58 protein-coding genes and 1 pseudogene (1 of these 59 only partly in view) are annotated in these 56,109 nt (G+C 69.1%); 22 read left to right on the top strand and 37 right to left on the bottom strand.

Annotated elements, in window-relative coordinates; all coding sequences use genetic code 11:
* On the bottom strand, positions 1-339 hold the 5' portion of the coding sequence (locus tag QOZ89_RS25290; RefSeq protein WP_312625716.1) for a C40 family peptidase. The gene continues 738 nt to the left of window position 1, outside the view; only the first 339 of its 1,077 coding nucleotides appear in the window; its start codon is at positions 337-339; its stop codon lies off the left edge, out of view.
* Positions 340-676: 337 nt separating this feature from the next.
* On the opposite strand from QOZ89_RS25290, the gene QOZ89_RS25285 reads away from it, so the two are divergent.
* Positions 677-1,108 carry a BlaI/MecI/CopY family transcriptional regulator gene (locus tag QOZ89_RS25285; RefSeq protein WP_083418001.1) on the top strand — a complete coding sequence of 144 codons (432 nt, stop codon included), beginning with the start codon at positions 677-679 and terminating at the stop codon, positions 1,106-1,108.
* Positions 1,105-2,073 (top strand): M56 family metallopeptidase, encoded by a 969-nt coding sequence (locus QOZ89_RS25280; protein ID WP_131803697.1) that lies wholly within the window; start codon positions 1,105-1,107, stop codon positions 2,071-2,073. Before QOZ89_RS25285 ends, QOZ89_RS25280 begins: the two co-directional genes overlap by 4 nt.
* Positions 2,074-2,114: 41 nt before the next feature.
* Here QOZ89_RS25280 and QOZ89_RS25275 read toward each other — a convergent pair whose 3' ends face one another.
* The 4 genes from QOZ89_RS25275 to QOZ89_RS48355 form a co-directional block, all read right to left on the bottom strand.
* Positions 2,115-4,655: a heavy metal translocating P-type ATPase gene (locus tag QOZ89_RS25275; protein WP_071046324.1), complete on the bottom strand. Its 2,541-nt coding sequence runs from the start codon at positions 4,653-4,655 to the stop codon at positions 2,115-2,117.
* Between the two features lie 105 nt (positions 4,656-4,760).
* Positions 4,761-5,477: a hypothetical protein gene (locus QOZ89_RS48365; RefSeq protein WP_312625710.1), complete on the bottom strand. Its 717-nt coding sequence runs from the start codon at positions 5,475-5,477 to the stop codon at positions 4,761-4,763.
* Complete coding sequence (locus QOZ89_RS48360; protein WP_312625708.1) at positions 5,474-6,421, bottom strand: ABC transporter permease; 948 nt, start codon at positions 6,419-6,421, stop codon at positions 5,474-5,476. The genes QOZ89_RS48365 and QOZ89_RS48360 overlap by 4 nt, the downstream gene beginning before the upstream one ends.
* Positions 6,418-7,956, bottom strand: a complete 1,539-nt coding sequence (locus QOZ89_RS48355) for an MFS transporter (protein WP_312625706.1) — start codon at positions 7,954-7,956, stop codon at positions 6,418-6,420. Before QOZ89_RS48355 ends, QOZ89_RS48360 begins: the two co-directional genes overlap by 4 nt.
* 72 nt (positions 7,957-8,028) lie before the next feature.
* On the opposite strand from QOZ89_RS48355, the pseudogene QOZ89_RS25255 reads away from it, so the two are divergent.
* A pseudogene (locus QOZ89_RS25255) lies at positions 8,029-8,304 on the top strand (C40 family peptidase); the annotation flags it as partial.
* A 100-nt stretch (positions 8,305-8,404) separates the two neighbouring features.
* On the opposite strand, the gene QOZ89_RS48350 reads toward QOZ89_RS25255, so the two are convergent.
* A complete protein-coding gene (locus QOZ89_RS48350) occupies positions 8,405-8,962 on the bottom strand; it encodes an isoprenylcysteine carboxylmethyltransferase family protein (RefSeq protein WP_312625704.1) in 558 nt (185 codons plus the stop codon).
* Positions 8,963-9,304: 342 nt separating this feature from the next.
* Between QOZ89_RS48350 and QOZ89_RS25245 the strand changes: the two genes are divergently transcribed.
* On the top strand, positions 9,305-9,610 hold the full coding sequence (locus tag QOZ89_RS25245) for an SHOCT domain-containing protein (RefSeq protein ID WP_312625703.1): 306 nt from the start codon (positions 9,305-9,307) through the stop codon (positions 9,608-9,610).
* A gap of 58 nt (positions 9,611-9,668) precedes the next feature.
* Here QOZ89_RS25245 and QOZ89_RS25240 read toward each other — a convergent pair whose 3' ends face one another.
* The 3 genes from QOZ89_RS25240 to QOZ89_RS25230 form a co-directional block, all read right to left on the bottom strand.
* Positions 9,669-9,983 (bottom strand): hypothetical protein, encoded by a 315-nt coding sequence (locus QOZ89_RS25240; protein WP_312625702.1) that lies wholly within the window; start codon positions 9,981-9,983, stop codon positions 9,669-9,671.
* A 160-nt stretch (positions 9,984-10,143) separates the two neighbouring features.
* Positions 10,144-11,751: a multicopper oxidase family protein gene (locus QOZ89_RS25235; protein WP_312625700.1), complete on the bottom strand. Its 1,608-nt coding sequence runs from the start codon at positions 11,749-11,751 to the stop codon at positions 10,144-10,146.
* Positions 11,752-11,855: 104 nt separating this feature from the next.
* Complete coding sequence (locus QOZ89_RS25230) at positions 11,856-12,470, bottom strand: hypothetical protein (RefSeq protein WP_312625699.1); 615 nt, start codon at positions 12,468-12,470, stop codon at positions 11,856-11,858.
* A 237-nt stretch (positions 12,471-12,707) separates the two neighbouring features.
* On the opposite strand from QOZ89_RS25230, the gene QOZ89_RS25225 reads away from it, so the two are divergent.
* Entirely contained in the window at positions 12,708-13,526 is an 819-nt protein-coding gene (locus QOZ89_RS25225) for a DUF4118 domain-containing protein (protein ID WP_083418005.1), read from the top strand.
* A gap of 243 nt (positions 13,527-13,769) precedes the next feature.
* Here QOZ89_RS25225 and QOZ89_RS25220 read toward each other — a convergent pair whose 3' ends face one another.
* A complete protein-coding gene (locus QOZ89_RS25220; protein WP_071046330.1) occupies positions 13,770-14,150 on the bottom strand; it encodes an excisionase in 381 nt (126 codons plus the stop codon).
* Positions 14,151-14,221: 71 nt separating this feature from the next.
* On the opposite strand from QOZ89_RS25220, the gene QOZ89_RS25215 reads away from it, so the two are divergent.
* The gene (locus QOZ89_RS25215; RefSeq protein WP_312625696.1) at positions 14,222-15,349 is read left to right on the top strand and encodes a Clp protease N-terminal domain-containing protein; all 1,128 of its coding nucleotides are present in this window, start codon (positions 14,222-14,224) and stop codon (positions 15,347-15,349) included.
* Here the strand turns inward: QOZ89_RS25215 and QOZ89_RS48345 are convergent.
* Genes QOZ89_RS48345 through QOZ89_RS25185 form a run of 6 tightly spaced genes read right to left on the bottom strand, consistent with a single transcriptional unit; the run spans position 15,281 to position 19,248 of the window.
* Positions 15,281-15,547 carry a hypothetical protein gene (locus QOZ89_RS48345; RefSeq protein WP_083418006.1) on the bottom strand — a complete coding sequence of 89 codons (267 nt, stop codon included), beginning with the start codon at positions 15,545-15,547 and terminating at the stop codon, positions 15,281-15,283. The genes QOZ89_RS25215 and QOZ89_RS48345 overlap by 69 nt on opposite strands.
* Positions 15,548-15,577: 30 nt before the next feature.
* Positions 15,578-16,690, bottom strand: a complete 1,113-nt coding sequence (locus QOZ89_RS25205; RefSeq protein ID WP_083418007.1) for an epoxide hydrolase family protein — start codon at positions 16,688-16,690, stop codon at positions 15,578-15,580.
* A gap of 29 nt (positions 16,691-16,719) precedes the next feature.
* On the bottom strand, positions 16,720-17,124 hold the full coding sequence (locus tag QOZ89_RS25200) for a hypothetical protein (RefSeq protein ID WP_083418008.1): 405 nt from the start codon (positions 17,122-17,124) through the stop codon (positions 16,720-16,722).
* A complete protein-coding gene (locus tag QOZ89_RS25195) occupies positions 17,121-18,023 on the bottom strand; it encodes a haloalkane dehalogenase (RefSeq protein WP_274536481.1) in 903 nt (300 codons plus the stop codon). The genes QOZ89_RS25200 and QOZ89_RS25195 overlap by 4 nt, the downstream gene beginning before the upstream one ends.
* Positions 18,020-18,454, bottom strand: a complete 435-nt coding sequence (locus QOZ89_RS25190) for a pyridoxamine 5'-phosphate oxidase family protein (protein WP_071046333.1) — start codon at positions 18,452-18,454, stop codon at positions 18,020-18,022. The genes QOZ89_RS25195 and QOZ89_RS25190 overlap by 4 nt, the downstream gene beginning before the upstream one ends.
* Positions 18,421-19,248, bottom strand: a complete 828-nt coding sequence (locus tag QOZ89_RS25185; protein WP_071046334.1) for an NAD(P)H-binding protein — start codon at positions 19,246-19,248, stop codon at positions 18,421-18,423. Before QOZ89_RS25185 ends, QOZ89_RS25190 begins: the two co-directional genes overlap by 34 nt.
* Positions 19,249-19,346: 98 nt before the next feature.
* On the opposite strand from QOZ89_RS25185, the gene QOZ89_RS48340 reads away from it, so the two are divergent.
* The gene (locus QOZ89_RS48340) at positions 19,347-20,294 is read left to right on the top strand and encodes a helix-turn-helix domain-containing protein (RefSeq protein WP_312625692.1); all 948 of its coding nucleotides are present in this window, start codon (positions 19,347-19,349) and stop codon (positions 20,292-20,294) included.
* A 325-nt stretch (positions 20,295-20,619) separates the two neighbouring features.
* Here QOZ89_RS48340 and QOZ89_RS25175 read toward each other — a convergent pair whose 3' ends face one another.
* A complete protein-coding gene (locus tag QOZ89_RS25175) occupies positions 20,620-21,369 on the bottom strand; it encodes a hypothetical protein (protein ID WP_071046335.1) in 750 nt (249 codons plus the stop codon).
* Between the two features lie 295 nt (positions 21,370-21,664).
* Between QOZ89_RS25175 and QOZ89_RS25170 the strand changes: the two genes are divergently transcribed.
* Positions 21,665-22,405 (top strand): hypothetical protein, encoded by a 741-nt coding sequence (locus QOZ89_RS25170; protein ID WP_071046336.1) that lies wholly within the window; start codon positions 21,665-21,667, stop codon positions 22,403-22,405.
* 19 nt (positions 22,406-22,424) lie between these two features.
* Positions 22,425-23,381, top strand: a complete 957-nt coding sequence (locus QOZ89_RS25165) for a TIGR03564 family F420-dependent LLM class oxidoreductase (protein ID WP_312625689.1) — start codon at positions 22,425-22,427, stop codon at positions 23,379-23,381.
* A gap of 61 nt (positions 23,382-23,442) precedes the next feature.
* On the opposite strand, the gene QOZ89_RS25160 is transcribed toward QOZ89_RS25165, so the two are convergent.
* The 6 genes from QOZ89_RS25160 to QOZ89_RS25135 form a co-directional block, all read right to left on the bottom strand.
* The gene (locus tag QOZ89_RS25160; protein WP_241841426.1) at positions 23,443-23,991 is read right to left on the bottom strand and encodes a MarR family winged helix-turn-helix transcriptional regulator; all 549 of its coding nucleotides are present in this window, start codon (positions 23,989-23,991) and stop codon (positions 23,443-23,445) included.
* Between the two features lie 394 nt (positions 23,992-24,385).
* Complete coding sequence (locus tag QOZ89_RS25155; RefSeq protein WP_071046338.1) at positions 24,386-24,976, bottom strand: carboxymuconolactone decarboxylase family protein; 591 nt, start codon at positions 24,974-24,976, stop codon at positions 24,386-24,388.
* On the bottom strand, positions 24,973-25,731 hold the full coding sequence (locus QOZ89_RS25150; RefSeq protein ID WP_312625684.1) for an SDR family NAD(P)-dependent oxidoreductase: 759 nt from the start codon (positions 25,729-25,731) through the stop codon (positions 24,973-24,975). Before QOZ89_RS25150 ends, QOZ89_RS25155 begins: the two co-directional genes overlap by 4 nt.
* On the bottom strand, positions 25,724-26,968 hold the full coding sequence (locus QOZ89_RS25145) for a metal-dependent hydrolase family protein (protein ID WP_071046340.1): 1,245 nt from the start codon (positions 26,966-26,968) through the stop codon (positions 25,724-25,726). The genes QOZ89_RS25150 and QOZ89_RS25145 overlap by 8 nt, the downstream gene beginning before the upstream one ends.
* Entirely contained in the window at positions 26,965-27,297 is a 333-nt protein-coding gene (locus tag QOZ89_RS25140) for a hypothetical protein (RefSeq protein ID WP_071046383.1), read from the bottom strand. Before QOZ89_RS25140 ends, QOZ89_RS25145 begins: the two co-directional genes overlap by 4 nt.
* A gap of 5 nt (positions 27,298-27,302) precedes the next feature.
* Positions 27,303-28,574: an aromatic ring-hydroxylating oxygenase subunit alpha gene (locus tag QOZ89_RS25135; RefSeq protein WP_071046341.1), complete on the bottom strand. Its 1,272-nt coding sequence runs from the start codon at positions 28,572-28,574 to the stop codon at positions 27,303-27,305.
* Between the two features lie 397 nt (positions 28,575-28,971).
* Between QOZ89_RS25135 and QOZ89_RS25130 the strand changes: the two genes are divergently transcribed.
* Positions 28,972-29,880, top strand: a complete 909-nt coding sequence (locus QOZ89_RS25130; protein ID WP_071046342.1) for an NAD-dependent epimerase/dehydratase family protein — start codon at positions 28,972-28,974, stop codon at positions 29,878-29,880.
* Positions 29,881-29,992: 112 nt separating this feature from the next.
* On the opposite strand, the gene QOZ89_RS25125 is transcribed toward QOZ89_RS25130, so the two are convergent.
* The 8 genes from QOZ89_RS25125 to QOZ89_RS25090 form a co-directional block, all read right to left on the bottom strand.
* On the bottom strand, positions 29,993-32,176 hold the full coding sequence (locus QOZ89_RS25125) for a malate synthase G (RefSeq protein ID WP_312625679.1): 2,184 nt from the start codon (positions 32,174-32,176) through the stop codon (positions 29,993-29,995).
* 72 nt (positions 32,177-32,248) lie between these two features.
* A complete protein-coding gene (locus QOZ89_RS25120; protein WP_083418023.1) occupies positions 32,249-33,031 on the bottom strand; it encodes an SDR family NAD(P)-dependent oxidoreductase in 783 nt (260 codons plus the stop codon).
* An 87-nt stretch (positions 33,032-33,118) separates the two neighbouring features.
* Positions 33,119-34,576 carry an aldehyde dehydrogenase family protein gene (locus tag QOZ89_RS25115; RefSeq protein WP_071046384.1) on the bottom strand — a complete coding sequence of 486 codons (1,458 nt, stop codon included), beginning with the start codon at positions 34,574-34,576 and terminating at the stop codon, positions 33,119-33,121.
* A gap of 75 nt (positions 34,577-34,651) precedes the next feature.
* Positions 34,652-35,086: a nitroreductase family deazaflavin-dependent oxidoreductase gene (locus QOZ89_RS25110; RefSeq protein WP_071046345.1), complete on the bottom strand. Its 435-nt coding sequence runs from the start codon at positions 35,084-35,086 to the stop codon at positions 34,652-34,654.
* Positions 35,087-35,116: 30 nt separating this feature from the next.
* The gene (locus QOZ89_RS25105; RefSeq protein WP_312625676.1) at positions 35,117-36,373 is read right to left on the bottom strand and encodes a cytochrome P450; all 1,257 of its coding nucleotides are present in this window, start codon (positions 36,371-36,373) and stop codon (positions 35,117-35,119) included.
* 102 nt (positions 36,374-36,475) lie between these two features.
* Complete coding sequence (locus QOZ89_RS25100; RefSeq protein ID WP_083418009.1) at positions 36,476-37,696, bottom strand: CaiB/BaiF CoA transferase family protein; 1,221 nt, start codon at positions 37,694-37,696, stop codon at positions 36,476-36,478.
* Positions 37,693-38,979 (bottom strand): amidohydrolase family protein, encoded by a 1,287-nt coding sequence (locus QOZ89_RS25095; RefSeq protein WP_071046347.1) that lies wholly within the window; start codon positions 38,977-38,979, stop codon positions 37,693-37,695. The genes QOZ89_RS25100 and QOZ89_RS25095 overlap by 4 nt, the downstream gene beginning before the upstream one ends.
* Before the next feature lie 299 nt (positions 38,980-39,278).
* Positions 39,279-40,109 carry an AraC family transcriptional regulator gene (locus QOZ89_RS25090; protein WP_083418010.1) on the bottom strand — a complete coding sequence of 277 codons (831 nt, stop codon included), beginning with the start codon at positions 40,107-40,109 and terminating at the stop codon, positions 39,279-39,281.
* 99 nt (positions 40,110-40,208) lie between these two features.
* Here QOZ89_RS25090 and QOZ89_RS25085 point away from each other — a divergent pair, with 99 nt between their 5' ends.
* From QOZ89_RS25085 to QOZ89_RS25040, 10 genes are all read left to right on the top strand, one after another.
* Complete coding sequence (locus tag QOZ89_RS25085; RefSeq protein ID WP_312625673.1) at positions 40,209-40,817, top strand: nuclear transport factor 2 family protein; 609 nt, start codon at positions 40,209-40,211, stop codon at positions 40,815-40,817.
* A gap of 430 nt (positions 40,818-41,247) precedes the next feature.
* Positions 41,248-42,015 (top strand): fumarylacetoacetate hydrolase family protein, encoded by a 768-nt coding sequence (locus QOZ89_RS25080; protein ID WP_312625671.1) that lies wholly within the window; start codon positions 41,248-41,250, stop codon positions 42,013-42,015.
* A gap of 28 nt (positions 42,016-42,043) precedes the next feature.
* Positions 42,044-43,042 carry a thiamine pyrophosphate-dependent dehydrogenase E1 component subunit alpha gene (locus QOZ89_RS25075; RefSeq protein ID WP_071046350.1) on the top strand — a complete coding sequence of 333 codons (999 nt, stop codon included), beginning with the start codon at positions 42,044-42,046 and terminating at the stop codon, positions 43,040-43,042.
* A 121-nt stretch (positions 43,043-43,163) separates the two neighbouring features.
* The gene (locus QOZ89_RS25070; RefSeq protein ID WP_312625778.1) at positions 43,164-44,159 is read left to right on the top strand and encodes an alpha-ketoacid dehydrogenase subunit beta; all 996 of its coding nucleotides are present in this window, start codon (positions 43,164-43,166) and stop codon (positions 44,157-44,159) included.
* Entirely contained in the window at positions 44,152-44,394 is a 243-nt protein-coding gene (locus tag QOZ89_RS25065; protein WP_071046352.1) for a lipoyl domain-containing protein, read from the top strand. The genes QOZ89_RS25070 and QOZ89_RS25065 overlap by 8 nt, the downstream gene beginning before the upstream one ends.
* 55 nt (positions 44,395-44,449) lie before the next feature.
* Positions 44,450-45,790: an aromatic ring-hydroxylating oxygenase subunit alpha gene (locus tag QOZ89_RS25060; RefSeq protein WP_312625664.1), complete on the top strand. Its 1,341-nt coding sequence runs from the start codon at positions 44,450-44,452 to the stop codon at positions 45,788-45,790.
* Positions 45,791-45,845: 55 nt separating this feature from the next.
* Entirely contained in the window at positions 45,846-47,555 is a 1,710-nt protein-coding gene (locus tag QOZ89_RS25055) for an FAD-binding protein (protein ID WP_312625662.1), read from the top strand.
* Positions 47,552-47,947 carry a 2Fe-2S iron-sulfur cluster-binding protein gene (locus tag QOZ89_RS25050; RefSeq protein ID WP_312625660.1) on the top strand — a complete coding sequence of 132 codons (396 nt, stop codon included), beginning with the start codon at positions 47,552-47,554 and terminating at the stop codon, positions 47,945-47,947. Before QOZ89_RS25055 ends, QOZ89_RS25050 begins: the two co-directional genes overlap by 4 nt.
* Positions 47,948-48,477: 530 nt before the next feature.
* Positions 48,478-49,665, top strand: a complete 1,188-nt coding sequence (locus QOZ89_RS25045; protein WP_071046354.1) for an amidohydrolase family protein — start codon at positions 48,478-48,480, stop codon at positions 49,663-49,665.
* Positions 49,562-50,470, top strand: coding sequence for an alpha/beta fold hydrolase (locus tag QOZ89_RS25040; protein WP_312625656.1), 909 nt, complete (start codon positions 49,562-49,564; stop codon positions 50,468-50,470). The genes QOZ89_RS25045 and QOZ89_RS25040 overlap by 104 nt, the downstream gene beginning before the upstream one ends.
* Before the next feature lie 258 nt (positions 50,471-50,728).
* On the opposite strand, the gene QOZ89_RS25035 is transcribed toward QOZ89_RS25040, so the two are convergent.
* The 6 genes from QOZ89_RS25035 to QOZ89_RS25010 are packed head-to-tail and all read right to left on the bottom strand — an operon-like array spanning position 50,729 to position 53,690.
* On the bottom strand, positions 50,729-51,802 hold the full coding sequence (locus QOZ89_RS25035; protein WP_312625654.1) for a methionine synthase: 1,074 nt from the start codon (positions 51,800-51,802) through the stop codon (positions 50,729-50,731).
* A complete protein-coding gene (locus QOZ89_RS25030; protein ID WP_241841428.1) occupies positions 51,795-52,112 on the bottom strand; it encodes a GlcG/HbpS family heme-binding protein in 318 nt (105 codons plus the stop codon). Before QOZ89_RS25030 ends, QOZ89_RS25035 begins: the two co-directional genes overlap by 8 nt.
* Positions 52,109-52,249, bottom strand: coding sequence for a hypothetical protein (locus QOZ89_RS25025; RefSeq protein ID WP_312625651.1), 141 nt, complete (start codon positions 52,247-52,249; stop codon positions 52,109-52,111). The genes QOZ89_RS25030 and QOZ89_RS25025 overlap by 4 nt, the downstream gene beginning before the upstream one ends.
* Positions 52,246-53,049 (bottom strand): alpha/beta fold hydrolase, encoded by an 804-nt coding sequence (locus tag QOZ89_RS25020; protein WP_312625649.1) that lies wholly within the window; start codon positions 53,047-53,049, stop codon positions 52,246-52,248. Before QOZ89_RS25020 ends, QOZ89_RS25025 begins: the two co-directional genes overlap by 4 nt.
* 3 nt (positions 53,050-53,052) lie before the next feature.
* Positions 53,053-53,481, bottom strand: a complete 429-nt coding sequence (locus QOZ89_RS25015; protein WP_312625647.1) for a VOC family protein — start codon at positions 53,479-53,481, stop codon at positions 53,053-53,055.
* Entirely contained in the window at positions 53,478-53,690 is a 213-nt protein-coding gene (locus QOZ89_RS25010; protein WP_491723671.1) for a fumarylacetoacetate hydrolase family protein, read from the bottom strand. Before QOZ89_RS25010 ends, QOZ89_RS25015 begins: the two co-directional genes overlap by 4 nt.
* 272 nt (positions 53,691-53,962) lie before the next feature.
* Here QOZ89_RS25010 and QOZ89_RS25005 point away from each other — a divergent pair, with 272 nt between their 5' ends.
* Both QOZ89_RS25005 and QOZ89_RS25000 read left to right on the top strand, forming a co-directional pair.
* Entirely contained in the window at positions 53,963-54,124 is a 162-nt protein-coding gene (locus QOZ89_RS25005) for a putative quinol monooxygenase (protein WP_312625643.1), read from the top strand.
* A gap of 236 nt (positions 54,125-54,360) precedes the next feature.
* A complete protein-coding gene (locus tag QOZ89_RS25000) occupies positions 54,361-55,740 on the top strand; it encodes a hypothetical protein (RefSeq protein WP_312625641.1) in 1,380 nt (459 codons plus the stop codon).
* Positions 55,741-56,109 lie beyond the last annotated feature (369 nt).

Raw genomic sequence — 56,109 nt, 5'->3', positions numbered from 1 at the left:
CACGCCGGCGGGCGCGTCCGTCGGAGCCGGCTGGTTGCCAAGCATGGAGGCGCCGAGCATGGAGGCCTGCATGATCGGGTCAGCGGCGGGCTGGCTGTCGCCGGAGGTGTCGGAGGTGGCCGCGGCAAAGCCCGTCATCGACGTCGCCAACGTTCCGCCGGCCAGGAGGACGACGGTGGCTGCCCGACGCCGAGGCTCGGTCGCCCGGCGGCGCAGGGACTCCTTGGGCGCCTCGTCCGGCCCCGATTCGGTGCCCGGGTCGCGCCTGGGCCACCTTTCGTCAAGGGACCGCCGACCGCCGACCGCCGACCCGAGCAGGCACCGTTTCTCCTCCCTCACCACGTCCTCAGACGCATCATCCGTAACAACTACGCCGGATAGTAGTAGTACTAGCCCCTCTAGTAGAAAAAGGGGTCAAGGGTGTCGGCGCGTCGGCCGGCTGCCTCGACCCCGGCCGAGACTCGGGGCCGAGGCGAGTGAGACGAGGCTCGCGCTCCCGGCGCCGATCTGGCGCAGGGCGGCTCGCCGCCCAGCGCATGTCCCAGCCCGACGACACGTGTTCGAAGGCGGGACTCTGTGACGCTGCCGGGCGCGACCGGCCGTCGAGCCGGCGGGGCGAGAGTCTCCTGCTACTAGGATGTTTCGTATTCGGCTGGCTAGAGGCGGTGAGGCGGTCATGCGTGGGCTAGGCGCGCTGGAGGCCGCAGTGATGGATCTGCTGTGGTCCGCGGGCGAGCCTCGGACCGTGCGGGCGGTCTTCGAGGAGCTCCAACAGCGGCGACGGATCGCCTACACGACGGTGATGACCGTGATGGACAACCTGCACCGCAAGGGTTGGCTGCGCCGAGAACTGGTCGGCCGCGCGTATCTCTACGAGCCCGTGCGTTCCCAGGAGGAGCACAACGCGGAGCTGATGGGCGAGGCGCTCGCCGACAGCCTGGATCCCGCAACCACGCTGATCCATTTCGTCGAACGGATGTCGCCCGAGGAGGCCCGGCTGCTGAGCGACGCCCTTGCCAGGGCAACGCACGGGGCCGGTACCCAGGGCTCCCGGAACGACGCGAACCGGCCGGGCCAGCGGCAATTGCCGTCGGATGGACAGACGTGATAGTTGCCGCGGTGCTGGTCACCTATGCGGTTGTGCTCGCCGTGGTGACCCCCCGGCTGCTACGTGGGGCAGCCTGGGCCGAGCGAGCCCCGCGGCTGGCGGTCTGCCTGTGGCAGGCACTGTCGCTGTCAGTGCTGGCCGCCGCCGGGCTGGCCGGGCTGGCGCTGGCAGTTCCGTCGGTACCTCTCAGCACCGATCTCGCTGAGATGCTGCAGGCCTGTGTGGTGTCGCTGCGGGACTCGTACGCCACCCCCAGCAGCGCGAGCGTCGCGGGAAGCGGACTGGCGGTGGTCGCGGCCCTGCTCATCCGGGTCGCCTTCTGCGCGACGGCCGGGCTGATACGGAGCGCGCGTGCCCGTCGAGAGCACGCGCTGAAACTCGCGATTCTCGCGCGGCCGGCGCCCACGCTCGGAGCGGTCGTCCTCGCCCACGAGACCGCCGCCGCTTACTGCCTACCCGGCCGCAACCAGCGAATCGTGCTCACGACCGCGGCGCTGGACGCGCTTGGCGAACGGGAGCTGGCGGCGGTGCTCGCGCATGAGCGCGCGCATCTGGTGGGCCGCCATCACCTGGCCTTGGCCGGCGCCGACGTCCTGGTCAGGGCGTTCCCCGCTGCGCCGCTGTTCACCGTCGCCCGGCGCGAGATCGGCCGGTTGCTGGAGCTGGCTGCCGACGACGCCGCGTCCCGCCGGCACACCCGCCTGTCGATCGCTACCGCGCTCGCCGTCTTGGCCGCTGGCGGCGGCGAGGGGGTAGGCCTGGCCGCGGGCGGACCGACGGCGCTGGGACGCGTCCATCGCCTGCTGGCACCGGCCAACCCACTCGGCCTCGTCCGGACAATGGCCGGCGGAACCCTCGCGGTGGTGCTGCTCCTCGTCCCGATCGCGATCGCCGCGGGACCACTGCTGGGCCTCGGCCACACCCTCTACTGCCCCCTACCGGCCGTCCCACCGCCCGCTAGCTGATCTTCACCGGTCATCCTCTGACGGCCGGCCGCGGCCCGTCGTCACGGCACGGGGGTCGCGGTGGGCCGCGCTTCGGCGACGGGCTGCGTGTCCGCCGCCTTGGTCAACGAGCGGGGGAGGCGTAGCCGCTTGAGGAGGAGGGCGTTGACGGCGACGAGGAAGCTGGATCCGGACATGGACAGCGCGGCAATCTCGGGACGGAGAACCAGCCCGATGCCAGGCTCGAAGACGCCGGCGGCGATCGGCAGGGCGATGGCGTTGTAGCCGACGGCCCAGCCGAGGTTCTGGCGCATCTTGCGCAGGGTGCCGCGGCCGATCAGCAACGCGGCGGGGACGTCGATCGGGTCTGAGCGCATGAGGACGACGTCGGCGGTCTCGATCGCGACGTCGGTGCCGGCGCCGATCGCGATGCCGAGGTCGGCCTGGGCGAGGGCGGGGGCGTCGTTGACCCCGTCGCCGACCATGGCGACCCGCCGGCCGGCGCGCTGTAGCTCGGTGACCTTGGCGGCCTTGTCACCGGGGAGTACCTCGGCGATGACGGTGTCGATGCCAAGCCCGTCCGCGATCCGCCGGGCGGTGGCCTGGTTGTCGCCGGTGAGCATGACGACCTCGACTCCCGCCGCGCGCAGGGCAGCGACCGCCGCCGCCGAGGTCGGGCGTGGAGCGTCCGCGAGGCCGATCACCGCTGCCGGTTGTGCATCGACCGCGACGAGCACGGCCGTCTGTCCGTCAGCGGCGAGCGCGGCGCGCCGCTCGGCGAGGGCGCCCAGCTCGACTCCTTCGGCCTCCATCAGCCGTGGGGTGCCGACGGCGACCCGGTGTCCATCGACGGTAGCCACCGCGCCCTGCCCAGGAACGTTGATAAATTCGGCCGCCCTGGCCGGCCGCAGGCTGAAAGCGTCCGCATGCCGGACGACGGCCGCGGCGAGCGGATGCTCGGACTCCCGCTCCACCGCCGCGACCAGCTGCAACAGCTCGGCTTCGTCGACACCGTCGGCGACGAGCACGTCGGTGACGGCCGGCTCGCCCTTGGTCAGCGTGCCGGTCTTGTCCACCACGACCGTGGTGATCCGAGCAGCCATCTCCAGCGCGCCCGCGTTCTTGAACAGGATCCCGCGCCGGGCGCCGAGGCCCGTCCCGACCATGATCGCGGTCGGAGTGGCCAGGCCGAGTGCGTCCGGGCAAGTGATCACAACGACGGTGATGGCGAACAGTACCGCCTCCTGCGCTGGCCGATGGGTGGCGAACAGCCACACCAGCAGCGTGGCGAGCCCGCCGGCCAACGCCACCAGAACCAGCCAGAACGCAGCCCGGTCTGCGAGACGTTGGCCCGGCGCCTTGCTGTTCTGGGCCTCCTGCACGAGCGCGACGATCTGCGCGAGCGCCGTGTCCGCGCCGACCTTCGTCGCCTGGATCCGCAGGGCGCCGGTGGTGTTGAGCGTCGCGCCGATCACGGGTGAGCCCGGCTGCTTGTGGACGGGCAGGCTCTCGCCGGTGACCATCGACTCGTCGACGTCGGACTCACCGGCCTCGACCACCCCGTCCACGGCGATCTTCCCACCTGGGCGGACGAGCAGCAGATCGCCGACGACGACCTCGCTGGTCGGGATCTCGACCGTCGCTCCGTCCCGCACGACCAGGGCCTTCTCGGGCGCCAGTTCGAGCAGGGTACGGATCGCGTCGTTCGCGCCGCCGCGGGCGCGCATCTCGAACCAGTGGCCCAGCAGCACGAACGCCGCCAGCACACTGGCCGCCTCGTAGAACACGTCACCGCCGCCGGTCAGCGTGACCACGGCCGAGTAGATCCAGCCGGTGCCGATCGCGACGGCGACCAGCACCATCATGTCCAGCGTGCGGGCGCGCAGCGCCCTGACCGCGCCGTCGAAGAAGATCCACGACGCCCAGAAGACGACCGGCAGACTCAGTACCAGCTGGAACACGTCGTCGCGCATCCCGAACGGCGCCGGTACGTGGAACCCGAGCACGTCGCGCCCGATCGCCGACCACAGCAGGATCGGCACCGAGAACACCGCCGCGACCAGGAATCGGTCGCGCATGTCGGCGACCATCGCCGACATCGACATCCCGCCGTGCCCGCCGTGACCCATCGCCTCGTGCGGCGACGCGACCCGTTCCCCCGGTCCCGTATGCCCGCCGTGCGCCACGGGTGTCACGGGTGTCACAGGCATCACCTGGGCGCCGACGTGCGCGGCGTGCACCCCATGGTCGTCATGCGTTGCTGGATGCGCCTCCCGGGGCACGGGCTCGGCCAGCGGGTCGCAGACGTGGCGCGGCACCGACTGCCCAGCGCAGTGATATCCGCAGTCACGGACCCAGCCGGCGAGCTCGGCCGCCGACGTCAGCCCCGGGTCGAACCGCACGAGCGCGGTCTGCGCGGTCGGGTTCGCCGCGACCTCGATGACACCGGGCCGCCGGCTGAGTACGGCCTCCACCCGGGCCTGCTCGGTCGCGCAGCGCATCCCGGAGACCTCAAGAACCGCCGTCGCGAGGGCCGGCGGCGATCCCTCTGAGCGCGGATTCTGAGCGGTACGCGGGTGTGGGTGGCGGTCCTGCCCGTCCATGCTCGGCTCCTTATCCCCTCGCGGTGGAGGCTCGGCCTCGCTGCTGCCCGCCGCGGACCGGCCGCGCCGCCCCCAGCAAGGACGGGCCATGCCGCCACAATCCGACTATACCCCCATGGGGTATTTGCCCGGCGTCGTCGCGTGCCCGATCGGTGCCACCCCGCCGTGTGTGGGCCCAGGGTCGCCCGTCCGGGGAACGCGGGCGCGCGGGCGGCCGGGCGCGACGGCATGGTGGAACACCGCGCCTGCCAGGACGGCCAGTGCCACGAGCCAGGCCAGGGAGATCAGCAACGGGATGGTCTCGTCGAACGTCGGGGTGAGCGCACCGTCGAGCATGATCCGGTCCGGACCGTAGCCGGGTAGGGCGTGGGCCCAGAGAGGTGGCTCGTCGCGCAACATCGGGCTCTGGCTGATACCGAGGTCGAGGAACGGCATCAGGAAGGCGATGAAGACGCCGGCGACCCGGCCGAACAGGGGCCCGATGATGACGCCGAGCAGTGCGTAGGTGACCGCGACGAGCAGGTTCGCGACGATGTAGACGTCCCACTGGCGCGGGCTGGTCACGGTGGCGGTGATGGCGCGGGAGACGGCCGTGGCGACTAGGGCGGCGACGCCGACGGTGGTGAGGCGGCTGGCGAGCAGCGCGGGGACACGGTAGCCCGCCAGCGCGAGCCGCCGGTCGGCGACGCGGGAGTCGAGGACCAGGAACAGGCCGGCCAGCGCGGCCAGGGACGCGACCGCGATCGGCGCCATGGTCGCGCCGTGGACCTCGGGCATCGAGAACGTCCGCACTGTGCTCCGGCCGGCCTCGACGACGGTCATGGAGATCGGCCGGTTCGGGGTGGCGGCGTCGCCAGCAGGATGAACACGGTCGGCACGACGACGAGCAGCACCCACAGCACGGGGATACGTCGGCAGTCCCGGAAACCCATCCGCAGCCCGGCGGCCAGCTGGTCGCCGACGGACCCGGGCCGGTGGCCAGGGCGTCGGCGGCCGGCGATGCGGCTGGTGGCCGTGACGACGGTGAACGCCACGGCGAGGGCGCCTGCCGTCCAGATAAGCGCGATACCAAGGTCGCCGATCCGTCCGCTGTGCCCGGAGGGCAGGTCGACCATCCACAACGTCAGGAAATGGGTCGGAAGGACGCGGGTGGCCAGCCGGTCCGCGGCGCCCATCGCCGGGCCGAAGAACACGTCGACGATCCAGACGAACAGGATCAGCACCATCCCGTTCACCGGGCTGTGCACGATCGCGCCGATGACGGCACCGATCGCGAGGTAGATCACCGCGAACATCAGCGTTCCCGCGATCGTGCGGCCGGGGTTGTCGATACCGGCCCGAAGCAGCAGGGTGACCAGCGCCGTCGCGGCCGCGAGCAGCGCCAGCACCAGCCCGCTGGCGAGCCTCGCCGCGACCAGCCGCGCCGGCGCGAGGCCCGCGAGCACCAGGCGCCGGTCAGCCGCGTGCGCCGCGCGGGTCTGGAAGTACATGGCGACGGCGGTGAGGAACCCGGCGGCCCAGCCGGCCGTCGCGGTCTGCACCGCCAGCCCGCCAGGCCCGCCGAGCAGCTTGGCGGCATCGCCGAGGGATCCGGCCACGACGACCACAAACACAGTCGGGACCAGGACGAGCATCGGCAGGTTCACCGGGTTGCGGGCGTAGTCGGCCAGGAACCTGCGCACGAACAGCGCCAGACCGCTGACACCGACGGGATCGCCCGGGACCCGAGCGGGCTCGGCGTCTGGCATGAACCGCCTGGTGGTCATCGTGACCCCCTCACGTCGTCCTCCCGGCCGACAGCGTCGCCACGGCGCCGGGTCGCGTCGTCGCGCGGCACGTTGTCGCCGTCACGTGTTTGGGTGACGCCGTCGCGCAGCCCGACGATGCGGTCGAAGCGTTCCTCGTCGGCCACGAAATGGCTGATAACCAGCACGCTTCGACCGGCGGCGCGGCGGTCGGCCACCAGCCGCCAGAACCGCTGATAGGTGTCCCAGTCGAAACCGGCATAGGGCTCGTCGAGCAGCAGCACCTCCGGATCGGCCAACAGCGCGAGCCCGAGGTTCAGTTTCGCCTTGGTACCCCCGGACAACTGGTCCGCACGGGTTCCCGCGTAGCGGGCGAAACCCAGCTCCCCATACAACATCTGGCGCGACTTTCGCGCTGCCTCGGTCGTCATTCCGTAGGCATGCCCGAACAGCTCGAAATGCTCCTCGCAGGTGAGCCGTTCATACAGCACAGGTTCCTGCGGGCAGTACCCGAGCCGGCCAGATCTAGTGATGACGCCCGCGTCCGCGGCCAGCTCCCCGACCAGAATCTTCATCAACGTGCTCTTGCCGGATCCGTTCTCCCCGACGAGCCCCACGACCTCACCAGGCCGCAGCGTCAGATCCACCCCGCGCAGCACCGGGTGAACCCGCCGCAGCGGCCACATCCCACGCCGGAACGACTTCTCGATACCGGCCGCCACCAACACCGGCTCCCCGACGCCGGCCGCGCCCCCAGACCTGTCCACCTGCCCCGCGTCCACCGCGAGCGTCGACTCGGTCATGATCCATCCCATCCCTTCCGGCTGGAGGCGACGAGCACATTCGGGACCGGCGGGGACCGGTCGGCGGGAGACGCGTTTCGCCTCGTGCGCGGAAGCGTGCAACGACGCTGTCCTTCTCGGTGGACGAGGGTGACGGCGACCGGACCAGTGCACGAGGCCGACCGCGATGCCGAGGGCGATCAGCAGGCCGCCGGCCAGCATGAAATGGGAGGTAGGTCGCCAGGCGAGCAGGCTGACCCCGACGAGCGGGCCGACGAACTGGCCGGCGCTGTTCGCCGCGCTCTTCATCCCAAGGGCGGCGCCCGCGCGGTCGCCCCTATCGGTCGACACCAGGACCGACAGGCTCGGGGTGATGAACGCGGACCCCGCGGCGAGCAGCGCGACGATCCCGAGCACGGCGGCGAACGTGCGGGCCGTGACGAGGACGGCGATGCCCACACCCAGGACCGCCAGACCGCCGGCGACCTGGACGGTCGGTGACACGAACTTCGACAGCACCCCGGCCGCGACAACCTGCAGGACAGCCATCACCAGCCCGCAGACCATGAACACGACACTGGCCGAGGCGGGGCCGAGACCCAGCCGGCTTTGCCCGTAGAGCACGAACGTGCCCTCGAACAGCCTGAGGCCCGAGGACGAAGCCACGACCAGGCCGAGCAGCCAGCGCAGTCCCAGACCCTGCCGCCAGCGGTGCGTATCGTGCGTGAACTCGACGTCCTGGTCGAGATGTCGGGATTCGGGCAGGCCACGCACCGACGCGAGCAGCACGACCAGGGCCAGCAGCCCGGCGACGAGAAACGGCAGGGTCGCCCTGTCAACCCGCAGTACAGCTTCGACTGCTCCGGGCTGGTGCAGTACGTCTACAAGCAGCTCGGCAAGTCGCTGCCCCGCACCACCGACCAGCAGTTCGCGGCCACAGTCCGGATCTCGCGCGGCTCCGAACAGCCCGGTGACCTCATCTTCTTCGGCGAGCCGGGGTCGATCTACCACGAGGGCATCTACGCCGGCGACGGCCAGATCTGGGTCGCGCCCAAGAGCGGCGACGTGGTGAAGCTCGAACCCATCTGGACGTCGTCCTACTACGTCGGCCGGGTTCCGTAACCCCACGGACGGCGGCCCGCGGGCGGGACATCCCCTCCCGCCCGCGGGCCGCTGGCTAGCGTGCCGGCCCTCAGACGGTTCCCGCAGGACCGCTACCAGGTCAGCGAGTAACTGCTAGCCGTCCTGTCGACGTGGCGGCCGTGTTCCTGGCGGTCACCGCGCCGTCAGGAGTCGTCGCGGGCGTAACCGCCGCGACCATGGGCATGTTCGTGTCCTGTCCCATTGGGGTGGCCGTGGGAGACGGCGCCGACGTCCGACTCTTGAGTGTCTCGGCGGCGCTGGCCGTCGACCGGGTGACGAGCACGGTCGGCGGACCCGCGGGACCGTCGCCCGTCGACGGGTTGACCCGGGTAGGCCGCCGTCCGTCTTCTCCCCGATCAGGGGCAGCGCGGTGGCGGCGGGGGACGAACGCCGGAGTGGATGCGGCGTAGGTGGACCAGCGTTCGCCGAACCGCGTGGCGACTTCGCGCTCCTCGCTGCGGGCGAGCCGGGCGTAGACGGCAACCAAGATCGGAAACATGGCCAGGGTAGGGATCGTCGGCCACTGCAGCAGGAATCCGATCATTACGAGCAGGAGGCCGTCGTACTGGGGATGCCGGACCCGGGCATGGGGGCCGGTGGTGGCCAGCTTGTCGGTGCGCGCGGCCTCGTGCAGCATCCGCCAGGCGGCGGCGATCAGCCAGAAGCCGGCGCCGATGAAGACGTAGCTGGCCAGATGGAACGGGCTCAGGTGTGGGTCGCCCTTCCAGCCGATCAGGTCGTTCCACAGGTGCCCACCGGCATGGGTGTCGCGCAGGAGCGGGAACCTCGACCCCAGCCAGCCCGACTATGCCGGGCACCTGGGCATGGGGCGGTGACCGCTCGGCCCGGTGCCGCTAGGCCGAACAGCCCCTGCGCGCCCGTGCGGAAGGGAGCACCGTCGAAGGAGAAGGGATCGCGCATGGGGGCCGGCCGGAACCGCCGCCCAGTCCCAGCCCGATCACTGCGGGAGGTGGCTGTGATGATGTATGGGTACGACCACGACATGAGTGGCTGGGGCTGGTTCGCCATGTCCGTCGGCATGCTGCTGTTCTGGGCTGTGCTCATCACCGGCGCGGTCCTGCTGGTACGCGCTCTGATCCGCTCCGACGAGCGGAACCGCCCCTCGACGCGACCGCCCACCGAGCCGCCGGCTACCCATGGACCGGCTCGTCTGTCGCCCGAGCAGGTGCTGGCCGACCGCTTCGCTCGCGGCGAGATCGATGAGCAGGAGTTCCGTGCCCGGCTGGCTGCTCTCCACGAGGCCGACCGCCTCGCCAAGCGCTGACGAGCGCGGCGGTATCCGTGGCCCGTGGGAACGCCGGCTTCGCGCCGCCTGTCGCCGGCTACTGGCGTTGGCCGGCGGCGACCGCGCCAGCGAAGAAGAGCGCTGCCGCGATCGGGTAGCCGGCGACGAGGTCGACCAGGCCTGAGGGCTGGCCGCCGAACACCTCCCAGCGCGCCAGCGGGTGCGCCAGGGCGACGACGGCACCGACGGCCATCAGGACCTGGCCCGCACGGATGATCCGCCGCCTGCGGCGATATCGCGCACGCCGCTCGGTCGCCTTGCGTTCCGCCGCTGTCAGTCCACCACCCGTCCGCGCCGCCTTGACCGTGCGAGGTTCTTCGGCTTCTCCGGGACCACAGATGCCCAGAGACATCGTCGGACCACCCCCACCGAGACGAGGGCCAGCACAGCGGCCGACAAGCCGCGGTGGGCCCACACCAGGCCGTAGTACTAGAAGCGAAAGTAGAACTGCGCGAGGAGGCCGACGGCTTGGCGGGCCGGGAGCGGCCCGCCGAGCCGAGGTCGGGCTGGTGTCAGGTGACGTAGGACAGGATGGTCATCATGCCGGCCGCCGCGTGGTAGGCGTTGTGGCAGTGGATCATCCACTGGCCCGGGTTGTCGGCGTCGAACTCGACCGTGACCGTGCCCATCGGCGGGACCAGCACGGTGTCCTTGCGGACCCCGTTCGAGGTCGGCGCGAGCACCGCGAAGGTGTGCCCGTGCAGGTGCATCGGATGGGCCATCATCGTGGCGTTCTGGAACACCAGCCGGATCCGCTGGCCCTGGTGGACCCGCAGCTCGGACGGGTGGTTGGCGGCCGGGTCGCCGGCGGAGTCGTCGAAGGACCTACCGTTGATCGTCCACCGGTAGTCGGTCGGGTCCGCGCCCAGGCGCAGCGTGATCACCTGGTCGGGCTCGCGGGCGGGCAGGGCGTCGGCGGCGGTGGGGTGGAGGTCCGCGTAGGTCAGCAGCCGGCCGTTCAGCTCCGCCGGCCGGTCGGCCGGGTTCGGTATCGGGCCGGCGGCCGTGCGCAGCACCGCCATCGCGATGCCGTCCTTGCCCTCCGGCGCCGCCATCAGCGGGAAGACCCCGGTCCCGGCGGTGATCTCCACGTCGTAGCGCTCGCCCATCGCGACCATCAGCGTGTCGACGTCCACCGGCCGCACCGGCCGTCCGTCGGCCGCGACGACCGTGAGCCGGTGCCCGCCGACACCGAACCGGAACACCGTGTCCGAGCCGGCGTTGACCAGCCGCAGCCGAATCCGCTGCCCCGGCTGCGCAGACAGCACATAGGGCTGCTCCGGCAGCCGGCCGTTGACCAGGTAGGCCGGGTAGGCGACATCACCGGTGTCTGCTCCGAGCGGGCCCATCCCGCCGCCGCCCATGTTCATCCCGGGCATCCCGCCCGAGCCGCCAGCTCCTCCCATGCCGGCCATGCCCGCCATACCCCTGGCCTGCAGGTCCTCGAGGACCTGGTCGGGTGATCGGCCCAGGCCGTCGGTCCAGTCATCGACCATGAGCACGGCGTCCGTGTCGTCGTCACGCGGCGCCGTCGGGTCCTCGACCACGAGCGGCGCGTACAGACCGGTGTCGAGCTGGGTCCCGACGTGGCTGTGGAAGAAGTAGGTGCCCGGGGTCGACGGCACGGTGAAGTCGTACGTGAACGACCCGCCCGGCGGGATCGCCGAGCCGGAGGCCCCAGGCGCGCCGTCCATGTCGTTGCGCAGCTCCAGGCCATGCCAGTGCAGCGACGTCTCCACCGGAAGCTGGTTACGCAACGTCAGACGCAGCCGGTCACCCACCTGGACCCGCAGCTCCGGGCCGGGCACGGTGCCGTCCAGCGTCCAGGTGGTCACGGTCTTTCCGCCGAGGTCGATCTTTGCGGGGCGGGCGGTGATGGTCCTGGTCACGGTGCGGCCGCTGGCCGGCCGGGCCCGCTCGGTGGCAAGGACGGCCGCTGAGGACGGCGCCACCAGTTGGCCACCGGTGTCGTCGCCACCGCGGGCCAGACGGGTGACGACACCGGCGGTCACCGCGGCGAGCGCGACGACGGCGACGAGGACGACGACGAGCACCCGGCGGCCGCGACGTCCTGGCGCGCCGGCGACAGCCCCCGACGGGGCTGAAAGTTGGGAAGACATGCAGGTTCTCCAGACGAGGAAACCCGGGCACGACCGGACAACGGACCGGTCCAAGCACCTGCCCGGGCGAACGGATCAGGGCATCGAGAAGCCGAGAACCGCTTCTACGTCCGCAGAACACACAGCCGCGCGAGCGCGGCGGCCGGCCGCGGCGGCCGGTCGGCGGCCCAGCCCGCGCGCATGCCCGGCGACATCAGGCCACCGACCTGCCCCGCGGGCCCTCGCCCGATCCGCCGCAGGAACGGCACAGCCAGCGACAGCGCGACCAGCGTCAACACCGCCAGGCACATCACGCCACCGACGTGGCCGGGCATCCCGCCCGCGCCCGTCTCGCCCGGCGCCGCCGCAGCGGCCATCGCCGACGCCGCCAGACCCGTGGCCAGGTTCCCGTCGGCGGGCCGCGCCATGGCCGCGCCCGTCATCGATGCCGCCTCGTCGATGGAGAGGTGGCCTGGCATCGTCACGGCGGACACGCCACCGCCACCCGCGGTCATGGCAGAGTGCCCGGCCATCGCCGGGGCCAGGCCGGCGTGCATCACGACCAGGGCAAGCAGCAGCGCCGCGACCGCGAGCCCGCTCGCTAGCGCCCCAAGCGACGCAGCCCAGCCGGTCCAGCCTGACACGTGCTCCCGCGTCAGCGGGCCCGCCCCGGGTGAACCATCCGGGACAGCGGTGGCTGGCGCCGCGAGCATCGTGGTCGGCTCCCCCTCCGTCGACATCGATGATAGTGCCGTTATCAACCTTCAGGTGATCCGAGAAGGTCCCGTATCGCCATGACCAATGGGGCAGGCCCAGGACGTGGTGCGTGACTCGGGCTCCGCCGGGCGTCCGGAAAGGATGCCGGTAAGAATGGCGGCTGGTGAGCCTGCCCCGTCGCATATCCAGCGCGCGGGTCCTCGCGTGGGCGCGGACCTTGCTGCTGGTCGGCGTGGTGTTGCTCGGCCTCATGCTGATGCATGGCGGCTTGTCCATCGAGCGGAGTCCTACGCCCGCTGCCGGCGCGGCCATTGCCACACATCCGGTCGCGCGCCTCGCCACTGACATGGCCGCATCGACGGACCGGACCGCTCGTCGGCGGGCTCTACCCGGCCGTGGTCACCGCGGTGGGAGCGGGCCTGCTCGCTGACTGGTTCTTCACCCCGCCCGTGCATTCGCTGTTCGTCCGCGGCCCGCTCAACGTCGTCGCGCTCACCGTCTTCCTCGTCGTCGCGCTCGCCGTCAGCGGCGTCGTGGAGGCCTCGGCCCGCTACGTCGGCGAGGCCGCCCGGGCCCGCGCCGAGGCGGCGATGCTCACTACGCTGTCCGGAAGCCTCATCGCCGGCCAGGTGGCGCTGCCAGTACTGCTCGACCGCGTCCGGGAGAGCTTCGCCGTCGAGTCGGTGACCCTCCTCCAACGCGGCGAGACAGGCGTCGCCCCCTCCCGCGACACCTGGGCTCTGGTCGGATTCCGCGGATTCCCGCCGTGCCTGGACCCGGACGACGCGGACACCGTCGTGCCCATCAGCCGGGACCTCACCCTGGCGCTGCGCGGCAGGGTCCTGCCCGCCTCCGACCGAAGCGTGCTGGCTGCCTTTCGCCGCGCAGGCCGCCGTCGCGCTCGAGCACCGCAGGCTCTCGACGAAGGCGGAGGAGGCGGCCGCCGCCGCGGCCACCGACCGCACCCGCACGGCGCTGCTCACATCTGTCGCCCCGATCACCCCGGCGGGAACCCATCTCGCACCGGCACGGCAGACCACGCCCTCCCGGCGTTCCTGCCACCGAGGCCTCGACGATAGTGCCCGCAACGACCTCCTGGCCGGCCTGATCTTGCAGCGGCTCTGTCCACCTCCCGCCCGCGGTGGCCCGTCCGCGTACTCCGGCCGGCGCAGCGAGCCGATCACGGCGCGCCGCGGCCAGGTCCCGTTTCTCGGAGGCCAGCACGTCGAGGACCTGGCCGTCGCATCGGCCCAGCTCACAGACCCAGGCCGACTTTTCGCACCCCACAGGGCTGATGGGATGGCCAGTCGTCGGCCGTCTGGTCACCCGGGCGCGGACCCACGGCGGCCAGTGGGGTCACGCTTTTCCAGGGCGGCCACCCTGGCCTCAAGGTCGTCGATCCGATGCTGGAGCAGCTCGACCAGCGCCTCCTCGCCGAGGCGCTTCTCCCACTTCCGGCGCAGCCGCGGGGACTCGCCAGCCCGCGCCGCGACCATCGCCAGCGGTACCAGGCGCTGCGGACCGTGTGGGCCGTCGACCAGACGAGAGGGGATGAGATCCCCGCGGTACCAGGTCCGCAACGCGGCACGGGACACGCCGGTCCTGGCGGCGGCCTCCTGGAGGGTCACCCAGTCGGAGTCCTCCAGTCGGGAAGCGAGTTCTCGCTCGACGTCCCACTGATCCAGACGATCGTCCCAGTTCACGGCTACCTCCTCATCGAGCCTATTATTAGCATGGTATTGACCGGGTTAGAAGGCGGGCCGATGCTGGCCTCATGTTCGAGCGATTCACCACTCAAGCCCGCCACGTCGTCGTCCTCGCCCAGGAGGAGGCCCGTGGACTCGATCACAACTACATCGGCACCGAACACGTCCTGCTCGGGCTGCTTGGCGAGACCGACGGCATCGCCGCGCGCGCCCTCGCCGAGATCGACCTGTCGATCGACATGACCCGGGCACGCGTCGTCGCGGCCGTCGGACGGGGCAAGAAGCCCCTGCAGGGCCACATCCCGTTCACTCCCCGGGCCAAGAAGGTCCTGGAGAAGTCACTACGGGAGGCGCTCGGCCTGCGGCACAACTACATCGGGACCGAACACGTCCTGCTCGGCCTGCTGGAGCTCAACGAGGGTCTGGCCGCGCGCATGCTGAGCGAGTGGAAGGTGGACAGCCGGGAGCTGCGCGCGCGAGTTCTCGCGCTCATCGCCGCGGACGGGGCCGACAGAGCGACCGGACGGCGGCGGCACGGTGCGCTCGCCGATGTCGACAGCGGCGTCCTCGGCATCGAGGAGGAAGAGCCGCGCCGCACCGCGGCGGCGATGGCCAGCATCTCGGGTGCGGGCGGCTATGCCGGTCATGACCCGGTCGGCTCGCACCACCTGTTGTTGGCCCTGCTCAGTGATCCCGCCAGTGCGGCGACCAGGACGCTGACGGGCCTCGGCCTCGACCTCTCGGCCGCCCGCGACGCCCTGCTCCGCGCCGAGCTGACTGGCACGTCGGACGAGCTGCCGGAAATAGCCGGGCGCCGCGGGATGTCGCTGCGCCTGACCGACGCCGCTGTCGTGGTCGAGGCCACCGATCGCCGGCTGCTGGGCCTGGCTCGCCTCGCCTTCGGCGCGTTGAGCGGCCGCCGTGCCTCCCCGGACCCCGGACCGGTGGCCGATGCCGACGCCGACGCCGGCGCTTCCTCGGACACCGAAGGTGAACCCGCCGCCGAGCCGTTGCTCAGCGGTGCGGATGCCGTCGCCGGCAGCCTGTCCGCCGTGTGGAAGGCATTGGAGGCCAGCCTGGAGGACATCCGCTCCCGCGCCGCGGCGGCGGGACGACCACACGCCTCGTCAGACGGCACCGACGAGACGACCACCGCGCAGCCCGACGACGAGCAGCCCGCGCAGCCACTGGCGTAGCGGGGCAGGCTCCACTCGGCCCACACCGACACCAGCGACGTCATCGGCCAAGCCCTCCAGGGCGGTGGCCGCTGTCCAGGGGAGCGGAATCCTGGCGCCCCGGTAGCGGTAACGGGTGACCGTCACGGTGGCCGGGTTGAACAGGCTGATCCCGTTCTGCGTTTTCTGCAACGAGATCATCATCGCGTGGATCTTCATCTGGCTAGCCGAAGATCCACGGGAAGCTCCCTAGCGCAGAGGCCGGAAGAATGCCCGTACGTCATCCACGAAGATGTCCGGCACCTCCATCGCGGGGAAGTGCCCGCCGCGGGGGAGTTCGGTCCAGTGCACGATGTTGAAGAATCGCTCGGCGTGCGGCCGGAGCGACCGGACCAGTTCTCCCGGGTAATTGGCCACTCCGGTTGGCACGGAGACCCGTCGCTGCGGCACCATCGTCTCCGGGGCCTGGCGTCGCTCCCAGTACAGACGGGCCGACGACGCTCCGGTGAGGTTCACCCAGTAGACCATCACGTTGGTCAGCATCTGGTCCTTGGTGAGGACAAAGCTGCCGCCGGACTGGTCGGTCCATTCGTAAAACTTCTCGATGATCCAGGCCGCCAGCCCGGCCGGCGAGTCGTCGAGCAGGTAACCGATCGCCTGTGGTCTGGTCCCCTGAATCGCGTCGTAGCCGCCGCCAGCGCGTCCCATCCGCCGCGCCCACGCTGTTGGGGGAGCGGCCGCCTCGCCGCTGGGCGGCGGCACGTTCATCAGGTTGACGTGCAAGCCAAGGACGCGTTCCGGGCGCAACTCAGCCATGTTGTAGGAGACGATCGCGCCCCAGTCCCCGCCCTGGACGCCGTAGCGCTGGTAGCCGAGCCGGTCGGCGATCTCACCGAAGGCGGCGGCGATCCGCCGGGGGTTCCAGCCCGCCTCCGTGGTCGGGCCGGAGAACCCGTAACCGGGCAGCGAGGGCACCACTAGGTGGAACGCATCGGCAGGGTCAGCCGGATCGGACAGCGGGTCGATCACGTCGAGGAACTCGACTACGGAACCAGGCCAGCCGTGGGTCAGGAACAACGGGACGGCCGTCTTGTGACGCGACCGAATGTGCAGGAAGTGGAAACGCTGGCCCTCGACCGTCGTAATGAACTGCTCGTAGCGGTTCAGGCGGGCTTCGTGGACCCGCCAGTCATAGGAGTCCAGCCAGTAGCGGATGATCCTCTGGAGTACCTCCAGGGGGATGCCCTGCTCCCAGCCGATGCCCGGTATCTCGTTCGGAAGCCGCGTCCGCCGCAGACGCTCGGCCAGGTCGGTGAGCACGTCGGCCGGCACGTCGACCCGGAACGGATCTAGCTCTGTCACTCTCGCGATGTTACCGAAGATGGCTGAGTTCAGGTCTCGCGCAGGATCTGGTAGAGGATGGCTTCTGTGTCGGCTGGCGGGGGCGCCTCGGTGACCAGGCGGTTCAGGATGTTCCAGTTCAGCCGCGCGGCGGGCTTGCTCAGGTACACGGCGGTGGCGTGCTGTTCGAGGTCGGCCACGTCGCGGAGCTCGTCTTCCGCGAGCTGACAGGGAGGGCCGCGCGAGGCGCGCGGAGGCGCCGTGTCCACGGTATGCGTGGCCGGGGGTGGGGCGTGACCGGCAGAGCGGCCCTGGTCGCGCATGCCTACGTGACCGGTGTCCTCGCGCCCCGGCACGTGGCCACCCGCGCCGGCCACCAGTGGTGGCAGGCACGCTGCCGCGACGATCTCGGCGGTCTGCCGGGTCCGTTCTTGGAAACCGCCATAACCGCTCACCCAGCTGCTCGCAGGTCGTGCTTGTCCAGCCAGGAAGCGATGGCGGTGGCGATCGCTTCGGGCTGGTCCTCCGGGGTCTGGTGGCCGGAGGCAAGATCGTGCCCGGCGATGTCGAGACTGGCGATGTTGGCGGCGCACCAGTCGACGAGCTCCGGGCCCATCATCGCGCCGAAGAGGGGCTGGAACGTGATCAGCAGCTTGGGCACGTCGGTACTGGCCGCGAGCCAGTCGTCGTAGCGGTCGACCCTGGCCACGACGTCGGCCGGCTCCCCGTCCAGCGGCATCGATCGTGCCCAGCGCAGCAGCGGCCGGCGGCTGGCGAGCGTGGGATACGGCTTGCGATAGGTTTCGAAGTCCTCATCGGTGAGCCGGGCGACCATGGTGGGCAATGCCTCGATGAACGCGTTCTGGTCCAGCATCATCGTCTCGCCCATCCCGGGAGTCTTGATCGACCGGAACAGCTCGCGGCCGGCCTCGGGGAATTCCTGCCACGACATCGGCTTCACGATGGTCTCGGTGAACGCGATGCCCCGCACGCGGCCGGGATGGCGTGCGGCCCAGTCGAAGGCGAGCGCCCCGCCCCAGTCATGGCCGACCAGTACGACGTCGTCGAGACCGAGCGCGTCGAACCAGGCGTCCAGATAGTGGGCGTGATCGTCGAAGGTGTAGTCGATGTCCGGCTTGCCCGAGTCACCCATGCCGATCAGGTCCGGCGCCAGTCGTCTGCCTGGGTCGCCGACGGCCGACATGATGTGCCGCCACCCGTACGACGACGTGGGATTGCCGTGCAGGAAGACGATCGGCGCCCCGGTGCCGGCCTCACGATAGAAGATCGTCGAGTCGAGAACATTCTTGGTAGGCATGAGAGATTCCTTTTGTCGCGTTGAGTGGAACGTCAGATGTTGAGGCTCGTCACCCGGTCCATCGCGATCTCGATCACGACTCGCCCTGGCGGATTGGGTGGCGGGGACTGGTAGCGCCCGGTGTAGCGGCGCACCCCCTCGGCCACCCGGCGGGGATCGTCGGACACCGTGGCCGTGCCTTCGATCGTGATCCAGCGAAAACCCGCCACCTGACAAAGAGCGGCGCGGCCACCTGGGTTTGCGGTCAGGTTCCTGGCCTTGCGCGAGGCGGCGACGGTCATCACCCTCGCCAGCCCCGCGTCGTCGTCCCAGGTGAAACGCACCACCACCACATGAGGAGAGCCGTCGGGCCGGACAGTCGTCAGCGTCGCGACGTTCGCCTCGGCCAGGAAATCCTCGGCCGAGGCCAACAACCGCTTCGCCTTCGCGCGGGTCACTTGAAGGCCGCGATGTTGCGCGCCGCCCATTCGGAGAAGGTGCGGGCCGGGCGGCGAAGGACCTGCTCGACGTCAGGGCTCACCTGCTGCTCCTCGGCCGAAGGCAGGCCCAGGATGTCGAGAGTGCTTTCCACGACCGGCTCGGGCATGAACCGCAGCATCTGGGCCCGAGCCTCCTCGCGGCTCTGCTCGGCGAACCGCACCGGCTCGCCCAGTGCGGCCTCGATCGCCGCGGCCTGCTGCCGGGGTGAGACCGGCGCCGGCCCGGTCAGAGTGTAGGTATTGCCTACGTGACGGGCGTCGCGCAGCGCGACCGCGGCGACTTCGGCGATGTCAGCCGGATCGATGCCCGGTATCGCGACATCGCCGAACGGCGCGGCAACCATCCGTTGCGTACGGACCATTTTGGCCCACTGGAGCGCGTTGGAGTAAAAGCCACTCGGCCGCAGCATTGTCCATTCCAGACTCGACTGCTGAACGGCCTTTTCCAGGTTCGAGGGATGGCGCCCGGTGACGACGCCTTGGGAGGACAGCAAGACGACCCGCCGAACGTCGGCGGCTCGCGCGACTTCGAGGACGTCGCCGAGGTTGCCGCCGGCCCCCATGAACTCGCCAGAGGTCAGCAGGAACAGCGCCTCAGCCCCGTCGAGGGCAGGTTTGAGGTTCTCCGGTTCGAGCAGGTCGGCCTGCTGAAACGCCACCTCCGCGGGCACATCCTGGGCAGCGATCCGTCGAGCGACCGCTGTCACCTCTTCGCCGGCGGTGACCAGGGCCTCCACCAGCGGCCGTCCCACGTTGCCCGTCGCTCCGGTTACCACGATCATGTTCGCTCCCAAATCCGAGTTCGTTTTCCTGACTCGGCCAAGCTACGACCGGGGAGCTGGTAGGTACCTAGAGGAAAGTATTGGGGAACAGTGTGGAAGTGACCGAGCTCACCGAGGTCGATCCGGAGCAGGCATGCCCGATCGCGCCCGTGGTCGACATCGTGTTCAGCCGTTGGACCACCCCGATCCTGTGGGTGCTCAACGAGTTCGGGCGGCAGCGATTCGTGGAGCTGTCGCGCCGCCTCACCACGATCACGCCCAAGGTGCTGACCCAGCGGCTACGGCAAATGGAACGCGACGGGCTCGTCGAGCGCACCTACTACCCCGAGGTCCCACCGCGGGTGGAGTACGAGATCAACGAACTGGGCCGCAGTCTGGCACCGCTGTTCGCGGCGCTCTCGGAGTGGTATGGCCAAGAACGTTGGCAACCGGGAAGCGACGAGGTGGCGACCGCACCGTTAACGTTCGCCGCTCGTGGTTACAAGCCTGTCGGCGCGGGGGGACGAGGGCAGCGCCGCCGCACCAGCGACCGGGGTCTGGCCGTCAGCGGGGGGACCGGTAGCCGCCGAATTCTTGCCGAAGCAGGCCCGCGTCAGTGCTTGACCGGCGCGGCTAACCTGCGGTGTGTGCACCCGTTGCTGCGCATGCTGGTTGGCATTGGCTCGGGCCGGTTACCCGAGCAACTGCGCGCCGAACTCGCCGCCGAAGGGCTGGTCCTGTTGGAGGAGGGGTTGACCGGGTCGGTCACGTACCGCCGTTACCGGGCTCCGGGCGAGTGGACGTCGTGGAGCAAGGAGGCCGCCTCCGGCGCCATCGCGGTCACGGCCGGGCGCCTGGTGGTCTGGGCCGGCCGGATGAAACACATCGACGTGCCACATGCCCATCCGATCCGCTCCACGATCAAGGTGGTCGCCGACCGGCCGGACCGGATCTGCTTCGCCTATGACGCTGGGACAACCAATCCGTCCCGGTCCGGCCAGGTGGAAGTCCGGCTGCGCACGGCGCAAGCCAGCCGAGTCGCCCACCTCCTGACCGCCGGCAGGTGAGCGAGCCACCCCCGGGTGTCCCGGGCGTCGGGCCGCCCCACCAGGGGCGCTGGACGACTAAAATGTCCCAAGTCAGGTTGTAGTGCCACAGCGCGCCGGGCCGGTCGGTGGCGGCGTGGTTGTCGCAGAGGTAGGCCGCGGCGGCGTTGACGGCGTCCTTTGTTGGCTGACATCAGGTTTGCCACGCTTGGCTTTAGCTCAGCTGGTGGATGGTGGATGGTGGAACGAGCAGCGCCTCGGCCACGGCCGGTCGGACTGGTGGACCGCTTCGCGCGCCCGGTCCCGCGTGGCATCTCGACACACGGCCGATCGTGGACGGGATCGTTCACGGCAGGTACCGGGCCCAGTCGTAGGAGACGAGTGCGTGGAAGGGCGCGGCCAGGAGGGGCTCGACGCCGGCATCGCTCCACCGCTTCTCCAGCAAGGGCCGCAAGTCCTCGGCCACGGCCACCGGGTCGTCGTCGAGGAAGCAGTAGCTGATCCGCAGTCCGGCGTTGTTCCTCGTCGTGTACGGCGGTTGCATCGGCAGCGCGCCGCCCCACCACACGCCGCCGACGCCCGGGACGTCGGCCAGGGGCGCCGGCGAGGCGTCGCCGCGCTCGACGAGCATGTACACGCCTCTCACCGGCCACCATGGCAGCACGTCGGCGCCGACCTTGATCCGGGACGCCGCGACGGTGCCGTCGAGGCGGTAGACGGCCCGTTCCACCAGCGGGAGGAGGTAGGGCGTCCGGCCGGCATCGATCATGGCGACGTTCAGGTCGTTGAAAGCCGGCAATCCGGCCACGTCGGTGAACAGATACGTCATGACGTGGTCGGTGGCGTCGTAGCGCCCGTCGCCGGCCGCTCGGGCCGCTCGGCAGGTTGGCGTCGAGACCAGGCGAAAGGACGCCCGCAGGGACGGGAGCCGATGCTGCTCGGGGCGATGATCGAGCGAGTGCCACGCCAGGTAGTCGGCATCGCGGCCCTCAGGGTGGCGCGCCGACATCGACACGTAGATCGTGGTCACATCGGTTCGACCGGTGGCGAGCATCGCCGGGACGTCGTCCGACGGGGTGCCGACGAGGGCGGACATGGGCGACTTCCTCTCGTGGTCAGGGCGGGTGCGGCGCGGCGTCGGGGCCGAGCACGACGGGAGCCTCGGCGGCGAACCACGGCCGCGGACCCGACGCCGAGCCCGCCTCGGCGCCGGCCGGTCCGCTGCCCCCGACTTCGGTGGCCTCGTCCGAGGGGGGCCGACGAGCGCTGCCATGGCCGCTATCCTCGCCGCTACATCAAGTCCTTGACAACCCATTACATCAAGTCCTTGATAATCGATACTCTGCGCGGAGGTACCGAGTGGGGACACGGCGCAAGAGACGGAGATCATCGTGCTCGACGGAGTCGGCATACCGTCGGACGACGTCCCGGAGATCCTCGCCACCGGACGGACGGACATCACCACCATTTTCGTGTCGATGGCGGCGCGCCACCCCGACGGCGGCGACGCCGACTACCTCGAGTGGCACACCTTGGATCATCGGCCTGAGCAGCAGCGGCTGCCGACCCTGCGCGCGTCGCTCCGGCTCGTGTCGACGCCCAACTGCCGGGCCGCCCGCGCGGCGAGCCACGCCGGCTACGACGGCGCCGACCATGTGATGACGTACTTCTTCGCCGACATCGTGGGATTGGAGGAGTTCAACGACCTCTCCGTCGCGCTGCGGAACGCGGGGCGGACGCCGTTCGTGCTGCCGCCGGTGCAACGCGGCGTCTACACCGTCGAAGCCACAGCCGCGGCCCCACGGATCAGGGCTGGAGCCGATGTGCTGCCCTGGCGGCCGGTCACGGGCGTTTACGTGCTGCTGGAGCAGGGCACGGCACCGACCCACGCGCTCGTCGAGATTCCGGGCGTGGCCGGCATCTGGTCGGCGACGTCTACGCCGACGGCGTTCTCGACCGCCGCGGCCGGCCAGCAGATCACCTACTGCTTCCTCGACGACGACCCGGTTGACACGGCGGCGCGGCTGCGTCCCGTGCTCGAACGGCGTTGGGAGACAGCGGCGGTCTCACGGCTGCTGGCTGGCCCTTTCTACCCGGTCGTTCCGTACGCGTGGGACCGGTACCTTCCCTGATGGCGAGAAGGAGGACGAGATGCGCATCGGCCTGATGGTCGGCTCGGACAAGGAACGTTCGCGCGCCGACCGGTTGGCTGGGCTGGTGGCCGACGTACAGGACGCCGAGCGTGCCGGGTTCACCTCCATGTGGATTCCCCAGATCCCCGGCTACCTCGACGCGATGACGGCGATCGCGCTCGCCGGCCACGTGACCGAACGCATCGAGCTCGGCACGGCGGTCGTGCCCCTGCAGACGCGTCACCCGATCCCGATGGCGCAGCAGGTCCTCACCACTCAGGCCGCGTGCGGGGGGCGGTTCACGCTCGGCCTCGGACCGTCGCATCACTGGATCGTCCAGGACCAGCTCGGCCTGCCCTACGAGCGGCCGGCCGCGCTGATCCGGGACTACCTCGCCGTGCTGAACCAGGCCTTCACCGGACCCGGCCCGGTCGACGTCGAGAACGACACCTACCACGTGCACAGCCCGTTCGATGTCGTCGACCCCGTCCCGATGCCGGTCGTCATCTCGGCGCTCGGCCCGGTCATGCTCCGTATCGCCGGCGAGCAAGCGTCCGGGACCGTCCTCTGGATGGCCGACGAGCGGGCCATCGCCGGCCACATCGCCCCGCGTATCACCAAAGCGGCCTCCGGGGCGGGGCGGGGTGCGCCGCGCATCATCGCGGGCGTACCCGTCGCGCTGTGCCTCAACAGCGAGGTCGACAACGCACGGGCCTTTGCGAGCGAGGTACTCGGCCACGCCGACATCTCACCGAACTACGTGCGCCTGCTTGAACACGGGGAAGCCGAGGGCGTGGGCGACACCATGGCCGCCGGGGACGAGTCGGCCATCGTGGCGCGGATGAAGCGCTACCGCGACGCCGGCGTCACCGACTTCGCCGCGCGAATAGTGCCGCTCGGCGCCGACCCGGCCACCCGCCTGCGGTCACGGGTCCGGACCCAGGAGTTCCTCGCCACGCTGGGCCCGGAACTCTGACCCCCCGCGTACGACCGCCCGCCCACGGCGGAGTGGAGTTTCCGGCCGGGCCCGTTCAGGCTCAGTCCGCCGCGTCGCCGTTCGCCGCCGCATCGTCATCCGCCGCCGGGTCGCCGTCCGGCGGCATGCGGGCCGTCAGCCGCCGCAGGAGTTCCCGGAGCGTCTCCTGCTCGGCGGCGTCGAACACCTCGAGCAGCTTCTCCTCGCTCTTGAGGGCCTCATCGACACAGTCCGTGGTGACGCTCAAGCCCTTCTCCGTGAGGTAGGCGCGAAGGATCCTCCCGTGGTTCCTGTCGGGCTTTCGTTCGATCAGGCCCCGCCTCTCCAGCGTGGCCAGCGCCAGCTGGGATGCCTGCGGCGTGATGAGTAACCGCCGGGCCAGGTCCGCGCCGGACAGGCCGGGAGTCTCGGCCAAACGCCTGAGGACGCCGATCTGCTCCGACGTGACGCCGTAGCCGCGGATAGCGTCATTTACCGCTCGCCGGGTATAATGCGAGGCCTGCTTCAGGAGCCAGGTTATGTGATCATCGCTGTCCACGAGCATCAATGACCGGATCGGGCGCTGGATGCGGTCAGCGCGCATTCCCTGAATCGGCTTGTCGCCGAGCATGACCGGGCGTGGAGAGGTCGAGCCTCAGGGCACTGCGTGGCCGAGCCCCGGCGGTCAATCACGATCACAGTGGTGCGGACCTCCCACTCGTGGCGCTCACGAGCGTTGATGCTGTCCCCGGTGGAGCGGCTTGGGGCTCACGCCGACCATATGCGAGGCCGACGCATTGAACACCCGCCACCGGACGGGTGTGTCCACACGAACAGATGCCCAGGCCCGGCGCGCCGCGACGGTCACCCGGGTGCCCGGTGGATCCGTCGGGCGGTGACGGCGTCGGCGGACGGCAAACGGACCCGACCCGGCGCATGGCGGTCCAGACGACACGGCGCGGCGAAGCGGACGGTGCCGCCTACCGTCCACCGTGACTCGAACCGTCGGTCCGTCGGGGTCGCGATCAGCCGTGCGGAGCGGGGAGCGTGGGCGCGTCGACAGGCTCGGTCGGCGGGTCGGGTGCCAGTCCCGCGCCGTTGGTGACGACGGCGAAGCACAGATAGGCGCCGACGACGAACAGCAGCTCGAGCAGTTCGGTGGCGGGGAGGTGCCCGCCCAGCTCCGTCCAGGTGGCGTCGTCGACGTCGTGGCGGTCGAGGAGTTGGTCGATCGCCGCGAGCACGGCGCGCTCGACGGGCGACCACACCTCGGCGTCGGCGCCGCGCGGGACGGCATGGACCTGTTCGACGGTGAGTCCGGCCTGCTGCCCCATCCGGGTGTGCTGGGCCCACTCGTAGGCCGAGCGGGTGCGCCACGCCACTCGGAGGACAGTGAGCTCTCGAAGCCGCGGATCGAGGGTGGTCTGCCTGGCGAGCACCTCGTTGAAGGCGAGCCAGGCGTTGCCGAGCGGGAGATGGCGGGCCAGCAGGCCCAGCACGTTCGGCATCGGCCGTTCACCCGACGCGAAGACCTCGGGACGCCGCAGGTACGCCGGCAGCACGGCCCGAGCCTCATCGCCCCACGCCTCGACCGGCAGCGGCGTCAGACGGGTCATATGACCGAGCCGCCGTTGACGCCGAGGACCTGCCCGGTGATGAAACCCGCCTCCTCCGAGCAGAGGAACAGGCAGGCGGCGGCGATGTCGTCACTCGTTCCCAGCCGGCCGAGCGGGATGGCCCGTGCCATGACCTCGTTGCTGGGCAGGTCGCCGAGGGACTGGGACCGGCGCGACATCGGCGTGTCGATACCGGATGGCGGGATGGTGTTCACCGTGATCCCGTAGGGCGCGAACTCACGGGCCAGCGACTTCGTCAGGGTGATGACGCCAGCCTTCGCCGCCGCGTAGTGCGCCATCCGGGGCGAGCCCCGCTGGGCGCTCGACGAGGAGACCGTCACGATCCGACCCCATCGGGCGTCGACCATGTCAGAGATCGCCGCCTGGACGCAGTGGAAGGTGCCGGTCAGGTTGACGTCGAGGATGCGCTGCCAGGACTCGACGGTGATCTCGGTGAAGGACGCGAATGCCGCCGCGCCCGCGCTCGTGACCAGAATCTCCACGGGCCCGAACTCGCTGCGTACCTTCGCGACCGCGTCGTCGACCGACGGCCGGTCAGCCACGTCGAGCCGGCATGCCAGGGCGTCGGCGCCGTCGCGGTGGAGCTCGGCGGCAAGGACCTGTGCCGCGTCGCCGTCGAGGTCGAGCACCGCGACGCGGTGCCCACGCGCCGCGAGCTGTTGGCAGATCGAGCGGCCCATCCCCGAGGCGCCGCCGGTCACGACGGCGACGCGTTGCGTCTGCTGGTCAGCCATGTTTGTGGATACGGCCTTCCTTCATCACGAACCGGACGTCCCGCGTGGTGGTGATGTCCTCGGACGGATCGCCGGGAACGGCGATGATGTCGGCGAGATAGCCGGCCGCGAGGCGGCCGAGCTCGCCGTCCATCTGGATGAGCTCGGCGCTCGTGACCGTCGCGGCGCGCAGCGCCTGGATCGGCGTCATGCCCCGGTCGACCAGGGCCACGAGCTCCCGGGCGTTCTGGCCGTGCGGGATCGCCGGCGCGTCGGTGCCGCAGGCGATCTTCACTCCGGCGGCGATGGCCTTGGGCAACATCGCCTGAGCCCGGGGGAACACTTCCGCGGCCTTCTTCCGCAGCTCGGGAGCGGCCCGCTCGATGGCCATCGCCTCGGTGAGGTACGTCGTCGACACCAGGAACGTCCCGTGGTCGACCATCATCTGGATGGACTCCGCTGTGGCGAGGAAGCCGTGCTCGATGCAGTCCACACCGGCCCGGATGCAGGCCTGGACGGCGGAGTCGCCGACCGCGTGGGCGGCGACTCGGATGCCGGCCCGGTGGGCCTCGTCCGTGATGGCCTCGAACTCCTGGTTGGAGTACTGCTGCGAACCCGGCGCCGTCGAGTGCGACATCACGCCGCCCGAAGCGGACACTTTGATCACTTTGGCGCCGTGGCGGATCTGGTAGCGGACGCAGGTCCGTACCTCGTCCACACCGTTGGCGATGCCCTCGGCCACGCTCAGCGGCATGATCCCGGGCGCGAGCCGTTGGAACACGGTCGGATCGAGGTGACCGCCGTACGGTGTGACGGCATGCCCGGCCGGGATGATCCGCGGGCCCTCGAGCCAGCCCTGGTCGATGGCTCGCGCCAGTGCGACGTCGAGCATGTAGCCGCCGGTCTTGACCATCAGCCCGAGGTTGCGCACGGTCGTGAAGCCGGCCAGCAGCGTCGCGCGAGCGTTCACCGTGGCCCGCAGCGTGCGGTACACCGGGTCGTCCTGGACGCCGTGCATCGGGTTCGGTAGCCCTTCTGGACCGCCGGGACCGCCGATGAGCAGGTTCAGCTCCATGTCCATGAGCCCGGGCAGGAGCGTCACGTCGCCCAGGTCGACCTCGGTCGCCGCCGGCGGCGGCGCGGTGGGGTTGACCGCGACGATGCGGTTGCCCTCGACCACGATGACAGCGGGTGACCGCACCTTTCCGGCGACGATGTCCACCCAGCGGTCGGCTCGAAGGACGATCGCGTCGCTCACGGGACGGGGGCGACGAGGCAGTCGATGTGTGCCGCGCCCGAGTCCGGGATGCGCTGCTGGTGCCAGCACTCGACCGGGAACGACACCATGATCATGGAGTACAGCATGTACAGCAGGTTGACGGCCTCTTCAGGCATGTCGTCGAGGGAGTACCGGTCGAGGTAGGTCATCGCCGCCTCGGCCCGAGGCGTGATGGCGTCGTAGTACGTCTGCATGTCGTCCATCGGGCTGGCGAGACGCTTGTCGTAACGCTCCGGCTCGGTCGGCAGGCACCAGTCGGCCACGAACGGCTCGAGGTCGGCGAACTCCCGCGGCAGCTTCGCGGTCACGTCGGTCACGCCCCCACCCGGCCGCGCTGGTACTCGTCCAACCATTTCGCCGTCTCCTTGTGCAGGTGCCGGCACAGCACCTCCTGGTCGCCCAGCGGGAACCGGTCGACCACCCGGGACTCCATCATCGTCTGGGTCGCCTCCAGGGTGTTCGCGTCCTGTAGGCCGAACTCCTTGAACGTCAGCGCCGTGAGCTCGTGGGCGATCCGCTCACGTGGCGTCTTCGCCGGAACAAAATAGAGCGTTCCCTCGAAGACGTGGCTGTTGTACGACGTCGGCCAGTAGTGGTAGGTGAGGTACCAGCCCTGACCCCAGATCAGGATGGTGAAGTTCGGGAACAGCTGGAACGAATCAAGCCCCCACGGATCACACTTGGCGGGGTTCACACCGTCCGGCAGCTTGTCAACGCCGAGATCGGGGATGTCCCAGGGGCCGAACAGGCCGCTGCGGCAGATATCCTCTATCGGCTTGCGCATGTCCTGGTCCAGCTCCCACGCTCGGATCCCCGCCGTGCTCACCAGACGGTGCGGGCCGTCGATCCGGTAATGCGGGGCTTCGAAACCCGCCTCCTGGGCGGCGTTGGAAAACTTCGCCGGCGACTGCCGCGCGTGCAGGACCGGTGCATGGTAAAATTCCTGGAAGGCGTCCATGTAGAGCTTCCAGTTCGCTTTGACCTCGGAGCGGTAGTGCCAGCGCTCGGTCATCTTGTCGAAGGGATAGCCCTCGATCGAGGTGACCATCGGGCCGAGGAACTCCCGCAACGGCTGCTCGGGCTCCTTGGCGAGGTTGACGAAGATAAATCCTTCCCAGACGTCACAGTGAACGGGGACGAGGCCGTAGTCGTTCTTGTCGAGGTCGAAGAACTCGCCCTCCTGCTGCACAAAATTCAGTGCGCCGTCGAGGTCGTAGCGCCAGGCGTGGTACTTGCAGATGAACTGCCGGCAGGTGCCGCTCGTCTCCTCGCCGGGGAAGTCGTTCCACACCAGCTTGTTTCCCCGATGACGACAGATGTTATGGAACGCCGCGACCTGGCCGCTCCTGTCCCGCACCACGATGATCGACGTCTTGGCAACGTGGATCTCCTTGGTGAAATAGCTGCCGGTCCTCGGCAGCAGATCCACCCGCCCAACGTTGAGCCAGCCGCGCTTGAAGATCGCTTCCCGCTCGAGCTCGTATAACTCCGGCGAGATCGAGTCCTCGTACGACACCGGCTCGGTTCCGAGTTCCGGATAGTGCTCCGTCCAGCTGCCCTCGGACGGCTTGGGCCAACGAACCACTGCCTACTCCTCTGCCACGGATGACGGGACGGGTTCCGGGGGCGCCCCAGTGGAGTCCGGCCGTCCCCGGAACCCCCCGGGTCGAAGCTATACGCCCCCTTGGGCTATCCGCAAGTACTTGATATTAAGTACTTGATATGCAAGGCTGGCGACCTTAGGTACGTGGAAGGCAACAGTCCGAACGGGGCGATCGTGGCGGTCCATCGGCATCTCTGGCTCCCACCGTGCCCGGTATGACACTCAAGGTGGTCATGACCGTCTCGTGGTCCCGACACGGCAAGGTCGCGGGCGCGGCGCCCTCGGTCGACGCGCCCTTGACGGGCACATCAAGGCATTGATAACCCTTGCCGTGCTCTGACGACGTCGCACGAGGGTGCGCGGGAGACCGGAGGTCGTTGTGCTCGACGGCGAGAAGATCCTCATCACTGGCGCAACAGGGAAGATCGCCTTTCCGATCGCTCGTGCCCTGGCCGAGCGGAACGACGTCTGGGGCGCCGCGCGCATGAGCAAGCCAGGTGATCGGGAAAGGCTGACGGCCGCGGGCATAATCCCGGTGCGGCTCGACGTGTCCACCGGTGACTTCTCGTCCCTTCCTGATGACTTCACCTACGTCTTTCACGCCGCTGTCGATACGGGTGCGGAGGGCTGGGGCCGCTGCCTCGAGACGAACGCCGAAAACTCCGGGAAACTGCTGTACCACTGCCGAAAGGCGAGGGGGTTCGTCTACTGTTCGACCGGCTCCGTCTACGGCTACCCAGGGCAGCGGCCGCTCACCGAGGCGGACGGGCCGGGCGTGCCGCTGCGGGCGAACTACAGCTTCTCGAAAATCGCCGGCGAGGCGGTGTGCACATGGGCCGCGAACCACTTCGGTATTCCATTGACGATCATCCGGATCTGCTCGACCTACGGCCCGGAAGGGGGCACGCCCGCCGATCGACTCGACGCGATACTGGCGGGCAAGCCGATCCTGCTGCACCCCGACAAACCCAACAACTACAACCCGATCTACGAAGACGACTACGTCGAGCTGGGCATCCGAGCCATGGAGGTCGCCCGGACCCCGCCCGTCACCGTCAACTGGGCAGGCAGCGAGACGGTCAGCGTCGAGGACTACTGCGCGTACATGGGCGAGCTTGTCGGCGCCGAACCGATCTTCGAGTACACGCCCCGAGCCCACACCCCGCTCTGGCCCGACGTCGCCTACATGCACCAGGTGCTCGGCCGCACCAAGGTGGCGTGGCGAGATGGCTTTCGGCAAATGATCAAGGCTCGTCACCCCGAGCTGGTGCTGTCGGATGAGCGCTGACGTAGGCGCGACGCGTCGAGGAGACCTACTTCGGCCTGCGCGAGATCAGATGGGAATCCATTTCGCGCTCGACCTCGTTGGCGACACGACCAAGCGGAGTTGATTGGTGCGGTCACCCCGTGGGCTGGGCGGCTGCCTTGGCCTCGCGGCGGTGGCGGTGCAGGATCGGTTCGGTGTAGCCGTTCGGTTGCCGCGCCCCGTCGAAGATCAGTTCAGTCGCGCAGCGGAAGGCGACGCTGGCGTCGAGGTCCGGCGCCATCGGCCGGTAGTGTGCATCGCCGGCGTTCTGCTTGTCGACGATCGCCGCCATTCGCTCGAGGCTGGCGCGTACCTGCTCGGCGGTGACGACGCCGTGCCGCAGCCAGTTCGCCAGCAGCTGGCTCGAGATCCGCAGCGTGGCGCGGTCCTCCATCAGCGCGATGTCATGGATGTCGGGCACCTTCGAGCAGCCGATGCCTTGGTCGACCCAGCGCACCACGTAACCGAGGATCGACTGCACGTTGTTGTCGACCTCCTGCCGCCGGTCGCTCTCGCTCCAGGCCGCCGGGTCGCCGAGCGGGATGCGCAGGATCTCACCGGCGTCGGCGAAGGCTCGCCCGGCCAGCTCGCGCTGGCGGGCGGCCACGTCGACGCGGTGGTAGTGCAGCGCGTGCAGGGTGGCGGCGCTCGGGGAGGGGACCCAGGCGGCCGATGCGCCGGCCAGCGGCTGGGCGATTTTCTCCGCCAGCATGTCGGCCATCAAGTCGGGCATCGCCCACATGCCCTTGCCGATCTGGGCGCGGCCCGGCAGCCCGGCGGCCAGCCCCGCGTCGACGTTCTGGTCCTCGTAGACGGCGATCCAGCGCTGCTGCTTCATATCGGCCTTGCGCACCATCGGGCCGGCCTCGAAGGACGTGTGGATCTCATCGCCCGACCGGTCGAGGAAGCCAGTGTTGATGAACACGACGCGCTCCCTGGCCGCCTCGATCGAGGCGGCCAGGTTCACCGTCGTGCGGCGCTCCTCGTCCATGATCCCGATCTTGATGGTGTTGGTGGGTAGGCCCAGCAGCTGCTCCACTCGCCCGAAAAGATCGACGGTGAAGGCCACCTCGGCGGCGCCGTGCATCTTCGGCTTCACGATGTAGATCGAGCCCGTGCGGCTGTTGCGTCGCGCCGCGTCCTCGCGCAGGCCGGGCAGCGCCGCCAATGAGGTGACGACCGCGTCGAGGATGCCCTCGAAGACCTCCTCGCCGTGGAGGTCGAGGATGGCGTCCGTCGTCATCAGGTGCCCGACGTTGCGCACGAGCAGAAGCGCCCGGCCGGGCAGCACGAGCCGGCCGCCGTCGGGGGTGGTGAACTCCCGGTCGGGCGACATCGCGCGGGTGAAGGACCTGCCGCCCTTGGTGACCTCCTCGCTGAGGTCACCCCGGTTCAGCGCGAGCCAGTTGCGGTAGCCCGCGACTTTGTCCTCGGCGTCGACCGTGGCGACGGAGTCCTCGAAATCTACGATCGTCGTGATCGCGGCCTCGACGAGGACGTCCTGCACGCCGGCCGGGTCGCCGCCACCGATCGAGCCCTGCCGGTCCACGACGACCTCGATATGCAGGCCGTGGTGTACCAGCAGCACGCCGGACGGGGCGGCCGCATCGCCGGTGTACCCGCGTAGTGCCGAGGCGTCCACGAGGGCCGTCGCCGCACCGGAAGCCAGGGTGACGACCAGCTCGCCGTCGGCGATCGCGTAGCCGACGGCGTCGCCGTGGCTGCCCTCGCGCAGCGGGACTGCCTCGTCGAGGAACTGCCGCGCATACGCGATGACCTTCGCGCCCCGCGCCGGGTTGTACCCGGCGGTTTGCTCGGCGCCGCCGTCGGTGCTGATGGCGTCCGTGCCGTACAGCGCGTCGTACAGCGAGCCCCACCGTGCGTTGGCGGCGTTGAGCGCGAAGCGCGCGTTGAGCACCGGCACGACCAGCTGCGGCCCGGCGGTCTTCGAGATCTCCTCGTCGACGCGATCGGTGGAGATTTCGAAGGGTTCTGGCCGCGGTCGCAGGTACCCGATCCCGACCAGGAAATCGTGGTACTCCCGCGGGTCGAGGTGGCCGCCGGTCCGGGCGCGGTGCCACTCGTCGATGGCCTCCTGAAGTCTGTCCCGCTCGGCGAGCAGCGCCCTGTTGGCCGGCGTCAGGGCCACGAGGATGTCCTCGACGCCAGCCCAGAACGCGGCCGGTTCCACCCCGGAGCCGGGTAGCGCGACCGCCTCGACGAAGTCGTGGAGGCTGGTGGCCACCTGCAACGTCCCCACCCGGGTCCGGTCGGTCATGGTGTCGCCTCCTGGTCGGGTTGTTAGTGGCGGCGCAATGCCGGGATCACGGTGAGGACGGCTCCGGTCGGGTCATTTTGCTGCGTATCCTCCGTCGACGGGCAGCAGTACGCCTGTGATGTTCGAGGCCCGGTCCGACACCAGGTATACCGCTGCCTCGGCGCAGTCCTCCGCCGTGATCGGCCGTCCCAGTGGATGGATCGACCCGACGTGCTTGGCGTACTGTTCGAGGGCGTCGGGTGGGACCTGTGTCCCGCCTGCCGCCGTAAAGTTGGTGGTGTACGGCATGCCGGAGGGGCAGATCGCGTTGACCCGGATAGCGAAGGGTGCGCATTCGATGGCGACGCCGCGGGTCAGCTGGTGGACGCCGCCCTTTGTCGCTCCGTAGACCACGTCGCCCAGGCCGACCAGCCCGGCGACCGAACCCGTGTTGAGAATGACACCGCCGTCGCCCTGCTTCTTGAACTGCGCCACCGCGTGCTTGCAGCCGAGGAACACTCCGCGCAGATTGACGGAGGTCAGGCGCTCGAAGTCCTCGACCGTGTGGTCCTCGATCGCCCTGCCGCGCCGCGGCGTCGGAATGCCGGCGTTGTTGAACATGACGTCGAGGCGGCCGAACTGCTCGACGGCGGCGGCGACCGAGGCGGCGACATCCTGCTCGGACGCCACGTCGCACTCCTGGGCGACGGCGACGCCGCCAGCAGCCTCTACCTGGCGCACGGTCTCCTTCGCCCACTGGAGTCGAAGGTCGGCGCAGACGACCAGCGCGCCCTCCTCGGCGAACCGCAAGGCCGAGGCGCGACCGACGCCCGACCCGGCGCCGGTGATCACCGCGCTTTTCCTCTCGAGTAACACCGTCACACTCCATCGTCTAACGAGAGCCGGATCGCGCTGGTCGGACACGCCTCTGCCGCAACGCGAATCGCGTTAATCGGCCGTTGCTCATTGGCTTTCTGTCGGCCAGGCTGTGGACTTTGTTTCGAGGTACTGGTCGAAGCCGACTTGTCCTTTGTGTCGTCCTATGCCGCTGGCCTTGTATCCGCCAAAGGGCATGTCCGGGCCGGACGCCGAGCCGCCGTTGACGTGGACGGTGCCTGTCCGGAGGCGGCGGGTCACCGCCAGTGCCCGTTCCAGCGATCCCGACATGACTGCGCCGGATAGGCCGTAGGAGCTGTTGTTGGCGATCCTGATGGCGTCTTCGTCGTCGTCGAACGGGATCACCGCCAGGACGGGGCCGAAGATTTCTTCCTGGGCGATTGTCGTCGAGTTGTCGACGTCGACGAACAGTGTCGGTCTGACGAAGTACCCCTTGTCGAGTCCTTCGGGCCGGTCGGTGCCGCCGACGAGGAGCCGGGCTCCTTCGTCGATGCCCTTGCGGATGTAGCCGAGCACGCGTTCGCGTTGCTTCGCCGAGATGACCGGGCCGGTGATGGTGTCCGGCTGCTGAGGGTCGCCGACCTTGACGTCGGCGTACATGGCCTCGAGAAGGGCGACGCCTTCGTCGTAGCGGGAGCGGGAGAGCAGCATCCGGGTGGGGATGGCGCAGCCCTGGCCGGCGTGGACGCACGCGGCGATGCCCATTCTCGTGGCGGTCTGCAGGTCGGCGTCGTCGAGCACGATCGTCGCCGACTTGCCGCCCAGCTCGAGGAACAATCGCTTGAGGGTGGCCGCGCCCTTCTCCATGATTCGCTTGCCGACGGCCGTCGATCCGGTGAAGGCGATCATGTCGACTTTGGGGGAGAGGGTGAGCTCCTCGCCGACGAGGTGGTCCGATGCGGTGACGATGTTGACGACCCCGGGCGGGAGATCGGTGTGCTCGGCGATGAGGCGCCCGAGGCGGGTCGCGTGGAACGGGGTGTCCGGCGCCGGCTTGAGCACGACGGTGTTGCCGGTGGCGAGGGCCTGGCCGAGTCCGTGCAGTGTGATCTGGAGCGGGTAGTTCCACGGCACGACGACGCCGACGACGCCGATCGGCTCGCGCCAGATCCTGCGTGACGTCAGCTTTCCGCTTCGCGGGTCGACTTTGTCGCCGACGTCGGTCTCCCAGGGGTACTCGTCGATGAGCTTGGTCGGGTGGCGCAGCGCGCCGGCGAGCGGCGCGTCGAGTTGCTCGCCGTTGGTGGTCGCCCGCGGGCAGCCGACCTCTGCGATCAGCTCCTCGCGGAACTGTTCGCGTTCCGCCTCCAGCGCGTCCTGCAGCTGGGAGAGGCAGTGCTTGCGGAAGGCACGGTTCGTGGACCAGTCGGTCTCGTCGAAGGCCCGGCGGGCCGCGTCGACGGCGCGGTGCATGTCGACGGCGGACGCATTGGCGACCTGGCCGAGCACCTCCTCGGTCGCCGGGTTGACGTTGTCGAAGGTCCTGCCCGTGGCGGCCTCGACGAGTTTTCCGTCGACGAGCATTCTCGACTCGAACTGAGGCGTGTCAGCCACGGTGCCCTGCTCCTTCCGTCCGGCGGGCCGCCGGCGAACCGCTGCTCACGAAGGGGTCAGCACGACGAGGGGGATGACTCGTTCCGTGCGTCGCTGGTAGACGTTGTAGTTGGGCCATTGGTCGGTCATGATCGCCCATAGTCGTGGTTTTTCCTGCTCGGTCGCGGTGCGGGCGGTCACCGCGAGGTGGTCGGCCCGTACCTGGATCTCGGCCTGGGGATTGGCGGCGAGATTGAGGTACCAGGCTGGGTGGCGGGGTGAGCCGCCGGTGGAGGCGATGACGAGGTAGTCGTCGCCGTCGCGCCCGAAGATGAGCGGGGTGGTCCGTGCCTCGCCGGTGCGCCGGCCGACCGTGGTGAGCAGCAATGTCGGGACGGCGTTCCAGAGGTAGCCGACCTCGCCGTCGGTCTCCTGGTAACGGCGGACGTGTTCCTCGCCGAGCAGGGTCCGGTCAGGAAGTTGGAAGTCGATCTCAGTCACGGGTCGCTCCTCTCAACCGAACAGCACGGGTCAACCGAACAGCACGGGGATCGCTGTCGGGCCGCGGTGGTACATGCCGATGATGCGGGGTGGTTCGGCGCCGGTGTCGAGCCGAAGGTTCGGCAGCCTGTCGAGCAGGGCGCTGATGCCGGTGTACATCTCGGCTCGAGCGACGTGCATCCCCAGACATACGTGGGGTCCTCCGCCGAACCCGAGCGCCGGCTTGGGGGGGCGGGTCACCTCGAAGGAGTCAGGCCGTTCCCAGCGGCTGGGATCCCGGCCGCCGGCACCGAGCGCGAGGTGCAGCACCGCGCCTTTGGGAAGGTGCGTGCCGTGGAAATCGATGCCCCTGGTCAGGAACCGGGAGAACATGGGATTGGTGGGCGTCCACCGCAACGACTCGTCTATCGCGTTGCGTAGGAGCCGCCGGTCGGCGCGCACGGCGTCGAGAAGTTCGGGGCGCTGCAACAACGCGGTCAGGACGATACCCATCTGTCGCCACGTCGTGCCCGATCCCGCCAGGAGCAACAACACCGCGAACGAATAGATCTCCGCGTCTGACAGCCGATGAGTGTTCCCATCGTCGTCTTGCACCTCGGCGTCGACGAGGACGCTGATGAGGTCGTCCTCGCGAGCTTCCCGGCGGGCCGCGACGATCGGCGCCAGCAACGGGACGAGCTCGTCCGGTTTGCTCAGTGCCTCCCGGATCGCGATGGCCTTCTCAACCGCGACCCCGAAGCTGCCCGTGATCGTCAGTACCGGGACGGCCGCGGAGAAGTCGACGTTCAGGTCCGCGTAGCCGTCGTCGACGAACCAGTCGATCAGCGCGTGCACTGTCGTCTCGATCCACCGTTCGGTCCACCAGCGCATCCGCGGTGGCACGAACGAGGACTGCACCAACCTCCGGTAACGGCGGTGCTGGGCGCCGGCCATGGAGAAGATGCTGTTCAGCGGACTGAGCTGCCCGCCCTCGAGGTCGACCGCTATCGGCGAGGAAGCGAAGACCTCCTGGTTCCGCAACGCCTCGTCGCAGGCCGCGAACGTGAACGCGGTGAAGTGCGGCCGGTCCCCGAACGGCAGCCCCTGGAACATCACCGGGCCGTGGTAACCGGTCAGCTCGTGCAATGTGCCGGGATGCACCGCTGCGCGCTCCCGGAGCTCGTGCCACCTCGGGTACGGATCTTCGGTGTAGCCCGCGACCGCCCCGACGTTCGCCTCGTTACGGAGGTCGAAGACCTCGCGCAAACGCGCGCGGTCGAGTAATCCGATGCTGTCCGGCCTGGTCATTTCGCTACGTATCCTCCGTCGACGGGCAACAGCACGCCCGTGATGTTCGAGGCCCGATCCGACACAGGTACACGGCCCCCTCGGCGACGTGACGTCGCGCTGTTACAGGATGGCCTTGTTGGCCTTGAGCTCCCCGATCTCGTCCCAGGTGAGGCCGAGTGCGAGGAGCACGGTCTCGGTGTGTTCGCCGTGTTCGGGGGCGCGGGTCGGTTCGCCTGGCTGCTCGTCGAACTGCACCGGTGCGGTGACCAGCGGGAGGGAGTGGCCGTTGCCGACGTCGACCTGGGCGAGGTAGCCGTTGGCCTGGACCTGGGGGTCGTCGGCCAGCTCGTGGGGCGGCTGGCTCGGTGCCCACTCTCCCTCGAACTCGGACAGCACGTGCCGCCACTCGTCGTAGGTGCGCTGGGCGAAGACGCCGTCGAGCCATTCGACGCACGCCTGGGCGTTGCGGCGGCGGGCGTCGATGTCGAGGAAGCGGGGGTCGCTCGCCATGTCGGGCTGGTCGATGGCGTGGCACAGGTGGGGCCAATAGCGGTCGGGGGCGAGCATCTGCAGGACGATCACGCGGCCGTCGGCGGTGCGGTACGGAAGCATCAGCGGGTTCGAGGTCTCGTACCGGCTACGGACGCTCACGGGCGCCGTCGGGCCGTTGATGGCGGCGTTCATGACGTCCATCTGGACCTGCCACATGCCGGACGCGAGGAGCGAGGCGTCGATCACCGATGGCTGGCCGGTCGCCGACCGACGGTACAGCGCGGTGCTGACGGCGCCGGCGATGACCAGCCCGCCGACCACGTCACCGAACGCCGGCCGGGGCGTCGCCGGCCAGGGAGCGTCGGGCGCGGTGAAGATCTGCTGCATGCCGCTGCGGGCCCAGTAGGCGCCCGCGTCGTAGCCGCCCCGGCCGGCGTCAGGCCCCCGGGCACCGAACGCGGTGCCCCGCACGTAGATCACCGCGGGGTTGTCGGCCCGTACGTCGGCGACGTCGAGCTTCAGCCGGGCGAGGGTGTCGGCCCGCAGGTTGGTCACGAAGACGTCGCTCGCGGCGATGAGCTGGGACAGCAGCCGCCGGCCCGCCGGGTGCTTGACGTCCACCCCGACGGAGCGCTTGCCACGGTTCGTGGCCTGGAAGTGCACGTCGACGCCGTTCCACAGCTTGTGCATGCCGGCGGTGACCAGGCCCCGGTACGGGTCACCTGTCTCCGGGTGTTCGATCTTGATGACCTCGGCGCCCCATTCGGCGAGCACGGCCCCCGACATCGGGACGAACACGTGCGAGGCGACCTCGAGCACCCGCACCCCGGCGAGCGGGGCCGCGCTCACGCCGTGCTGGTCGGCTGGTGCGAGTGGGCGAACTGCCCCACTGTGGCCGCGTGCCAGTCCCGGGTGCCGCGGGAGACGATCGAGATGTCGTGGCCCGCGACTTCCCGCCGCAACGCTCCGGTCGTGCACTGCTCGCGCGGCCGGACGGAGAACGGGTCGAACGAGAACACCCGCATGGCATTCAGGTGGGTGATCTTGTCGACCTGCGTGTCGGTCAGCCCGGCCACCGCCTCCGCCACGACCTCGGGGGACCGCGGCCAGGTGCTGTCGGAGTGCGGGTAGTCGCACTCCCAGGTCACCATGTCCTCGTTGAGCCAGTTGAGGTTGGCCAGGCCGAAGTCGTCGACGATGAAGCAGGTGACGACGTGGTCGCGGAAAATCTCGCTGGGCAGCCGACCACCGAGGTCGGGGCGGGTCCAGGCCTTGTGTTGCTTGTAGGTGTAGTCCGCCCGCTCGAGGAAGTACGGGATCCAGCCGATGCCGCCCTCGGACAGGGCCACCTTCAGGTTCTTGAACTTCTGGAAGATCGGTGACCACACGAGGTCGGTCGCCGTCGGGAAGGTCTTGATGGCCGCGCAGGTGATCTCGACGTTCATCGGGGCGTCGGGCGCGGTGACCACACCGATCCCGCCCGACCCGATGTGCACGCACACGACCGTCTCGGTCTCCTGGCACGCCGCCCAGAACGGGTCCCAGTGTTCGCTGTGCAGCGACGGCAGCCCGAGGGCGTAGGGGTTCATCGAGAAGCTGACCGCGTGGGCGCCCTTGGCCGCGTTCCGGTGGATCTCCTTCGCCATCAGCTGCGGATCCCAGATGGGCGGGATCGAACAGGGGATGAACCGCTCGGGGTAGGAGGCGCACCAGCCGTCGAGGTGCCAGTCGTTGTAGGCCTTCAGGACGGCGAGGGCCAGGTCGGGATCCTGGTCGACGCGGCTCGCGAAGAACTGGCCACAGAACCGGGCCATCGACGGGAAGTTCAGGGAGGCGAGCACGCCGTTGGCGCTCATGTCCTTGACGCGTTCGTGGACGTCGTAGCAGCCCCGTCGCAGCTCCTCGAGCCGCGTCGGTTCCAGGCCGTACTCCTCGGGTGGGCGGCCGGCCACCGCGTTCAGCCCAGAACTGCGAGCCTCGCCTTCACCGAACACCCACTTGTCGCTCACCTCGTCCGAGACGAGCCGAGGCGCCCGGTCGGCGTACTTGGCCGGGATGTAGCCGTCGAACATGTCAGGTGGCTCGATCACATGGTCGTCCACGCTGATCAGGATTAAGTCGTCCTTGTTCACGCTGCCTCCGCTACGCCGCCACGACGACCCTCGACGTCCACAGGTCGGACGGCTCGATGGTCCGCATCGGTAGTCAGCTCCGGTGCGAGCGCCATCCTTGCCCGTCTGGGTCCGCCGACGGTCTCCTGTCGGCTCATCATCGACGGCCGGGCCTTGGCCGTCTTTGCGCGCCCGGTCAAGTGCTTGCCCCTTTCGGCCAGGCCGTAGCAGGTAGGCCGTTGGTGGGTCACGTCGAGCGCTGCGCGCGCCCACGTCGACGTCGGTGTGCTGTCTGGAGCCGGTTCGCCGCCTGAACGAGTTCAGCTGGCGCGGACGCGCTGGCGGTAGCCGGTGGGCGTCTCCCCGGTGTATTGGCCGAACGCGCGGGTGAAGGCGCTCACGCTCTGGAAGCCGACCGCGAGCGCGACGGTGATGACGTTCTGGTTCTGGCCGTCCTGAGCGAGGAGAGCCATGGCCCTCAGCAGCCGGCTTTCCAGGAGGTACCGACGCCAGGACATGCCGGTCGCGGCGAGGAACGCCCGGCGCAGCGACCGGTCGGAGACCCCCACGGCGGCGCACAGCTGGGGTAAGGACACGTCGGTCAGGTGCTCGGTGGTGTACTTCATGGCCGCGGCCACGAGCGGGTCACCGGTGGTCGGCAGGCACAGCGGGGTCTCGTGGTCGAGCCATTCGACCACGAGGTAGGCGAGGGCTTCGAAGATGGCGTCCGCCATCGGGTCGTTCGACGTCCGGCCGATCGGCCACCGCTTCGCGTAGTGGATCATCTCCCGGATCACCGGTGCGGCGGCGAGGATGCGGACCCGGTCGCCCGCCGACATGCCCATCACCGGGTCGAAGAAGACCGAGACGGCCTTGACGTGCGTCCACGTGCTGCAGTGGACGATCCCGGCGGGGATCCACACGGCCTGCTGGGGCGGGAGAAGGTAGCGCGCCGTCATTGTCTCCACCTCGGCGACGCCCTCGAACGCATACTCCAGCTGATGCAGGTCGTGCGAGTGCCAGCCGGTGACCACCTCGTCCCCGACCTCCAGGGCGTAGGTGCCAGCTCGGACCACCGCGGGGTCGACACCCTCGCGCTGGAAGTTGGCCGAAATGGGCAAGATTCGGGTTCCCTCTGCGGCGACAGTCATGGATGGACCGTAGTGCGGCGGTGGGAACGGGCACCAGTGTGGCCGGAATGGGCAAACACTTGGCCGAACCTGCAAAGACGGCCACGGTTCGACCCGTCGATGATGAGCCGACAGGGCACCGCCGAACCCGGTTCGCCGGCAGAGCGCCCGCAGGTCCACGACAAGATCGACGGAGAGCACCGCGCGATGACGGACAGCGCAGGCGCCGAGCAGGCAGCGATCCGGCAGCTGCTCGACAAGCAGGCCATCCATGAGGCGATCATGCGGTACTGCCGCGGCGTCGACCGAGCTGATCCGGACCTCATCAGTTCCGCGTACCACCCCGACGCGGTCGACGACCACGGCCGCCAGTGCTACACGGGCGCAACTGTCGGTCGAGGCATCGTCGACCTCGCCCGCTCGTGGAAGGTCTCGGCGCATCACGTCACGAACCAGCTCATCACCCTGCACGGCGACGAGACCGCGGGCTGCGAGACGTACTTCATGGCGTCGCAGATCATTGAGACTGAGGGCGACGAGCGCCTCCTGCTCGCGCTCGGGCGCTACGTCGACCGTTTCGAACGCCGCGAGGGCGAGTGGAAGATCTCGCATCGGCTTGTGATCGTCGAACTGACACACATCGTCGCGGCGGGGGATCCGCCGCCGCTGCCTTCCGGTCTCGGCTCCCGGGACCGGAATGACCCTTCGTATGCGGCGCTCGAGCACTGACGTTCGATGGCACACTTCCGCCCGCCGTCGTCCGATTCAGGCGAGCAGGACGAACTGCATCGGCTCGGCCACTGGAAGTGCCTCGAACAGCCGCTCGAGCTCGCGAACGAGGCGGCGACGCGATCGATCCCGGAATTCCATATCGTGTGCGGCTCGACGGTGCCTCTCCGCATGGAGCGTGAACCGGACATGATGGCGAAAGCGCGTGCTGAAGCCGCCTGTGGGAGATCGATACAGGGCACCGGGGTGGCCGAAATGGGCAGGTACTTGGCCGGATCTGCAAAGACGGCCACGGTTCGGCCCGTCGATGATAAGTCGGCAGGGCACCGCCGGTGGACCCATGAGGGCTGTGGACGGCGCTGCGCCGGAGCAGGTTGCGACGTGCGCAGCCACACCACCGAGTCCTCCAGCCGCAGAAGGGGTACCAGCCATGATGCTTGGCCGCGCGCTGATCGGTGACACGTCGTGTTTCGGGGAGGTGGTGGATGACCGATTCCACCTCCTGGTGGGCGATGTGTTCGGTGAGTACCGTCGAAGCGGGCAATCGTTACCGTTGGCGGATGTCGTGCTCGGCGCGCCGCTGGCCGGTGTCCGGCTGATCGCTGTGATGGGCGGTTTCCTGGAACCGGGCACGTCACGCCCGTCGGGGGCCGAGCCGATGTGGGTGCCGAAGGCGTGCAACTTCGTCAGCGGTGACGGAGCCGAGATCCGGATACCCTCGGTGCTGCGCGGGCCAGTGAATGTGGAGGCGGAGCTCGCCGTCGTCGTCGGCCGCCCGCTTAGCGGCGCGTCACCGGCCGAGGCGGCCGCGGCTATCTTCGGCTGGAGCGTTTTCAACGACGTGACCGCCGCCGAGTACCTGGTGCCCGGCCTCTGGGCGACAGCCAAGTCGATCGATGGCTTCGCGTCGTGGGGTCCGTGGATCCGGCGCGACCTCACCGAGGAACGAGTCCTCCAGGGCCTCGCCATTACCGGGACCGTCAACGGCGTCAAGGTCCAGTCAGGCAACACCCGCCACTACAGGTTCGCTCCGAGCGAGATGTTGAGTCACGTCAGCCACCGGGTCAGCCTCCTTCCCGGTGACGTGGTGACCCTGGGCACGCCACTGCCGCCTCCGGTGGCCGCGGTCGGCGACCAGGTCGTGTGCGAGGTGGAAGAGGTCGGCGTGTTGAACAACCACCTGGTCGCCGAGGGATGAGCGGGACCGGATCCGAGGAGGACGGAACGTGACGGCGGATCGAACGGTGGGCGTATCACCCGAGGTGCAGCGCCGGCTGTACGAGCTGATGACGTTGATGAAGGCGGCTGACGACCGGTTGAGCAAGGGGATCGCGTCGGGTGAGCTGCAGTGCGTGTACTGGCCGCCTCGAGGCCAGGAGGCGATCGCCGCCGCGATGGGGGTATGCCTTCGGCGGGACGACCAGTTGGTCACGAACTACCGGGGGTTGCATGACCTGATCGGCAAGGGCGTGCCGCTGGTGGAGATCTACGGCGAGATGCTCGGTCGACAGACGGGGTCGAGCCGGGGCAAGGGCGGCACGATGCACATTGCCAACCCGGAATGCGGCGTGATGCTGTCGACCGGGATCGTGGGAGCGGGGCCGCCGGTCGCGGTGGGGTTGGCTATGGCCGCCCAGCGCAAGGGCCTCGACCGGGTGACCGTGGCGAGTTTCGGTGACGGGGCCACGAACACCGGCTCGTTCCACGAGGCGGCGAACATGGCGGCGCTGTGGGATCTGCCGCTGGTGCTGCTCTGCCAGAACAACCAGTACGCCGAGATGACGCCGACCGAGCACACGATGAAGATCTCCCAGGTCGCGCATCGGGCGGGTGGGTACGGCCTGCCAGGTGTCCGTGTCGACGGCAACGATCCGCTCGCCGTCGTCGCCGCGTTGACCGAGGCCGTGGACCGAGGGAGGAGCGGGGGCGGCCCGACGCTACTGGAGTGCGTGACGTTCCGGTTCCGCGGCCACTACTTCGGCGACCCGATGGCGTACATCCCGCCCGAGCGGTTGGCCGCCGCGTTGGAGGCCGACCCGATCCCGCGGTTCCGGTCGCGGCTGCGCCTGGCCGGGATCTGCAGTGAGGCCGACCTCGACGAGATCGAGGCGGCGGCGGTCACGGCGGTCGAGGAAGCACTGACCGCCGTCCTGACGGCGCCTGGCGCGCTGGTCGACGAGCTCGATCGCGATGTGTACGCCGACCCACGCAACTGCCCCGCCTAGGTCCGCATATCCCGCCTGGCGTCGCTGAGAGAACACCTCGCGGGCCACGCCGGGTTCACCATGAACGCACACTTGATTGGCTCATCGGACCCGCATAGAGGTGGACGTGGACGAGCGACGGATGACGATGCGCGAGGCGTTGAACCTGGCGTTGGACCAGGCGCTGGCGCGCGACGAACGCGTCTTCCTGCTGGGGGAGGACATCGCCGATCCCGGCGCCAGCGGGCCGACCAAGGGGCTGTCGACCAAGTACGGCACTGAGCGGGTGCTCGACACGCCGATCTCCGAGTCGGCGATCGTGGGTGCGGCGATTGGCGCCGCGATGGAGGGGTTCCGACCGGTCGCCGAAATCATGATCATGGATTTTATCGGCATCGCCGCCGACCAGATCATCAACAACGCGGCGAAGCTGCGGTTCATGACAGGGGGGCGGACGAGCGCACCCATTACCGTCCGGACCCAGGTCTACGGCGGGATAGGGACCGGGGCGACGCACTCACAGTCGCTGGAAGCGTGGTTCATGCACGTCCCGGGCCTCAAGGTGATCGTGCCCTCGACGCCGCGAGACGGCAAAGGACTGCTTACATCGGCGATCTTCGACGACGACCCGTGCATCTTCGTGGAGACGATCCGGCTAGGGCCCCAGCGCGGGATGGTGCCGGTCGACCCTGGCTTCTCGATCCCGCTCGGCGAGGCGGACGTGAAGCGACCGGGTAGCGACGTCACGTTGATCAGCTACGGCCGGGGGGTGGTGGAGGCGCTCGGCGCGGCGACCCAGCTCGAGGCCGACGGCGTCAGCGCCGAGGTGCTCGACCTGCGCACCCTGGTCCCGCTCGACGTGGCGGCGATGGTCGAGTCCGTGGGCCGCACGACGCGGGCAGTCGTCGTGCACGACGCGGTGCAGTTCGCCGGGCCGGGGGCGGAGATCGCCGCGATTCTGCAGCGGGAGCTGTTCGGCCGGCTTTCGGCACCGGTGGAGCGGGTGGGTGCCCGGTTCGTGCCGAATCCGGCGCCGCCGGCGCTGGAGTCACAGGTGTACCCGAGCGCCCAGCGCATTGTCGCGGCCGTTCGGCGGACGCTCGGGTTGGAATCGGCTAAGACGGGTGCACATGGCTGAATTCACCATTCGTATTCCACGGGTGTCGGTCGCGATCTCGGAGGCGGAGCTCATCGACCTGCTCGTGGCCGAAGGAGCGCACGTCCAGCAGGGCGAACCGCTGTTCATTATAGCCACCGACAAGGCCGAGACCGAGGTCGAAGCCGGCGCGTCCGGCACGGTGCACTGGACCGGCACCCTCGAGACGGTCTATGAGATCGGTGCCGAAATCGGGGAGATCCGCCCGGCGGGCTGACCCCGGCCCGAAAACCCCGCACGGGAAATTCCCGCACGGAAGGAGGTTGACGTTCATGGCTCTCACTGACGACCGCCGGCCCGTCGCCGCCGGTCATGTCCCATTCGCGATGCGCGACCTTTTACATGTACCTCGCGAGCGTTACTACGACCGAGGGTTCTACGAGCTCGAAAAGGAGTACCTGTGGCCGCGCGTCTGGCAGATGGCGTGCCGTCTGGAGGAGATCCCGCGGCCTGGGGACTTCGTCGAGTACGAGATCTGCGACCAGTCGATTTTGTTGGTGCGCCAGCCTGACCGGTCGGTCAAGGCGTTCCACAACACCTGCCGTCATCGGGCCACCCAGCTGTGCAAGGGCTCCGGACGGCTCGGCGGGCAGATTGTCTGTCCTTTCCACGGCTGGCGCTGGAACCTCGACGGCAGCAACTCGTTCGTGTACGGCGCCGAGGGGTTCGCGTCGGAGAGCCTGCGCCCCGACGACATCCGGCTGCAGGAGTGCAAGGTCGACACCTGGGGCGCCTGCGTCTGGGTCAACATGGACCCGGACGCCCGCCCGTTGCGGGAGGCGCTGGCCCCGGCAGCGGGGCTGCTGGACGACGTCTGCGTCGAGAACATGCGGGTGTGGTGGTGGAAGGAAACCGTCCTCAACGCGAACTGGAAGATTGCCCAGGAAGCGTTCCACGAGGGCTACCACGTGATGGGAACCCACCCACAGCTGACCTTCGGGCTGGGTGACGACTACCCGGTCGGGAACGTCGAGTACACCGCGTTCGAGAACGGCCACGGCCGTTTCCGGGGCCGGTTCGACCCGACCGCGGGCGGCGTCTCCCAGGGCCGGGGCAGCGAGGCGTTCCTGGAGCGGTCGCGGATCCTGTGGGAAGGCCAGGACGCGATGACCCTCGAACGGGACCTGCACGTCTTCCGGGGAATGAAGAACCGGGTCCCACCCGGCGAGGACTTCCCGACCGCGGCGATCAGGGCGTTGTTCGACTACGCCGAAGGCGCCGGCATCCCGCTGCGCCCCACGCCGGAAGGCATGCGGCTGTGGGGCGGCGAGGTGTTCATGTTCCCGAACTTCATCATGATTCCCCAGTTCGGCAACGCGCTGTCCTACCGGGTCCGCCCCTACAACGACGACCCCGAGTGGTGCCGCTTCGAGGTGTGGTCGCTCACCATGTACCCCGAGGGCGACGAGCCTGGCCGCGCGGAACTGAAGGGTCGCTTCGCCTCCGACGACGCCGAGAACTGGGGCCAGATCCCGCGCCAGGACTTCAGCAACATCGCGGGCCAGCAACGCGGCCTCCATTCGCGTAGCTACCGCGAACACCGCCTCGCCACGGAGTGGGAACAGCTCATCAGCAACATGCACACCGAACTCGACCGGTACCTCGCTGGCTGAGCCACCCCAAAAGAGCCACCGCAGGCGAAACCATCCACTCCATGGAGGGGGCACCGTGTCGAATTCGGACGCCAGCTACGACGACGCCAGCTACGACCACGTCACCGACGTCGTCGTCGTGGGATCGGGCGGCGGCCTGTGCGGCGCCGCGACCGCGGCGGCCAGCGGGCTGGAGACGCTTCTCATCGAGAAGCAGCCAATGCTCGGCGGCTCGACGGCGATGTCGGGGGGCGTCCTGTGGCTGCCGAACAACCCGCTCATGCAGGCCGAAGGGGTTCCCGACTCCCTCGAGGACGCGTTGGCGTACTTCGACTCGGTGGTCGGGGACGTCGGCCCGGCGTCGTCGAAGGAACGCCGGGTCGCCTACGTCACCGAAGGCAACACCATGGTCCGCTTCTTCCAGGACCTGGGCATGCGGTTCGAACGGTGCGAGGGCTACAGCGACTACTACGCCGACGTGGCGGACGTCCATGGCGGCAAGGCCCGCGGGCGCTCGATCGAACCCGCGGTGACCGATGGTAAACAGCTCGGACCGTGGTTCGACAAGCTGATGCCGGGGATGACGATCGCGCTCGGGATCGTCGTCATGACGCGTGAGGCGTCCGGGCTGCAAATGGTCAAGCGGCGACCGAAAGCCATGCGTACGGCCGTGCGCGTCGGGGTGCGGACGGCCGTCGGCCGGCTGCGGCGCCAGACCCGGCTGGCCAACGGCGGGGCACTGGTGGCCCAGACCCTGAAGGTCGCACTCGCCGCCGGGGCGTCGGTCTGGACAAACACCGGGCTGGTCGACCTGATCGTGGAGGACGGCCGGGTGGCCGGCGTCGTCGCCGACCGGGACGGACAGTCCGTCCGTATCCGCGCCCGCCGCGCCGTGCTGCTGAGCTCGGGCGGCTTCGGCCGCAACGCCGAGATGCGCAAGCGGTACTCGAAACAGCCGAACGACGGAGCATGGACGATCGCCAATCCGGGAGACACCGGCGAGGCGATCGAAGCCGCCATGGGGGCTGGCGCCGCCGTCGACTTCATGGACGAGGCCTTGTGGATCCCGGCCTCAGTCCAACCGAACGGCCGTCCGAGCATGCATAACGGCGAGCGGTGCAAGCCGGGTTCGATCATTGTAGACCGCGCCGGCCGCCGGTACTTCAACGAGGCGGTCTCGTACATGGAGGCCGGCCGGCAGATGTACGCGCACAACGTCGACGGCGATGCCATCCCCAGCTGGCTCATCATGGACTCCCGCCACCGCAGCCGCTACCTGTTCGCCTTCCGCCCCGACACCCCCGAGGAATGGCTCACCAGCGGCTACATGAAGAAGGCCGACACACTGGAGGAAATCGCCCAGCTGTGCGGCATCGACCCCACCGGGCTGGTAGCCACCATTGCACGGTTCAACACGTTCGCGAAGCAGGGCACCGACCCCGACTTCCACCGAGGCGAAGGCGCCCACGAACGGTACCAAGGCGACTACGCCAACAAGCCCAACGCGTCGCTGGGACCCGTCGAGAAACCGCCGTTCTACGCGGTAGAGCTCTACCCGGGTGACGTCGGCACCAGCGGCGGCCTCCTGTGCGACGAGCACGCCCGGGTGCTCGACACCAACCACGACCCGATCCCCGGCCTCTACGCCGCCGGGAACTGCACCGCGTCGGTCATGGGCCGCACCTACCTCGGCGCAGGCGCCAGCATCGGCAACAGCTTCGTGTTCTCCTACATTGGCATGAAACACGCCGCGCTCGTCGCCTCCGGGGACCGGGCGGTGACGTGACCGAACAGCGGGGCGGGCGGCGCCGGGGGCCGGTGGTGCACGTCGACCCCATCGGTGCCGACCTCGAGCTCGAGCCCGGAGAGACGATCATCGAGGGCGCGTGGCGCCTCGGGTACCACTGGCCCACCGTGTGTTACGGCCAGGCGAGGTGCACGGTGTGCCACGTCGAGGTACTTCGTGGCGCCGAGCACCTGACGCCCGCCGACGACGAGGAACAGGACGCCCTCGAACACCAGCTTCCGGGCGCGCATCGTCGTGATCTCACCCGGCTTCGGCTTGCCTGCCGGGCGCGCGCAACCGGCGACGTCGCCGTCCGCAAGAACGGCGTACGACCCGGCCAGGCATTGCCGGCCAGCCAGTCCGTCCACGTCGTCAACGAGCCTAGGAACTGAGCTATGGACAGCCTCCCGTTGGCCGGCGGGTCGGGGGGTGGGTCTCCATCTGCCGGCACCTCGCCGGCCGGGGGCACCAAGCCGCCGTGGTCGACGTCGATGGCTCGACCGCATGGCGGACTGCGCAGGAACCACGGTGAGCGCGTCGAAGTGACCCGGGGGCTGCGGCATCCACATCGAGGTGAAACCCGCCTGCTCGGCCGCCGGGGCATCGGCAATAAACCCGATGCCCCGTTCCTGGTACAGCCGGTCCTTGTCTGAGCCGGTCGCGAGGCCAATTCGCATCCATTGCCCCCACAGATCACGGGAGCGATCGAAAATCGCGAACGGAATACCTGTCGCAGGCCCCGCCGGTGTGCTGCCCGAGCCCGGGACCTGGCGTCCCATGTACCCATTGGACACCACCGACGCGCCGTCCCGGACTTTGGCCGCTATGGGCAAGGACTTGACCGAATGCGAAAAGACGGCCACGGTTCGGCCGTCGATGATGAGCCGGGAAGGGCACCGTCGTTGAAACTGGGAGGTCAAGGATGACGGCAGCACCGGAGCTGATTATCGATTCGGACAGCCATATCACGGAGCCGCCGGACGTGTGGACCGCTCGGGTTCCGGCGAAGTACCGGCAGGACGTGCCGCACGTGGTGCGGCAGGGCACGGCGGACACGTGGGTGCTCAACGGCGAGCGGTTGGCGCCGGTGGGGGCGACGGCTCCGGCTGGCTGGCCGACGTTCCCGCCCGAGTACCCGCAGACCTACGAGGACTGCCATCCCGGGGCGTACCAGGCCGACGCCCGGCTGCGGTACATGGACGGCGCGGGTATCTGGGCGCAGGTGCTCTACCCGAACGTCGGTGGCTTCGGCAGCGAGAACTTCCTGAAGCTGAAGGACGACGTGCTGAAGCTGCTGTGCGTGACGGCGTACAACGACTTCCTCCTCGAGTGGTCCTCGGCCGACCTGCGCCGGTTGCTGCCGGTGGTGGCCACGCCGTTCTGGGACATCGAGGCGACCGTGCGGGAGATCGAGCGGTGCGTCCCGCTCGGGGCACGGGGAATCCTGTTCACGGGTGAGCCGCAGCGCTACGGGCTACCGGTGCTCGGGTCGCCGCACTGGAACCCGCTGTGGGAGGTCGCCCGGGCGGCCGACCTGCCGATCCATTTCCACATCGGCAGCGCCGGGGACACGTTGGAGTTGTCGACCCCGGAGCGCTATGCCCAGCACGGGGTGGAAGGGGCTCAGGCGTACTGCGCGGTGAGCCTGTTCATGAAGAACGGCGTCCAGTGCTCGGACCTGATCACCTCGGGTGTGCTGTCCCGCTACCCGGAGCTGAAGTTCGTGTCGGTGGAGAGCGGCATCGGCTGGCTGCCGTTCATGCTCGAGGCCACCGACTACAGCTGGCTCGGGGCGTTCCGGCCTGGCCGGGAGCGCCAACCGGGCGACGTCCTGCCCTCGGAGCTGTTCCGCCAGAGCGTCTACGTCACCTACTGGTTCGAGTCGGTGGCGCCCAAGCACTTCCTCGACCTGCTGCCGGTCGACAACGTCCTGTTCGAGACCGACTTCCCGCACACCACCTGCCTGTTCGGGAACATCCAGGAGACCATCTCCTCCGGGCTCGGGCATGTCGAGGCCGGGGTACGGCGGAAGATCCTCTGGGAGAACGCCACACGGTTGTACCGGATCGAGGAGCCGTCTGCGGCGTGGCTGGCGACGGCGGGAACGTGACCGACGTGACCACTCGCACCATATTCGTCGTCGCCCCACCGCCACCGACGGCTCACCCGAACAGGAAGGACGACAGTTGCGCTTCGTACTTGTTCATGGGGGATTCCACGGTGCATGGTGCTGGGAGCGGCTCGTGCCAGAACTCGGGAAGCGAGGTCACGCCGCGCTAGCTGTCGATCTTCCCGGCCATGGCAAGCGAGTCGACGAGGATGCCACTCTCGCCGGTTACCGGGACGCGGTCGTTGAAGTGATCGAATCCGGTGACGTGCTGGTCGGCCACTCGATGGGTGGCTTTGTCACCAGCCTGGCAGCTGATGCGACGGTCGACCTGGTCCGCCATGTCGTGTACCTCGCCGCTGGGCTGCCCGTGGAAGGAAAGCCCATGCAGGCCTCGGGAGCTGGCAGCCTGTTGGGCGCCAGCGCCATTATCGAGCTCACCGAAGACGGTCGTTTACAGTTCCGCTCCGCCGAGGCAGCCATCGACTTCTTCTTTCACGACTGCTCGCCGCAGGTCGCCCAATGGGCCTACAGCATGCTGACACCGCAGCCACTGTCGGTCTTCGCGGAACCCATCTCTATCCCGCGTTTTTGGGAAGCCGAGCTACCGCGCAGCCTCATCCTCTGCCGGCTGGACCACGCAGGCGGGCCAGAAACCGCGGTCCGAGAGACGATTGCCAGGCTAGGTGTCGATCCCTTGTGGATTGACACCTCTCACTCCCCCTTTCTCAGCCAGCCTGCCCGCTGCGCTGAACTGATCCTGGAAGCAACGAACCGGCCACCGATCGGTCCGCTCCGCCCCAGGTGAGCTAGCCGGGGACCCTCCCGGGTGATCTGGCAGGAAGCGAGGGCAGTCGGGGGTGCGGGCTCAAGTCGACTCCCAGCCTGAGTAGTCCGTAGCCAGCAACTTTGCCGGCGCCCTGGCCCGGTCACCGACGAATGGACCGAACATCATTTCGATCATCTCGCCGGTGTTCGCCCGCGAACTCCACCCCACGCTGGCCCGAGCTCGCTCGCGATGCCCGGTCGTCGGAGCGCGGAAGACAGACCCGAGCGGGTCCCCCCGCTACAGCTCGTTGCCCCAGATGTACCGCGCGACGATCTCGACCCGCTGCAGCTTGGCGCGGGCCGCCGCGACCGTGGGCGGGTTCGCCAGCGCGTGGAAGCCACCGTTCGTCGAGATCGCGATGTCGTCGACGTCCATGACAGCGGCCGCTTCGTCGATCCGTCCGACGAGTTCCTCCACCGGCTCGAGCGCCTCCGCACCGATGTCGACGATCCCCAGGGCCACCACCAGGCCGGCGGGCAGCTGCCCCAACGGGAACCGCCCGGCGGGCGCGGCGGGGTACTCAACGCACAGCCGACCGAACGGCTGGCGGTCGAGGAACGACGCGACCGTCGCCGGGTCGTGCGCGCCGTCGGCGGCGCCGGCGGTGGTGATGTCCAATCCGACGCGGAACTCCGGGGCGGCCTGCAGTCCGGCGAGTACCTGTGCGTCGGCCTCGAGCATCCGGCTCATCGCGGACGCGAGGTCGATGCCGAGGCTGGCCGCGCGCGCCCTTCCCGGCTCGGTGAGCAGGAAGGCGTAGGCGGGATTGCGCAGCTGGACGTAACGAACCCCGTCGCCGGCGAGCGCCGCGATCTCGTCGCGCAGGATGCGGGCGAACTCGCCCCCGGCAACCGCCACATCGCCGCCGGTCGCCGTCAACTCGGCGAGGTACCCGGGTGAGGGCAGGGCGAGCATGGCCGGACGGTCGGTCGCGGACAGGACGAAGTCGATCTCGTGCTTGGTGAGCCGGCCCCGTTCGACCGGGCGGTCAAGCAGGGCGCGCACCTCCGGCGCGTTCTGAACACCCACCAGCCGCGCGAGTGCTCCCCCGGGCCCGGCCACGCCGAATCCACCGATCCCGTCGTAGATCACCGACAAGTGGTTGCGGCGGCGGAGTTCGCCGTCGCTGAGCGCCGACAGACCCAGACGCCGCTGCATCCGCAGCACGTCGATGACGGCAGCGTCTTCGGCCGCGCGTAAGGCGTCAACGTCGGCGGCCCCGCCGGCCGTCGCCGCCCGGGCGGCGAGCAGCTCGGGCGGCGGCACGAGGCTCGCGTGATGGTCGATGTGGTACTTGAAGTCGTCAGCCATGGTTGCTCGTCTCCTTGACGGCGCCGGCCCAGGCGGGGGAGTCGGTGGAGAAACCGGCCGCCGCCACGATGGCCTCACAGATCTGCTGGTCTTCGTCCGGGCTGCCGCCGGAGATGCCGACGCCACCGAGGATGGTTCCGGCGCGCTTGAGGGTGAAGCCGCCCTTCGTGGCGACGATGGGGTGCTGGCCCATCCGTCCGACCTGCGTGAAGAGGTCCGGGTCGGACTGGCTCCAGTTCTCCGGCAGCGCGCTGGGCCGCTGCATGACGGCGGCCGAGTACGCCTTCGACAGGGCGATGCTCGGCGTCATCGGCCGGCTCCGTCCATACGCTCGGTCGGGACGATGAAGTCGTCGTAGTCGACGACCGCGATACTCAACGCCTTGCCGAGCGTGAAGGCGTGGGCGCCGTCGACGAGCGTTCGGGCGTCGCTGAACGCGAGAGTCATGCCGACGCTCCCGCGGCCGCCAACTCGTCGCAATACACCCGGGTCAAAAAGCGGTCCAGCGCGGCGTTGAACAAAATGGGGGCCTCCCAGTACATGGAGTGCGGCGCCTTCGCGACGAGGTCCAGGGTCGAGCCCGTCACCAGGGCCGCGGCGGCGCGGACGGTGTCCGGGCGCAGGACGGCGTCGTTCTCGCTGGCGAGGAAACAGATGGGGATACGAGAACCGACCACGTCGTCCACCGTCGGGCCGTCGGTGTTGAGGTTGCGCAGGTCCGCCATCTTCGCGGTGCTAAACGTGCCCATCTGCTGGAACAGAAACGTCTTGGCCTTCTCGTCGGCGCGGAAGCGTGGCGTGAGCAGCCGGTCGAGCACCGGGATCTTCTCCGCCGTGGACCGGTCCGCGCGCACCCGCGCCGCCAGGTCGGGATGGTCGATGCCGCCCAGGGAATGGGCCAGAATGACCCCAGCCGCCCGCCCCGGCCGCCGCAGGGCGGCCTTCAGCGCGGCCGCGGCCCCGATCGACTGGCCGACCAGCACCGCGCGGTCGATCTCGGCAGCCGTGAGGACAGCGAGGATGTCGTCGGGAAAGATCCGGCTGTCGAAGGTGTCCATCGTCGAGTCGGAGCGGCCGAACCCGCGCAGGTCAAGCGTCAGGACGGTGAAGCGGTCCCGCAGGTGCGGCACCTGCTGCCACCAGGCGGCGTGGTGGCCGCCTGAGCCGTGCACGAACAGGACGGCCGGGCCGGTGCCGTGCGTCTCGTAATAAATCCGCGCGCCGTCCGCCGAGGTTGCGTAGGACATCGGTCACGCCCCTCGGCCGGCCGGGACGGCGGCGCTCCGGCCGGCGCCGGCCTGACCGCCCGCGCCGGACCGGTTGCCGTGGTAGACGAGCTCGATCATGGTGTGGTCGGGGTCGTGGATATAGCAGAACTTAGAGTTATTCTCGGGCCGCTCGATGGTTCGGGTGTGCCGGACGCCGAGCTCGTTCAGGTGTGTGAGGAAGCCGTCCCAGTCCTCGACCTCGACAGCGAAGTGATAGGGCGACATGCGGTCCATTTCTTCGATCGGCGTGAAATGCAGGTCGAAGTTGCCCCGCGTCATCAGCAGGACCTTGGTGTTGCTTTTTGGGGTGACCGCCTTCAGGCCGAAGACCTTCGAATACCACTCCCTCGTGCGGTCCGGGTTGGTAGTCGGGAAATTGACGTGATGGATGTAGGCGGGGCGGTTGCTCATCGTTGCTCCTCGGCCGGTTGCTCCTCGGCCGCCGGGGGCGGCTCTTCCTGTTCCAATGGGTTGCTCAGCGTTCCGATGCCGGTGATCGTCACGCTCAGGGTCGCGCCGGGCTTCATGTCGACGACCACGTCCGTACCCATCCACAGCACGTCGCCCGGACGCAAGGTGATGTAACTAGGGCGGGTACCGCCGCGACGTTGTACACGCACAGCTGTGTCGGCGTCCGCAACTCCCCGACGACCAGTCGCGGCACCGCCTTTGGTGGCATCGGCTACCGACCGTCCTCTCGAATCCTCGACCCGCCGGGCGGACCGGCCCGACCGGAGACCAGTCCGATCGTAGGAGGCCAACGGAGTTGGCGACCCGCGAAAAATCGCAAGCTAAGGTGTACGGGCTCGGTGTCATTTCCGCCCGTCGCGGGCAGGTCCGATGAGCAAGGATGGACCCGATTCAGCACCATGGTTCCGGGCGGAGGACATCGATGACATTCGTCGTGATCGCGCACTGCCGAGCGGCTCCGGGCACCGAGAGGCGCGTCGCCGAATCGCTGCGCCAGATGGTCGAGCCCCGCCGCCGGGAGCCGGGCAATCGGGTCTACAACGTCTGCCGGTCGCCGGCCGACCCGACAGTGCTCGCGATCTAGGAGGAGTACCTCGACGAGGCCGCCTTCCGCGCACACGGCGTCCGGCCACTTCGCCCGGTGGTTACGCGCGGGAACCTGCCACACCTCCAGGAGCGCCACCGTCACGACCTGGTGCCATTGGACGAGTGACTCCCGAGTCACCGCTGGACGTGACCCGGACACTGATCGCGACCGGGGAAATCTCGCGCGCGCCTGTCCGCCGACCATCTCATGAACTGAGCATAGGAGCTATCGTCATGGTGTCCCCAGGTACGGACGCGATGAAGATTTTTGATCGCACGCCATACGCACCGTACGACCCCGATGTGGACTTATACGTCTACAGCCGCATCAATCTCGGTATCGGTACCGTCGTCCCCTTGGAGTACAGCGACTGGCGTATCGAGGCGATGTCGTGGAAAGAGACGTGTTATCTCCACACCGGTCTGAACCCGGCCTTTTCCTACCGGACCACGGGACCTGACGCGATCAAGCTGTGGTCCGACATCTGTGTCAATGGCATGGACCCGTTCCCCGTCGGATCGCTCAAGCACGGGATCATGTGCGGCGAGGACGGGCTGATCCTGGTTCATGGCGTCCTGATGAGACTCGACGAGGAAGACTTCGTCATGCATTACCGCGCGCCGTACGCCGAGTACATGCTCGAGAAGGGCGACTACGACGCGAAGGGCGAATACATTCGCGACGAGTTCATCTTCCAGATGGGCGGCCCGCGCTCGCTCGAGGTCCTCGAGAACGCGACCGGAGAGTGCCTGCATGACATCCGCTTCGGCCGTCATCGGCCGAGCCAGATCGATGGCCACGATGTCCGGATCCTCCGGATGGGAATGGCAGGCACCCTCGGCTACGAGGTCCACGGCAAGACCGAGCGGGTCATCGACGTCTACAACGCCATCATGACGGCCGGTGAACCCTACGGGATCAGGAAGCTCGGTCGCATCGGCTATGCGATGAATCACACCGAGAACGGATTCCCGCAGTCGTTCGTCGACTTCCCCGGCGCGCTGGCCACGGACAAGGGGTTCATGGAGTGGATGGACGGGAAGGGGCCGCGCCGGTCGCCGGCCCGGTTGCTGGGAAGCCTTGGCCCGGGCGTCGAGAAGCGCTACCGCACTCCCGTCGAGGTCGGCTGGGAAAAGATGATCAGGTTTAACCACGACTTCGTCGGCCGCAAGGCCCTGGAGCGGGAGGTAGCCAGCCCGCGCCGCACGATGGTCACGCTGATCTGGAACCCGGAAGACATCTTGGACATCTATCGCTCTCAGTACGAGCCGGGTGAGCACTACCTGCCGATGGACGACCCCATCAGCCTCACCCAGAAGGGGGGGCGCTCCGCTCACTACGCGGATCAGACGCTGGCCGACGGCAAGCTCGTCGGCATCAGCACGGGGCGGATGTACAGCTACTACTACCGAGAGATGATGTCCCTCTGCTCGATCGACGTCGAGCACAGCAAGCTGGGGGCGGAGGTTACTGTCCTCTGGGGAGACCCTGGTGCTCGGCAGAAGGAGATTCGCGCGACCGTCTCGCGGTTCCCGTACATGAACGAGAATCGCAATGAGACTGTCGACGTGAGCGAGATTCCCTGCCAGATCAGCAAGAACGAGGGAAAGTGAGTCTGCCGGAGCTCTACGTAGGCGGTGTCGCCCCACCAGGCAAAACGCGATCAGGCACGGCTCCTGGCTGGCCGGCGTGTTTGTGATTTGACCGATTGGTCCTTGGGTGGCCCTGACGGGGCCGGCGGCGTGTCGCTGTCGCCGACCGGTCGTGGAATGCGCCCCTCCTGGGCCTGCGCTCTCGTTATCCCCCACGCGACCGTCAGCCCGTGACCCGACCCCGCGACGTATCCCAGGCCGCGGCGACGCGCACGGCATCCAAGCTCGCCGGAACGTCGTGTACTCGGACGCAGTAGGCTCCGGCGGCGGGGGGGGGGGGGCGCGCGGGGGGGCGCGGCGCCCCCCCCCCGCCCGGGCGGGGGGGGGGCC

The sequence above is a fragment of the Pseudofrankia coriaricola genome (assembly GCF_032027725.1).
GTDB lineage: Bacteria > Actinomycetota > Actinomycetes > Frankiales > Frankiaceae > Pseudofrankia.
This window is presented reverse-complemented; position numbering and strand designations above follow the sequence as displayed.

Coding starts and splice junctions, on each gene's coding strand:
- QOZ89_RS25285 (WP_083418001.1), top strand. CDS start 677: ATGCGTGGGCTAGGCGCGCTGGAGGCCGCAGTGATGGATCTGCTGTGG.
- QOZ89_RS25275 (WP_071046324.1), bottom strand. CDS start 4,655: ATGGACGGGCAGGACCGCCACCCACACCCGCGTACCGCTCAGAATCCG.
- QOZ89_RS48365 (WP_312625710.1), bottom strand. CDS start 5,477: ATGACCGTCGTCGAGGCCGGCCGGAGCACAGTGCGGACGTTCTCGATG.
- QOZ89_RS48360 (WP_312625708.1), bottom strand. CDS start 6,421: ATGACCACCAGGCGGTTCATGCCAGACGCCGAGCCCGCTCGGGTCCCG.
- QOZ89_RS48350 (WP_312625704.1), bottom strand. CDS start 8,962: ATGCTGCACGAGGCCGCGCGCACCGACAAGCTGGCCACCACCGGCCCC.
- QOZ89_RS25245 (WP_312625703.1), top strand. CDS start 9,305: ATGATGTATGGGTACGACCACGACATGAGTGGCTGGGGCTGGTTCGCC.
- QOZ89_RS25240 (WP_312625702.1), bottom strand. CDS start 9,983: ATGTCTCTGGGCATCTGTGGTCCCGGAGAAGCCGAAGAACCTCGCACG.
- QOZ89_RS25235 (WP_312625700.1), bottom strand. CDS start 11,751: ATGTCTTCCCAACTTTCAGCCCCGTCGGGGGCTGTCGCCGGCGCGCCA.
- QOZ89_RS25230 (WP_312625699.1), bottom strand. CDS start 12,470: ATGTCGACGGAGGGGGAGCCGACCACGATGCTCGCGGCGCCAGCCACC.
- QOZ89_RS25225 (WP_083418005.1), top strand. CDS start 12,708: ATGGCGGCTTGTCCATCGAGCGGAGTCCTACGCCCGCTGCCGGCGCGG.
- QOZ89_RS25215 (WP_312625696.1), top strand. CDS start 14,222: ATGTTCGAGCGATTCACCACTCAAGCCCGCCACGTCGTCGTCCTCGCC.
- QOZ89_RS48345 (WP_083418006.1), bottom strand. CDS start 15,547: ATGAAGATCCACGCGATGATGATCTCGTTGCAGAAAACGCAGAACGGG.
- QOZ89_RS25190 (WP_071046333.1), bottom strand. CDS start 18,454: ATGGGCGGCGCGCAACATCGCGGCCTTCAAGTGACCCGCGCGAAGGCG.
- QOZ89_RS25185 (WP_071046334.1), bottom strand. CDS start 19,248: ATGATCGTGGTAACCGGAGCGACGGGCAACGTGGGACGGCCGCTGGTG.
- QOZ89_RS25175 (WP_071046335.1), bottom strand. CDS start 21,369: ATGTCCGCCCTCGTCGGCACCCCGTCGGACGACGTCCCGGCGATGCTC.
- QOZ89_RS25165 (WP_312625689.1), top strand. CDS start 22,425: ATGCGCATCGGCCTGATGGTCGGCTCGGACAAGGAACGTTCGCGCGCC.
- QOZ89_RS25160 (WP_241841426.1), bottom strand. CDS start 23,991: ATGCTCGGCGACAAGCCGATTCAGGGAATGCGCGCTGACCGCATCCAG.
- QOZ89_RS25155 (WP_071046338.1), bottom strand. CDS start 24,976: ATGACCCGTCTGACGCCGCTGCCGGTCGAGGCGTGGGGCGATGAGGCT.
- QOZ89_RS25150 (WP_312625684.1), bottom strand. CDS start 25,731: ATGGCTGACCAGCAGACGCAACGCGTCGCCGTCGTGACCGGCGGCGCC.
- QOZ89_RS25125 (WP_312625679.1), bottom strand. CDS start 32,176: ATGACCGACCGGACCCGGGTGGGGACGTTGCAGGTGGCCACCAGCCTC.
- QOZ89_RS25115 (WP_071046384.1), bottom strand. CDS start 34,576: ATGCTCGTCGACGGAAAACTCGTCGAGGCCGCCACGGGCAGGACCTTC.
- QOZ89_RS25105 (WP_312625676.1), bottom strand. CDS start 36,373: ATGACCAGGCCGGACAGCATCGGATTACTCGACCGCGCGCGTTTGCGC.
- QOZ89_RS25090 (WP_083418010.1), bottom strand. CDS start 40,109: ATGACTGTCGCCGCAGAGGGAACCCGAATCTTGCCCATTTCGGCCAAC.
- QOZ89_RS25085 (WP_312625673.1), top strand. CDS start 40,209: ATGATGAGCCGACAGGGCACCGCCGAACCCGGTTCGCCGGCAGAGCGC.
- QOZ89_RS25080 (WP_312625671.1), top strand. CDS start 41,248: ATGATGCTTGGCCGCGCGCTGATCGGTGACACGTCGTGTTTCGGGGAG.
- QOZ89_RS25070 (WP_312625778.1), top strand. CDS start 43,164: ATGACGATGCGCGAGGCGTTGAACCTGGCGTTGGACCAGGCGCTGGCG.
- QOZ89_RS25065 (WP_071046352.1), top strand. CDS start 44,152: ATGGCTGAATTCACCATTCGTATTCCACGGGTGTCGGTCGCGATCTCG.
- QOZ89_RS25060 (WP_312625664.1), top strand. CDS start 44,450: ATGGCTCTCACTGACGACCGCCGGCCCGTCGCCGCCGGTCATGTCCCA.
- QOZ89_RS25045 (WP_071046354.1), top strand. CDS start 48,478: ATGACGGCAGCACCGGAGCTGATTATCGATTCGGACAGCCATATCACG.
- QOZ89_RS25040 (WP_312625656.1), top strand. CDS start 49,562: ATGTCGAGGCCGGGGTACGGCGGAAGATCCTCTGGGAGAACGCCACAC.
- QOZ89_RS25035 (WP_312625654.1), bottom strand. CDS start 51,802: ATGGCTGACGACTTCAAGTACCACATCGACCATCACGCGAGCCTCGTG.
- QOZ89_RS25030 (WP_241841428.1), bottom strand. CDS start 52,112: ATGACGCCGAGCATCGCCCTGTCGAAGGCGTACTCGGCCGCCGTCATG.
- QOZ89_RS25025 (WP_312625651.1), bottom strand. CDS start 52,249: ATGACTCTCGCGTTCAGCGACGCCCGAACGCTCGTCGACGGCGCCCAC.
- QOZ89_RS25020 (WP_312625649.1), bottom strand. CDS start 53,049: ATGTCCTACGCAACCTCGGCGGACGGCGCGCGGATTTATTACGAGACG.
- QOZ89_RS25015 (WP_312625647.1), bottom strand. CDS start 53,481: ATGAGCAACCGCCCCGCCTACATCCATCACGTCAATTTCCCGACTACC.
- QOZ89_RS25005 (WP_312625643.1), top strand. CDS start 53,963: ATGACATTCGTCGTGATCGCGCACTGCCGAGCGGCTCCGGGCACCGAG.
- QOZ89_RS25000 (WP_312625641.1), top strand. CDS start 54,361: ATGGTGTCCCCAGGTACGGACGCGATGAAGATTTTTGATCGCACGCCA.